This is a genomic window from Pseudomonas sp. PDM09 (genome assembly GCF_014852305.1).
Classification (GTDB): Bacteria; Pseudomonadota; Gammaproteobacteria; order Pseudomonadales; family Pseudomonadaceae; genus Aquipseudomonas.
The window spans coordinates 229865-285550 of the sequence record NZ_JACVBI010000006.1 but is presented as its reverse complement, the minus strand read 5'-3'; the positions used below and the strand labels follow the sequence as shown (position 1 = coordinate 285550).

At 60.2% G+C, this 55686-nt stretch carries 58 protein-coding genes (2 of these 58 only partly in view); 25 read left to right on the top strand and 33 right to left on the bottom strand.

The features are described from left to right. The 3 genes from IB250_RS16795 to IB250_RS16785 all read right to left on the bottom strand — a co-directional run. Positions 1-322, bottom strand: the beginning of a protein-coding gene (locus tag IB250_RS16795; RefSeq protein WP_192344934.1) for a diiron oxygenase. Its footprint begins 656 nt before the window's first position; the window shows 322 of its 978 coding nt (coding positions 1-322); its start codon is at positions 320-322; its stop codon lies off the left edge, out of view. Next, positions 319-1398, bottom strand: coding sequence for a SagB family peptide dehydrogenase (locus IB250_RS16790; protein WP_192344933.1), 1080 nt, complete (start codon positions 1396-1398; stop codon positions 319-321). Before IB250_RS16790 ends, IB250_RS16795 begins: the two co-directional genes overlap by 4 nt. A 436-nt stretch (positions 1399-1834) precedes the next feature. Further along, positions 1835-3031 carry a class I SAM-dependent rRNA methyltransferase gene (locus tag IB250_RS16785; protein ID WP_007897847.1) on the bottom strand — a complete coding sequence of 399 codons (1197 nt, stop codon included), beginning with the start codon at positions 3029-3031 and terminating at the stop codon, positions 1835-1837. A 321-nt stretch (positions 3032-3352) separates the two neighbouring features. Here IB250_RS16785 and IB250_RS16780 point away from each other — a divergent pair, with 321 nt between their 5' ends. Genes IB250_RS16780 through IB250_RS16770 form a run of 3 tightly spaced genes read left to right on the top strand, consistent with a single transcriptional unit; the run spans position 3353 to position 5386 of the window. Then, positions 3353-4165 (top strand): HDOD domain-containing protein, encoded by an 813-nt coding sequence (locus tag IB250_RS16780; protein WP_192345012.1) that lies wholly within the window; start codon positions 3353-3355, stop codon positions 4163-4165. A gap of 30 nt (positions 4166-4195) precedes the next feature. Beyond that, complete coding sequence (mutM, locus tag IB250_RS16775) at positions 4196-5008, top strand: bifunctional DNA-formamidopyrimidine glycosylase/DNA-(apurinic or apyrimidinic site) lyase (protein WP_192344932.1); 813 nt, start codon at positions 4196-4198, stop codon at positions 5006-5008. Positions 5009-5062: 54 nt separating this feature from the next. After that, on the top strand, positions 5063-5386 hold the full coding sequence (locus tag IB250_RS16770) for a multidrug transporter (protein WP_192344931.1): 324 nt from the start codon (positions 5063-5065) through the stop codon (positions 5384-5386). A 92-nt stretch (positions 5387-5478) separates the two neighbouring features. Here the strand turns inward: IB250_RS16770 and IB250_RS16765 are convergent, their stop codons facing one another. From IB250_RS16765 to IB250_RS16745, 5 genes are all read right to left on the bottom strand, one after another. Continuing rightward, positions 5479-5730, bottom strand: a complete 252-nt coding sequence (locus tag IB250_RS16765; RefSeq protein WP_003195146.1) for a YfhL family 4Fe-4S dicluster ferredoxin — start codon at positions 5728-5730, stop codon at positions 5479-5481. 148 nt (positions 5731-5878) lie between these two features. Continuing rightward, entirely contained in the window at positions 5879-6358 is a 480-nt protein-coding gene (coaD, locus tag IB250_RS16760; RefSeq protein WP_007897855.1) for a pantetheine-phosphate adenylyltransferase, read from the bottom strand. A 115-nt stretch (positions 6359-6473) separates the two neighbouring features. After that, on the bottom strand, positions 6474-8069 hold the full coding sequence (locus tag IB250_RS16755; RefSeq protein WP_192344930.1) for a GMC family oxidoreductase: 1596 nt from the start codon (positions 8067-8069) through the stop codon (positions 6474-6476). 156 nt (positions 8070-8225) lie between these two features. Next, positions 8226-8771, bottom strand: a complete 546-nt coding sequence (locus tag IB250_RS16750; RefSeq protein WP_192344929.1) for a twin-arginine translocation pathway signal protein — start codon at positions 8769-8771, stop codon at positions 8226-8228. Positions 8772-8799: 28 nt separating this feature from the next. Further along, complete coding sequence (locus IB250_RS16745) at positions 8800-10230, bottom strand: coniferyl aldehyde dehydrogenase (protein ID WP_192344928.1); 1431 nt, start codon at positions 10228-10230, stop codon at positions 8800-8802. Positions 10231-10376: 146 nt separating this feature from the next. On the opposite strand from IB250_RS16745, the gene IB250_RS16740 reads away from it, so the two are divergent. Both IB250_RS16740 and IB250_RS16735 read left to right on the top strand, forming a co-directional pair. Beyond that, the gene (locus IB250_RS16740) at positions 10377-11048 is read left to right on the top strand and encodes a TetR/AcrR family transcriptional regulator (RefSeq protein WP_192344927.1); all 672 of its coding nucleotides are present in this window, start codon (positions 10377-10379) and stop codon (positions 11046-11048) included. A gap of 44 nt (positions 11049-11092) precedes the next feature. Continuing rightward, positions 11093-11947, top strand: coding sequence for a sulfurtransferase (locus IB250_RS16735; RefSeq protein WP_192344926.1), 855 nt, complete (start codon positions 11093-11095; stop codon positions 11945-11947). A gap of 93 nt (positions 11948-12040) precedes the next feature. On the opposite strand, the gene IB250_RS16730 is transcribed toward IB250_RS16735, so the two are convergent. The 5 genes from IB250_RS16730 to IB250_RS16710 form a co-directional block, all read right to left on the bottom strand. Beyond that, complete coding sequence (locus IB250_RS16730; RefSeq protein ID WP_192344925.1) at positions 12041-12871, bottom strand: AraC family transcriptional regulator; 831 nt, start codon at positions 12869-12871, stop codon at positions 12041-12043. Positions 12872-12874: 3 nt separating this feature from the next. After that, on the bottom strand, positions 12875-13873 hold the full coding sequence (locus tag IB250_RS16725) for a hydrolase (protein ID WP_192344924.1): 999 nt from the start codon (positions 13871-13873) through the stop codon (positions 12875-12877). A 73-nt stretch (positions 13874-13946) separates the two neighbouring features. Next, the gene (rsmD, locus tag IB250_RS16720; protein WP_192344923.1) at positions 13947-14555 is read right to left on the bottom strand and encodes a 16S rRNA (guanine(966)-N(2))-methyltransferase RsmD; all 609 of its coding nucleotides are present in this window, start codon (positions 14553-14555) and stop codon (positions 13947-13949) included. Next, positions 14555-16045, bottom strand: a complete 1491-nt coding sequence (locus IB250_RS16715; RefSeq protein ID WP_192344922.1) for a M16 family metallopeptidase — start codon at positions 16043-16045, stop codon at positions 14555-14557. The genes rsmD and IB250_RS16715 overlap by 1 nt, the downstream gene beginning before the upstream one ends. Then, positions 16038-17393 carry a M16 family metallopeptidase gene (locus IB250_RS16710; RefSeq protein ID WP_192344921.1) on the bottom strand — a complete coding sequence of 452 codons (1356 nt, stop codon included), beginning with the start codon at positions 17391-17393 and terminating at the stop codon, positions 16038-16040. The genes IB250_RS16715 and IB250_RS16710 overlap by 8 nt, the downstream gene beginning before the upstream one ends. 343 nt (positions 17394-17736) lie before the next feature. Here IB250_RS16710 and ftsY point away from each other — a divergent pair, with 343 nt between their 5' ends. From ftsY to rpoH, 4 genes are all read left to right on the top strand, one after another. After that, positions 17737-19278 carry a signal recognition particle-docking protein FtsY gene (gene ftsY, locus IB250_RS16705; protein WP_192344920.1) on the top strand — a complete coding sequence of 514 codons (1542 nt, stop codon included), beginning with the start codon at positions 17737-17739 and terminating at the stop codon, positions 19276-19278. Beyond that, positions 19275-19946 carry a cell division ATP-binding protein FtsE gene (gene ftsE / locus IB250_RS16700; protein ID WP_018928694.1) on the top strand — a complete coding sequence of 224 codons (672 nt, stop codon included), beginning with the start codon at positions 19275-19277 and terminating at the stop codon, positions 19944-19946. The genes ftsY and ftsE overlap by 4 nt, the downstream gene beginning before the upstream one ends. Continuing rightward, positions 19943-20971, top strand: a complete 1029-nt coding sequence (gene ftsX, locus IB250_RS16695; protein WP_192344919.1) for a permease-like cell division protein FtsX — start codon at positions 19943-19945, stop codon at positions 20969-20971. Before ftsE ends, ftsX begins: the two co-directional genes overlap by 4 nt. Before the next feature lie 113 nt (positions 20972-21084). Further along, positions 21085-21939: an RNA polymerase sigma factor RpoH gene (gene rpoH, locus IB250_RS16690; RefSeq protein WP_007897890.1), complete on the top strand. Its 855-nt coding sequence runs from the start codon at positions 21085-21087 to the stop codon at positions 21937-21939. 206 nt (positions 21940-22145) lie between these two features. On the opposite strand, the gene mtgA is transcribed toward rpoH, so the two are convergent. Then, complete coding sequence (mtgA, locus tag IB250_RS16685) at positions 22146-22868, bottom strand: monofunctional biosynthetic peptidoglycan transglycosylase (RefSeq protein WP_192344918.1); 723 nt, start codon at positions 22866-22868, stop codon at positions 22146-22148. 74 nt (positions 22869-22942) lie between these two features. Between mtgA and IB250_RS16680 the strand changes: the two genes are divergently transcribed. The 4 genes from IB250_RS16680 (at position 22943) to trmB (ending at position 25195) form a co-directional block, all read left to right on the top strand. Beyond that, the gene (locus IB250_RS16680) at positions 22943-23314 is read left to right on the top strand and encodes a DUF423 domain-containing protein (protein ID WP_192344917.1); all 372 of its coding nucleotides are present in this window, start codon (positions 22943-22945) and stop codon (positions 23312-23314) included. Between the two features lie 90 nt (positions 23315-23404). After that, on the top strand, positions 23405-23605 hold the full coding sequence (gene thiS / locus IB250_RS16675) for a sulfur carrier protein ThiS (protein ID WP_007897898.1): 201 nt from the start codon (positions 23405-23407) through the stop codon (positions 23603-23605). 60 nt (positions 23606-23665) lie between these two features. After that, a complete protein-coding gene (locus IB250_RS16670; protein ID WP_008068101.1) occupies positions 23666-24460 on the top strand; it encodes a thiazole synthase in 795 nt (264 codons plus the stop codon). 9 nt (positions 24461-24469) lie between these two features. Then, positions 24470-25195, top strand: coding sequence for a tRNA (guanosine(46)-N7)-methyltransferase TrmB (gene trmB, locus IB250_RS16665; RefSeq protein ID WP_123500253.1), 726 nt, complete (start codon positions 24470-24472; stop codon positions 25193-25195). 131 nt (positions 25196-25326) lie between these two features. Here the strand turns inward: trmB and IB250_RS16660 are convergent, their stop codons facing one another. The 10 genes from IB250_RS16660 to IB250_RS16615 form a co-directional block, all read right to left on the bottom strand. Continuing rightward, on the bottom strand, positions 25327-25650 hold the full coding sequence (locus IB250_RS16660; RefSeq protein ID WP_007897907.1) for a DUF3392 domain-containing protein: 324 nt from the start codon (positions 25648-25650) through the stop codon (positions 25327-25329). A 9-nt stretch (positions 25651-25659) separates the two neighbouring features. Next, on the bottom strand, positions 25660-26865 hold the full coding sequence (gene hemW, locus IB250_RS16655) for a radical SAM family heme chaperone HemW (protein ID WP_225603567.1): 1206 nt from the start codon (positions 26863-26865) through the stop codon (positions 25660-25662). Then, positions 26862-27458: an RdgB/HAM1 family non-canonical purine NTP pyrophosphatase gene (rdgB, locus tag IB250_RS16650; RefSeq protein ID WP_192344916.1), complete on the bottom strand. Its 597-nt coding sequence runs from the start codon at positions 27456-27458 to the stop codon at positions 26862-26864. The genes hemW and rdgB overlap by 4 nt, the downstream gene beginning before the upstream one ends. Beyond that, positions 27455-27889: a DUF4426 domain-containing protein gene (locus IB250_RS16645; protein ID WP_052964987.1), complete on the bottom strand. Its 435-nt coding sequence runs from the start codon at positions 27887-27889 to the stop codon at positions 27455-27457. The genes rdgB and IB250_RS16645 overlap by 4 nt, the downstream gene beginning before the upstream one ends. A 26-nt stretch (positions 27890-27915) precedes the next feature. Next, complete coding sequence (metW, locus tag IB250_RS16640) at positions 27916-28536, bottom strand: methionine biosynthesis protein MetW (RefSeq protein ID WP_052964988.1); 621 nt, start codon at positions 28534-28536, stop codon at positions 27916-27918. Between the two features lie 7 nt (positions 28537-28543). Then, a complete protein-coding gene (gene metX / locus IB250_RS16635) occupies positions 28544-29683 on the bottom strand; it encodes a homoserine O-succinyltransferase MetX (RefSeq protein ID WP_123500247.1) in 1140 nt (379 codons plus the stop codon). 187 nt (positions 29684-29870) lie between these two features. Beyond that, positions 29871-30161, bottom strand: coding sequence for a DUF167 domain-containing protein (locus tag IB250_RS16630; RefSeq protein WP_183680893.1), 291 nt, complete (start codon positions 30159-30161; stop codon positions 29871-29873). Further along, positions 30161-30748, bottom strand: a complete 588-nt coding sequence (locus tag IB250_RS16625; protein ID WP_192344915.1) for a YggT family protein — start codon at positions 30746-30748, stop codon at positions 30161-30163. The genes IB250_RS16630 and IB250_RS16625 overlap by 1 nt, the downstream gene beginning before the upstream one ends. A gap of 24 nt (positions 30749-30772) precedes the next feature. Continuing rightward, positions 30773-31591 (bottom strand): pyrroline-5-carboxylate reductase, encoded by an 819-nt coding sequence (gene proC / locus IB250_RS16620; protein ID WP_192344914.1) that lies wholly within the window; start codon positions 31589-31591, stop codon positions 30773-30775. Positions 31592-31627: 36 nt separating this feature from the next. Next, entirely contained in the window at positions 31628-32314 is a 687-nt protein-coding gene (locus IB250_RS16615) for a YggS family pyridoxal phosphate-dependent enzyme (RefSeq protein WP_192344913.1), read from the bottom strand. Between the two features lie 56 nt (positions 32315-32370). Between IB250_RS16615 and IB250_RS16610 the strand changes: the two genes are divergently transcribed. Beyond that, complete coding sequence (locus IB250_RS16610) at positions 32371-33405, top strand: type IV pilus twitching motility protein PilT (protein WP_192344912.1); 1035 nt, start codon at positions 32371-32373, stop codon at positions 33403-33405. A gap of 132 nt (positions 33406-33537) precedes the next feature. On the opposite strand, the gene IB250_RS16605 is transcribed toward IB250_RS16610, so the two are convergent. Then, on the bottom strand, positions 33538-34161 hold the full coding sequence (locus IB250_RS16605) for a C40 family peptidase (RefSeq protein WP_192344911.1): 624 nt from the start codon (positions 34159-34161) through the stop codon (positions 33538-33540). Positions 34162-34411: 250 nt separating this feature from the next. On the opposite strand from IB250_RS16605, the gene IB250_RS16600 reads away from it, so the two are divergent. Beyond that, complete coding sequence (locus IB250_RS16600; protein WP_192344910.1) at positions 34412-34843, top strand: NINE protein; 432 nt, start codon at positions 34412-34414, stop codon at positions 34841-34843. Between the two features lie 112 nt (positions 34844-34955). Here IB250_RS16600 and IB250_RS16595 read toward each other — a convergent pair whose 3' ends face one another. The 7 genes from IB250_RS16595 to gshB all read right to left on the bottom strand — a co-directional run bounded on the left by IB250_RS16595 (position 34956) and on the right by gshB (position 40979). Beyond that, on the bottom strand, positions 34956-36227 hold the full coding sequence (locus IB250_RS16595; RefSeq protein WP_123500235.1) for a dihydroorotase: 1272 nt from the start codon (positions 36225-36227) through the stop codon (positions 34956-34958). Next, complete coding sequence (locus IB250_RS16590; protein ID WP_123500233.1) at positions 36224-37228, bottom strand: aspartate carbamoyltransferase catalytic subunit; 1005 nt, start codon at positions 37226-37228, stop codon at positions 36224-36226. The genes IB250_RS16595 and IB250_RS16590 overlap by 4 nt, the downstream gene beginning before the upstream one ends. A gap of 27 nt (positions 37229-37255) precedes the next feature. Beyond that, the gene (gene pyrR / locus IB250_RS16585; RefSeq protein ID WP_007897945.1) at positions 37256-37759 is read right to left on the bottom strand and encodes a bifunctional pyr operon transcriptional regulator/uracil phosphoribosyltransferase PyrR; all 504 of its coding nucleotides are present in this window, start codon (positions 37757-37759) and stop codon (positions 37256-37258) included. Between the two features lie 99 nt (positions 37760-37858). Continuing rightward, a complete protein-coding gene (ruvX, locus tag IB250_RS16580) occupies positions 37859-38296 on the bottom strand; it encodes a Holliday junction resolvase RuvX (protein WP_007897947.1) in 438 nt (145 codons plus the stop codon). Next, the gene (locus tag IB250_RS16575; protein ID WP_123500231.1) at positions 38296-38868 is read right to left on the bottom strand and encodes a YqgE/AlgH family protein; all 573 of its coding nucleotides are present in this window, start codon (positions 38866-38868) and stop codon (positions 38296-38298) included. The genes ruvX and IB250_RS16575 overlap by 1 nt, the downstream gene beginning before the upstream one ends. A gap of 192 nt (positions 38869-39060) precedes the next feature. After that, the gene (locus IB250_RS16570; RefSeq protein WP_192344909.1) at positions 39061-39960 is read right to left on the bottom strand and encodes an energy transducer TonB; all 900 of its coding nucleotides are present in this window, start codon (positions 39958-39960) and stop codon (positions 39061-39063) included. A 65-nt stretch (positions 39961-40025) separates the two neighbouring features. Beyond that, entirely contained in the window at positions 40026-40979 is a 954-nt protein-coding gene (gene gshB / locus IB250_RS16565; RefSeq protein ID WP_123500226.1) for a glutathione synthase, read from the bottom strand. Positions 40980-41212: 233 nt separating this feature from the next. On the opposite strand from gshB, the gene pilG reads away from it, so the two are divergent. The 6 genes from pilG (at position 41213) to IB250_RS16535 (ending at position 51189) form a co-directional block, all read left to right on the top strand. Then, positions 41213-41617, top strand: a complete 405-nt coding sequence (gene pilG, locus IB250_RS16560) for a twitching motility response regulator PilG (protein WP_008068133.1) — start codon at positions 41213-41215, stop codon at positions 41615-41617. A 57-nt stretch (positions 41618-41674) separates the two neighbouring features. Continuing rightward, positions 41675-42040 (top strand): twitching motility response regulator PilH, encoded by a 366-nt coding sequence (gene pilH, locus IB250_RS16555; protein ID WP_008068134.1) that lies wholly within the window; start codon positions 41675-41677, stop codon positions 42038-42040. 10 nt (positions 42041-42050) lie between these two features. Continuing rightward, positions 42051-42584, top strand: coding sequence for a chemotaxis protein CheW (locus IB250_RS16550; RefSeq protein WP_192344908.1), 534 nt, complete (start codon positions 42051-42053; stop codon positions 42582-42584). A gap of 156 nt (positions 42585-42740) precedes the next feature. Then, positions 42741-44798, top strand: coding sequence for a methyl-accepting chemotaxis protein (locus tag IB250_RS16545; protein ID WP_192344907.1), 2058 nt, complete (start codon positions 42741-42743; stop codon positions 44796-44798). A gap of 36 nt (positions 44799-44834) precedes the next feature. After that, positions 44835-50738 carry an Hpt domain-containing protein gene (locus IB250_RS16540; RefSeq protein ID WP_192344906.1) on the top strand — a complete coding sequence of 1968 codons (5904 nt, stop codon included), beginning with the start codon at positions 44835-44837 and terminating at the stop codon, positions 50736-50738. Further along, positions 50731-51189, top strand: coding sequence for a chemotaxis protein CheW (locus IB250_RS16535; protein WP_192344905.1), 459 nt, complete (start codon positions 50731-50733; stop codon positions 51187-51189). The genes IB250_RS16540 and IB250_RS16535 overlap by 8 nt, the downstream gene beginning before the upstream one ends. A 62-nt stretch (positions 51190-51251) precedes the next feature. On the opposite strand, the gene IB250_RS16530 is transcribed toward IB250_RS16535, so the two are convergent. Then, positions 51252-51629, bottom strand: a complete 378-nt coding sequence (locus tag IB250_RS16530; protein WP_192344904.1) for a DUF6124 family protein — start codon at positions 51627-51629, stop codon at positions 51252-51254. A 470-nt stretch (positions 51630-52099) separates the two neighbouring features. Between IB250_RS16530 and IB250_RS16525 the strand changes: the two genes are divergently transcribed. From IB250_RS16525 to IB250_RS16510, 4 genes are all read left to right on the top strand, one after another. Beyond that, positions 52100-52729: a nucleotidyltransferase domain-containing protein gene (locus IB250_RS16525; RefSeq protein WP_192344903.1), complete on the top strand. Its 630-nt coding sequence runs from the start codon at positions 52100-52102 to the stop codon at positions 52727-52729. A 309-nt stretch (positions 52730-53038) separates the two neighbouring features. Then, a complete protein-coding gene (gene mdcA, locus IB250_RS16520) occupies positions 53039-54709 on the top strand; it encodes a malonate decarboxylase subunit alpha (RefSeq protein ID WP_192344902.1) in 1671 nt (556 codons plus the stop codon). Further along, complete coding sequence (locus IB250_RS16515; RefSeq protein ID WP_192344901.1) at positions 54709-55584, top strand: triphosphoribosyl-dephospho-CoA synthase; 876 nt, start codon at positions 54709-54711, stop codon at positions 55582-55584. Before mdcA ends, IB250_RS16515 begins: the two co-directional genes overlap by 1 nt. After that, a protein-coding gene (locus tag IB250_RS16510) for a malonate decarboxylase subunit delta (RefSeq protein WP_007941972.1) crosses the window boundary here: on the top strand, positions 55584-55686 show its 5' end (the start). Its footprint extends 197 nt past the window's final position; the window shows 103 of its 300 coding nt (coding positions 1-103); its start codon is at positions 55584-55586; the stop codon falls past the right edge of the window. Before IB250_RS16515 ends, IB250_RS16510 begins: the two co-directional genes overlap by 1 nt.

Genomic DNA, 55686 nt, shown 5'->3' with positions numbered 1-55686 from the left:
CACCGTGGATGATGGTTTCCACGGATCGGTTGACGATGCGGTGTTCGAGCAAGGTGGTGTAGTCGAGGAAATACACCAGATGATTGGCCGACAGCCGATGGATGACGGTTTGGCCCAGCGCTTCGATAGCCGGGTGCTTCAGGTATGCGAGGAAGGCCGGAGGAAACCAGTGGCGTGTTTCCAATTGTTGTTCCAGGTCTGGCGGCAATAGATAGTCGTGCTCGCTGGTTCGCACCGACGCGCGGGTATTCCAGTCACCGAGGGTGAAACGCCGCGCCCAGGAAAGGGGGCGATCTACCGGCGCAATGATGGGGGCGGTCATTGTTGCGGCTCCCGACTGCTCAGCAGATCCTTCAATTCCTTGCACATCACTTGTCCGTCGCTGTGGCCACAGCCAACAAAAAACAAGGGTTGTTCTGGATTGTTCTCAAGCCCCAGCAATGTTTCGACCTGATCGTCCGTCAGAGCTCCTGTCAGCCATGTGTTCAGCCCCAGTGCAGTGGCCACCAGTTGAAAGGTCTGGGAAACATGCCCCGCCTCCACGAAAGCCATTCGGTAGGCTCGTGAGTGTTCATATTTCCACCACAACTTGTCGAAGCGAGCGGTAATGAACAGACCCACCGGCAGGTTATTGATGAAATGTTGGCCACACAGCAACTGCCCCAGGGGCGAATCAGGTGCCGGGTTGATGAAGCTCAGTGCATGGTCGACGGGATGATAGGCGTAGAACCCGGGTTCAAGGCCGCTGACGTTTTGTACATGAAGAAAGCCTTCGCAGGCATTCAGCCCGCCGCCGGACGGGCTGCTGCGTCGGGCACCGAGACCTTCGACAATGGTTTCGTCGACGTCATTTTCGCGTTCATGCAAGTAGCCCAGGGACAGGTAAAGCAGTGTGCCGACATCTTCTAGCGAAACCGCTTCATCCGTGAAGGTGCGGCAGGTTTTGCGGCCGATCAGGACGCTGGCAAGCGAACCTTGCGGCAGGCAGGAGGGTTTTGGCAGGGCAATCAGCTCGCGCGCCTGGTGTTCTTTGAGCCTGGTGCCCGGCGCGGGTGCGGCCAGTACTTCGGTGCAATGGTCCAGATAGTGCCTCGACCATTCATGAATGTTCTGAGGGACATGTCCGCAGGGAATGTTCTTGGTGCCGATATGGAATATCTTCGACAGTTCATCCCAACCCCATTCAATAGTGTCTTGTATTGAGGTGGTCAATATTCCGGAGTTCAGAAGTTGAGTGTCTACTCTGTTGCTGTCGTCATACAGTTTGGGGTTATTGATAAGTTGTGCAAGTCGGGTTGAATATTCCAGATTAAGTTCAAATTGTTTATGATTTTTGTAATCCCAGACTATTTGGCCGGGCGTACGCGGAAGTATGAACAAGTATGGGTTTATCTGCATGATGGACGGTTCGCTCTGGACATAGCTATAGAAAACGCTGGGTAGCCGGCACTCCCCAGCGTTTCATTTACTTAGCGGGTTTTTGGCGCAACCAGAAAAGCCAGGTTGGCGATTTTGTTTGCTTCCAGAGTAATTGCTTTCATGTTTTTGACTCCTTGTCATTGATAGTGAGTGTCACTTCGCGGTGACAACTCAATCATAGGCTGTAATGAGCCCTTATCAAGGGGGTATTAAGTAGGAAGGTTCTAGTAATTTTGTCGGAGCGATCTGACGGTAGGAGCAAGTTTGTAAGTTATATCCTTTTAAATAAAGGATGCAGGGAAACGTCCTGCAAGTCAGTAGGACCGCAAGAGTAAGAAGCGAGACAGAAGTTTGGATGTCGTGGCGTTGAAACGGCTGACGGAGAGCCTGTTGGCTCCCCGTCAAACCAGCGTACTCAGCTGTTTGGCAGCAGGCGGCAGGTGATGCTCTTGATGTAGCGAGTCTCGGCAATCGCTGGGTGTACCGGGTGATCCGGGCCCTGACCGCCGCGTTCCAGCATCTGGATGTTGCGGTCCAGGTGACGGGCGCTGGTCAGCAGGATATTCTGCAGATCGTCTTCCGGCAGGTGCATCGAGCACGAAGCGCTGACCAGGATGCCGTCCTTGCTAAGCAGGCGCATGGCTTGCTCATTCAGGCGACGGTAGGCGCCTTCACCGTTTTTCATGTCTTTCTTGCGTTTGATGAAGGCAGGAGGGTCGGCCACGATGACGTCGAAACGCTCTTCGCTGGCTTTCAGCTCCTTCAGGGCTTCGAACACGTCGCCTTCGATGCAGGTCATTTTTTCGGCGACGCCGTTCAGTGCGGCATTGCGCTCGACGCCGTCGAGGGCGAAGGCCGAAGCATCGACGCAGAACACTTCACTGGCGCCGAACGCCGCCGCTTGCACGCCCCAGCCGCCGATGTAGCTGTACAGGTCGAGTACGCGTTTGCCTTTGGCATAAGGGGCCAGACGCGCGCGGTTCATGCGGTGGTCGTAGAACCAGCCGGTTTTCTGTCCCTGGATGACCGGTGCTTCGAATTTCACGCCGTTCTCTTCCAGAGCAACCCATTCCGGCACCAGGCCGAATACGGTTTCGACGTAGCGGTTGAGGCCTTCGGCATCACGGGCAGCGGAGTCGTTCTTGAACAGAATGCCGCTTGGCTTGAGCACTTGGGTCAATGCCGCGATCACGTCATCTTTGTGAGCTTCCATGGTCGCCGAGGCGATCTGGACGACCAGAATGTCGCCGAAACGGTCTACCACCAGGCCTGGCAGCAGGTCGGAGTCGCCGTAGACCAGGCGATAGAACGGCTTGTCGAACAGGCGATCGCGCAGGGACAGGGCAACGTTCAGGCGATGCACCAGCAGCGACTTGTCCAGCGGCAACTTGATGTCGCGCGATAGCAGACGGGCGCAGATCAGGTTGTTCGGGCTCATGGCAACGATGCCCAGCGGCTTGCCGCTGGCGGCTTCGAGAATCGCCTGGTCGCCGGCCTTGAAACCGTGCAAAGGCGTAGCGGCTACATCGATTTCGTTGCTGTAGACCCACAGGTGGCCGTTTCGCAGGCGACGGTCGGCGTTGGCTTTAAGGCGCAGGCTAGGCAGGGACATGACGTCGCTCCGGAAAAAAGAGCGGGAGTATAGCGTGTTGAGGGAGTGACGGGTTTGGTGGTCGATGAAACGCGGATGAGGCCTGTCAGTTAAGGTGTGAACCTGTGGGAGCGGGCTTGCTCGCGAAGGCGGGGTGCCAGGCAGCATTAATGTCGACTGACACGCCGTTTTCGCGAGCAAGCCCGCTCCCACATGAATGCGCTTGACTGACTGTCGGATCCATCTTTTTAAGGGTTAGAATCCCCGCCTGACCCGGAGTGTGTACTTATGTCCCAAGAGTTGACGACCGAACAGATTCAACAGTCCCTGCAAGGCATCAGTGTGCCGCCTCAGCCGCAGATCATGGTGGATCTGCAGATGGAGCAGTACATGCCCGACCCGGATCTGGAAGTGATCGCGAAGCTGATCTCCCAGGACCCGGGCTTGTCCGGCGCCTTGCTGAAAATCGTCAACTCGCCGTACTACGGCTTGAGCAACAAGATCACCGCGATCCAGCGGGCAGTGAATCTGTTGGGCAGCCGCTCGATCATCAACCTGATCAATGCGCAGTCGATCAAGGGCGAGCTGAACGACGATGCCATCGTTACACTCAACCGTTTCTGGGATACGGCGCAGGACGTGGCGATGACGTGCCTGACCCTGGCCAAGCGTGTCGGTGTCCAGGCCGGTGATGAAGCCTATGCGCTGGGCCTGTTCCACGATTGCGGCATCCCGTTGATGATCAAGAAATTCCCCGACTACATGAAAGTGCTGGAACAGGCCTATGCCAATGCCAGTGCCGAATGCCGGGTGGTGGATACCGAAAACAAGCAATACAACACCAACCATGCCGTGGTCGGGTATTACACCGCCAAGTCCTGGCGCCTGCCGGAACATGTCACCCAGGCCATTGCCAACCACCACAACGCCCTGGCCATTTTCAGCGATGAATCGTCACGCAACACGCCGCTGAAAAACTTGCTGGCGATCCTGAAGATGGCCGAACACATTTGCGCCTCCTTCCGGGTGCTGGGCAACCAGTCCGAAGACCATGAATGGAACAGTGTCGGGCCCCTTGTGCTCGATTACATCGGCCTATCGGAATACGATTTCGAAACCCAGAAACAAGAAATTCGCGACCTCGCCACACGTTGAGTGTCGAACCTCGCCTGATTCGAGAGCCCCATGCCTGAACTGCCGGAAGTCGAAACCACCCGCCGCGGGATTGCACCGCACCTGGAAGGCCAGCGCGTCAGCCGGGTGATCGTGCGTGAGCGCCGTCTGCGCTGGCCGATCCCCGAAGACCTGGATGTGCGGCTGTCCGGTCAGCGCATCGTGCTGGTGGAACGGCGCGCCAAATACCTGCTGATCAACGCCGAAGTCGGCACGCTGATCAGTCATTTGGGGATGTCGGGCAATCTGCGGCTGGTGGAAGTCGGCCTGCCGGCGGCCAAGCATGAGCATGTGGACATTGAACTGGAATCGGGCCTGGCCCTGCGCTACACCGACCCGCGACGCTTTGGCGCGATGCTCTGGAGCCTGGACCCACTCAACCATGAACTGCTGATTCGACTCGGGCCGGAGCCGTTGACCGACCTGTTTGACGGCGAGCGACTGTTCCAGCAATCCCGCGGGCGTTCCATGTCGGTCAAACCGTTCATCATGGACAACGCGGTGGTGGTCGGCGTCGGCAATATCTACGCGACAGAAGCATTGTTTGCGGCCGGTATCGACCCGCGCCGTGAAGCCAAGGGCATTTCCCGGGCGCGCTATTTGAAGCTGGCGATCGAGATCAAGCGCATCCTTGCCCTCGCCATCGAGCGCGGGGGCACCACGTTGCGGGACTTTATCGGTGGCGACGGTCAACCGGGTTATTTCCAGCAGGAACTGTTCGTGTACGGCCGTGGTGGTGAACACTGCAAGGTCTGTGGCACAGGGCTGCGGGAAGTCAAGCTTGGGCAGCGCGCCAGCGTCTTTTGTCCGCGCTGTCAGAGCTGATACCGGCTACGGTCTATAGTCAGTGTTCTCACTGCCTAGCCGAAGGACCGTGCCATGAATCTGTTTCGAACCCTTGTCGTTGCGTTGTTGCTGAGCGTCGGTGCGTCCGCGCTGGCGGCTGAGAACGGCAGCGGCGATCCGCGTTACACCATCCAGAACCCACCGGCCTACGCCATGCTTGGCGACTTGCTGATTGCTCGACCTTTGTTGGTGGCGGCGACGGTGATCGGTGCCGGGGCGTTTGTGCTGTCGTTGCCGTTTACCGCACTGGGCGGCGGCATTGGCGATGCGGGACAGGCGTTGGTGGTCGATCCGGCGAAAGCCGCATTTGTGCGGTGCCTGGGGTGCATCGGGGAGGGGTTTGAACAGCAGGAGTGAGGCAGAATCAAAAGATCGCAGCCTTTGGCAGCTCCTACTGGTGTACGCATTCCAGGGTAGGAGCTGCCGAAGGCTGCGATCTTTTCAGGCTTTCAAGCCTTACCGGTAATCTTGCGGTACTTCTCCATCAACTGTTCTTCAGTCTCCGGATGAGCCTCGTCCAGCGGGATGCAATCCACCGGGCAGACCTGCTGGCACTGCGGTTCGTCGTAGTGGCCGACACATTGTGTGCACAGGTTCGGGTCGATCACGTAGATCTCTTCGCCCTGGGAGATGGCGGCGTTCGGGCACTCAGGTTCGCAGACGTCGCAGTTGATGCAATCGTCGGTGATGATCAGGGACATGCTAACTCCAGCCAGGGCGGCAGGCCCGGGCGCAATAAATCAATGCGCACAATTGTGCCGCATTGGCGCCCGCAGTGCACGCGGGCGCGATCAAGTGCAGCGATCGAAGATTGCGGTAGCCGTAAAAGATCGCAGTCTTCGGCAGCTCCTACTTTTTAAAGCGTAGGGTGAGGGCGTCGGCCACCGCCGGGTGGACGAACTTGGTGATATCGCCGCCCAGGGCTGCGATTTCACGCACCAGCGTCGAGGAAATGAACGAATAACGCTCGGATGGGGTAAGAAACAGGCTTTCCACATCCGGCGCCAGTTGGCGGTTCATGTTGGCCAGCTGGAATTCGTATTCGAAGTCCGATACCGCGCGCAAACCACGCAGGAATACGTTGGCGTTCTTCTCTTTGGCGAAGTGCGCGAGCAGCGTCGAGAAGCCGACGACTTCAACGTTCGGCAGATGTTTAGTGACCTCGCGGGCCAGCTCCACACGTTGTTCCAGGGGAAACAGCGGGTTTTTTTTCGGGCTGGCGGCGACGGCGATGATCACGTGATCGAACAGGCGCGAGGCGCGTTCGACCAGATCGCCATGGCCCTTGGTAATAGGGTCGAAGGTACCTGGGTACAACACTCGGTTCATCGCGTCGTCCTGGCGGGAGTCCGTTGGGGAGTCGGATGGTATCGCAGCCTTCCCGGTCGGCCAAGTCGCCTGTTGGGTAAGAAAGCACTATAGACGATGGGAATATTCCGCGTTTTCATGGGTTTTTCAAACGTTCGGCCAGCGAAGTAGCCAATTGTGCCGTCAGTCCGTAGACCGACAATTGGGGGTTTGCCCCAATGCTGGTGGGGAAAAGCGAGCCGTCATGAATCGACAGATTGGCGAGTTGGTGATGTTGGCCGAGGCTGTCGGTCACGGCATTTTTCGGGTCTTCACCCATGGCACAACCGCCCATCACATGGGCACTGCCCAGGCGCGTTCTATACAACTCAAGGCTCAGATCATCAATCAGCGTGCGCGCTTGAGCGAGGGTTTTCACGTAGCGCGCGTCGGCGTGCATCGGCATCACGGCGTTGGCGCCACCGGCGAACTGGATCTCGGCCATGCTGTGGAAAGCCCGGCGCAACCCGTCCCAGGCATACGGTGAAACCTGATAGTCGAGCACCGGTGTGCCGTCACCGCGCAATTCAACGCTGCCGCCGGGGCTGTCCGGGTGAAAACCGTCCCGCAGCAATGCCAGCATGGCATGGGTGTGCGGCAGGTTTTCCATATGCCGGGCGCTTTCCGTGCCAAAACCACCGAGTAACGTGCTGGCCAGCGCCGGATGCAGGGGTGGAACTTCAAGTTTGTAGGACATCTTGCCAGTGGTGCCATCCTGCCACTGGAAATGGTCGGAATAGATCGACTGCGGCGCGCCGTAGAACGGGTTGATCACCTCATCAAACAGCCCGGCGGATATGTTTACCAGATGCAGGAACGTCCGTTTGCCCAGCCGCTCGTGAGGATCCGGCGCCTCGGAGCGCAACAGCAGCGCCGGGCTGTTGATCCCGCCGCCGGCCAGCACGTAATGCCGCGCCTTGACCGTAATCGTGCGTCCGGTGGGCGCAACGCAACGCTCATCCATCGCCACGCATTGCAGCCCCGTAACCCTGCCGTCTTTGAGTGACAGCTTTTCTGCGCGGGCCAGATAGAGCAGCTCGCCACCTTTTTCCAGGGTCGCCGGGATGGTCGTGACCAGCATCGATTGCTTGGCATTGGTCGGGCAACCCATGCCGCAATAGCCGATATTCCAGCAGCCGCGCACGTTGCGCGGAATCACATGCCAGGCGTAGCCGAGTTTTTCGCAGCCCTTGCGGATGACGTCGTTGTTGGCGTTGGGCGGCACCCTCCATGGCGCGACACCCAGGCGTTGTTCCATTTTCTCGAACCAGGGCGCCATCTCGGCCGACGTGTGGCCTTTGACGTCGTGCTCTTTGGCCCAGTGTTCCAGCGTCGGGTCCGGGGTGCGAAAGCTCGAGGTCCAGTTGACCAGCGTGGTGCCGCCCACCGCCCGACCCTGGAGGATGGTAATTGCGCCGTCCTTGCTCATGCGCCCGATGCCTTCCTGATAGAGGCTGCTGTAGGCCTGGTCTTCGAGCATCTTGAAGTCGCTGCTGGTCTTGAGTGGGCCTTCCTCGATCAGCAACACCTTGTAGCCGGCGGCGCTGAGGATTTCGGCGGTGGTTCCACCGCCGGCACCGCTGCCGATGATCGCCACGTCCGTTTCGAGGGTCAGGTCCTGGGGCAGGCGGGCGCCGTTGTAGGTTTTCCAGCCACGGGCCAGGCCTTCGCGGAACGGATCGGGTACGGGCATGTTTGGGGTTCTCTTATTATTTTGGATTCTGTGGTGAGGCGGCTGACGTCATCGCGGGCAAGCCACGCTCCCACAGGGTTTGAGTCGTTCACAAAAGGGTGGTCCATCGCAAAACCTGTGGGAGCGTGGCTTGCCCGCGATAGCGTCGACTCGGTCTCAAACCGAAGGCGGCCCGGGATACCCGCAATGCGCCCACGACTCCGCCCTGCTGTACCACGCCATCATCACCATTTGCAGCAACGAGCTGTGGCCCATGCGCAGCAGGCTCAACGAGCTGTTTTCCCAGCGGTCGAGAAAGTGCCGGATCTGTTCGCTGCTGGTGTTTTCCCAGCTACCCCAGATCCCGGTCAGTGGCCCGCGAGTCACGGCCATTCCCAATACATCGAACAATTGCCGGGTCAGTTTGAGCATTTCCGGCGACAGGTGATTCAGGCCGTTATCCAGGCTGTGCAGAGTCTCGGCGACGGCGGTCGGCATTTTTTCGACGGCCACGGCGCCCTCGAGCATCACCGGAATCACTGCCCGCAGAAACAGCAGGTCGCCGCTGCGCAGAATCGCGAAACCGCTGGCCGGCGTATTCGACGAGCAGCCGCTGAGGCTCGCGCCTAATCCGGCCGTGGCCAGAAAGGCGCTGGCGCCGAGGCTGAATTTAAGCAGGCCGCGCCGTGACAGCGCGGGTGTATCGGACAGGCTTGGGCTCATTATTGTTTTTACCCGGCGGTGAGGATGTTTAGCGGATAAACAGCTTCTGGATCAGTTTCTGAATGGACTTGCCGTACGGCGGGTAAATCAGCTTCGCCGCATTGAAACGCTGTTTGATCAGCACGCCTTTGGCCTTGCTGAAGGTCAGGAAGCCTTCGTGGCCGTGGTAGTGGCCCATGCCCGAGGCACCGATGCCGCCGAACGGCATGTCGTCCTGAGCAACGTGAAGCAAGGTGTCATTGAGGCAAACGCCGCCGGAATGGGTTTCGTGGAGGGCGCGGTTTTGCTCGCGCTTGTCGTAGCCGAAGTAATACAGCGCCAGCGGGCGAGGGCGTTGGTTTATGTAGGCAAACGCTTCGTCAAGATCCTTGTACGGCACGACTGGCAGCAACGGGCCGAAGATTTCGTCCTGCATCACTGTCATGTCGTCGCTGACATTGAGCAACAGGCTATGGCTCATTCGCCGGCCCTGGCCCTGGTCGAACAGCGGAATCAGCAGCGCGCCCTTGCTGGTGGCATCGCTGAGGTAGCCATTGAGCCGTGCCAGCTGCCGGTCGTTGATGATGGCGGTGTAGTCCGGGTTGTCGGCCAGCGTCGGATAAAACCCGCGAACCGCCTGACGATAGGCTTCGACGAAAGAGCCGACGCGGTCTTCCGGCACCAGCACGTAGTCCGGGGCGACACAGGTTTGCCCGGCATTGAGGGTCTTGCCGAAAGCGATGCGTTCGGCGGCGTCCTTGAGCGGCACATCGCGGGAAACGATGGCCGGAGACTTGCCGCCCAGCTCGAGGGTCACCGGGGTCAGATTCTCGGCCGCCGCGCGCATCACGTGTTTGCCGATGCTGGTGGCGCCAGTGAACAGCAAGTGATCGAAACGCAACCGCGAGAACGCCACACCGATATCAGCCTCGCCCAGCACCACGCAGACCAGGTCCTGGGGAAAGATTCGGCCCAGCAACTCCTTGAGCAGCAAACCGGTGGCGGGGGTCGATTCGCTGAGTTTGAGCATCACCCGGTTGCCTGCCGCCAACGCACCCACCAGCGGCCCGATGGCCAGGTAAAGCGGGTAGTTCCACGGCACGATCACTCCGACCACGCCCAACGGCTGATAAACCACTTTGGCCGACGCTGGCTGAAAGGCTAGGCCGACTTTGCGCCGCGAAGCTTTCATCCAGTCTTTGAGGTGCCGGCTGGCGTAGTGAATGCCGTGCAGGCTGGGCATCAGTTCGGCGAGCAGGGTTTCATCGGCGCTGCGGTGGCTGAAATCCTGGCTGATCGCATTGATCAGGGCCTGGCGCTCGTTGCTCAGCAGGTCCTTCAACGCCTTTAGCCATTGTTGGCGCTGAGCTGCGGGTGGCATCGGGTTGGCGGCATACGCCGCGCGTTGAGCATCGAACAGGGTTTGGAGTTCGTCCAGAGGCTGCTGCAGGTTCTTCAGGTAGGCAATGTCTGCAGGCATGGTCGGCTCCGGATTTATTGTAATGAGGAACTTTTTAGAGTCTATGCTCTAGAAAGTCAAATAGCACTTTGGTACAGCTTTGTTTTATCCATGCGCGGATAGGTCGTAAGATGCCTCTCATCGCACTCTGAATTAAAGCTCAAGCCATGGCCCCTCGGATCAAAACCAGCGAGCGCATCGTGCAGAACAGCCTGGAGCTGTTCAATCAACAGGGCGAGCGCAGTATCAGCACCAACCACATTGCTGCCCACATGGAAATTTCCCCGGGCAACCTGTACTACCACTTCCCCAACAAGCAGGCGATCATCGCCGTGTTGTTCAGTGAGTACGAAAACCTGGTGGACAGCTTCCTGCGCCCGCCCCAGGGCCGCGCCGCGACGGTCGAAGACAAGCGCTTCTACCTCAAGGAACTGCTCGCCGCCATGTGGCAATACCGCTTCCTGCATCGCGACCTCGAGCATTTGCTCGACAGCGATCCTGAGCTGGCTGCCCGTTACCGGCGTTTTTCTCAGCGCTGCCTGATCCAGGGCACACACATCTACGCGGGTTTCGTCGAGGCCGGCATTCTGTGCATGGACAAGGTTCAGATCGAATCCCTGACCCTCAATGCCTGGATCATCCTCACCTCGTGGGTGCGTTTTCTGTGCACTACGCGGGAAAATTCCAACCATCTGAGCGAACAGGCCATCAAACGAGGCGTGTATCAGGTGCTGGTGCTGGAGGCCGGGTTCGTCACCGATCAGGCTCACGATGCGGTGAATGCACTGTTCGAAGAGTTTTATGTGCCTTTGGCCCAGGCGCTGGAAGAAGTGGGATAAAGAGTGCAGTAGGATTCGAGACAGAAAAATCACAGGAGCCCGTTATGCCCATTGCGCAACTGATCAGCCCGCAAGCGTTGGACCTGAAAAAGGAGACGCCGGGGCTGGTGATTCTGGATTGTCGTTTTGCCCTCGAAGACCCTGATTACGGGCAGCGCAGCTACGCCGAAGGGCATATTGCCGGATCGAGCTTTGCCGATCTTGAGCGTGATTTGAGCGGTGCAGTGGTCAAGGGGGTTACCGGGCGTCATCCATTGCCTGAGCCCGCCCACTTGATCGAACGCTTTCAAGCCTGGGGCATCAACGCCGACAGCGAAGTGGTTTTGTACGATGACGGTCCTGGCGCCTACGCGGCACGGGCCTGGTGGTTGCTGGCGTGGCTGGGTAAACGCGACGGTGTGTTCATTCTCGATGGCGGGCTGAAAGCCTGGCACGCCGCCGGATTGCCCCTGAGTCTTGATCCGCCGTCGGTTACCCGTGGCACCTTCACCGGGATGCCGGATGCTTCGTTGGTGCTCAGCGCCGAACAACTCCAGCAACGTCTCGGCCAGCCCGCGTTGACCTTGCTCGACGCCCGCGGCTTGCCGCGCTTCAAGGGCGAAGTGGAGCCGATCGATCCGGTTGCCGGACACATCCCCGGCGCACAATGTGCCGCGTTCACCGATAACCTGGGCAGCGACGGGCGGTTCCTGCCGGCCGAACAGCTCAAGCAGCGGTTTGCCGCGAAGCTCGGTGATCGTTCACCGACGGAGTTGGTCGCGTATTGCGGTTCCGGTGTGACCGCCTGCCACAACCTGTTCGCCCTGTGTCTGGCGGGTTATCCGTTGGGAGCGTTGTATGCCGGGTCGTGGAGCGAGTGGATCAACGATCCTGCGCGAGGCGTTGCCAAGGGCGAATGAAAGATCAAAAGATCGCAGCCTTCGGCAGTTCCTGCAGGGAGATGCGTTTTATGTAGGAGCTGCCGAAGGCTGCGATCTTTTAGCGGCACATTGTTATTCCAGGCGGGCGCTGCGATACGCCCCCGGTCCTACGCCGTAAACCTGTTTGAATTGCCGACTCAGATGGCTCTGGTCGGCAAAACCCAGTTGCGTCGCGACTTCCAGCGGCAGGCAGCCGCGCTTTAACAGCGCCCGGGCCCGGGCGATACGCTGCTGCATCAACCAGGTGTGTGGCGGCATGCCGGTGGCTCTGCGGAACACCCGGGCGAAGTGGAAGGGCGACAGGTTCACCGTCGCCGCCAGTTCTTCCAGCGAGGGCGGCGCCGCCAAGCGTGATTGCAGCAGCTCCTTCGCCAAGGTCACCGCCCGGTGTTCCTTGCCGGGTTTACCGGCAATTGGAACGGCTGCGTGACGTTGCAACAGCGACAGCATCATTTCCCGCCAAGCCGTTTGCTGCTGCAGCGCCGTGGACGGACTCTCCAGCAAACAATGCAGTTGGCAGAATCCCTTCACAAGATCCGGATCGCGATACAACGTGGCACCAAACGCCGGCAAGGTATCGGTCGGCAGTTCGAGCTCGTCCAGCAGTGAAAGAATCTGCCCACTGTCGGGATAAAACGCCCGGTACAACCAACCGTCTTCGGTGCCTTTGTGGCCGGTGTGCAGTTCATCCGGGTTGATCAGCACCAGGGTGCCGCTGCCCGCCAGATGCTCGGCACCTCGATAGCGATAACGCTGGGCGCCGGCCATGATCATGCCGATCACATAGCCGTCATGCACATGGGGGGCGAAGCGGTGTTCGATGTAGCGTGCGGACAACAGCTCGACCCCGGCCAACGGCGCCGTTTGCCAGAAGTGAATCGACTCGCCCTGATCCAGCCCCATGGGTTACTTGCGCCCTGTGGTGGCGAGCCATTGGGGAATGCGCCTTTCCAGGTAGTAACCCGGTTGCCGGAACGAGCCCTCGACGAAGCCGACATGCCCACCCTTGGCCTGCAACTCGAATTGAGTGCAGGCAGACAATTCGTCGGCTTGCGGCAGGCTATGCGGAAAGACAAACGGGTCGTCGGCCGCCTGGATAATCAGGGTCGGTGTGCGAATCTCCCCAAGGAAATAACGACTCGAAGCGCGGCGATAGTAATCCGCGGCATCGGCGAAACCATTCAACGGCGCGGTGACCCGGCCATCGAAATCCCAGAAGGTGCGCATATTCTCCAGCGAGCCCAGCGCAGCCAATGCCGCCAAGCCATCCTGATGCCCTTCATGCTGGAACCTGCGCTGCTTGTTCTTGATGTACGCGACCATCTCCCGCATGAAATGCGCTTGATAGAATTTGGAAAACCCCTGGCTGATACGATCGGCGCACTGATCGAGCCGAAACGGCACCGACACCGCCACCGCGCCAAGTACGCCGCTATTGCTGCCGGTTTCGCCCAGGTGCTTGAGCAACACATTGCCGCCCATGGAATAACCGACCGCATACAGCGGTGCGAGAGGGCGCTGGGTTCGCAGGTGCTTGATGGTTTCGGCCAGGTCTTCGCTGGCCCCGGAATGGTAACTGCGCGGCAGCAGATTGGGTTCGCCGGAACAGCCTCGCCAGTTCAGCGCGACACTGGCCCAACCTTGGGCGCCCAGTGCCTTCTGCACACCGGCCACGTAAGGTGAATTCGATGAGCCAGTCAGGCCGTGCAGCACCAGCACCAGTGGCACATTCGCGCTGTGGGGGCCATGCCAGTCCAGGTCAAGGAAGTCGCCGTCTTCGAGCCATAAGCGTTCGCGTTCGCGGTCCAGGTGTGTGGTTTTGCGCCATAGCGGTCCCCACAAGGTTTGTAAATGCGGATTGCCCAGGCCGTAGGCGGGGGTGAAACGTTCTGGCAGATGGGACACGATTGCTCTCGATGCAGCGGTGCTTACCCGCAGCGTTAACTGACTGAGCTTCGCACCGTTTTTACAGGCCGGACTAACCGGCGATCCCTGCCATACGTTGCCACAACGCGTAGTACACCCGTCCTGATTTTTGCTCCCGATGCAGGCGCCAATTTTCTGGCAAACCCAATATCGACGGTGCCGTTTCGCTTTCAGTGTAGACCCACGCATCGTCACTCAGCCACTGACGCTCTTCGAGCAAAGTGCAAACGGCCGGCAACAGATTCTGATTGAACGGCGGGTCGAGAAACACCAGATCGAACGCCGTGGCCGGTTGGGTTTCCAGATAGCGCAAGGCGTCGGCAGTCTGTACCTGGCCGGTCGTGCAGCGCAGGGTGCCCAGATGTTCCTTGATGCTCGCTACCGCAATGTTGCTGGCATCCAGTGCCTGGCCCATTGCTGCGCCACGGGACAAAGCCTCGAGAAACAATGCGCCGCTACCGGCAAATGGATCGAGCACCTTGGCCCCGGCGACATAGGGCGCGAGCCAGTTGAACAGGGTTTCACGGACTCGGTCCGGCGTTGGACGCAAGCCTGGCGCATCGGGGAAGCTCAGCTTTCGGCTGCCCCATTCACCGCCGATGATGCGCAGTTGATTCACGCCGTTGTGCACGTTGTGAACAGGTTTCTTTGGACGGGCCATTAATGCTCCGGAACCCCGAGCGGTTGCTCGGCAGGTTTATCAGTTGGGGCCGGTAACGGCTTTTGCGGCACGGTCGGGCCAGCGCTGACGATGACCAGCTTGTCCGTGCTCAGGTGTTTGTTCAATGCGGTTTTGACTTGCTCGACGGTCAGGCTCTGGGACTGTTGCATGAAGTCTTCCAGGTAGCTCAGCGGCAAGTTGTAAAAACCCATGGCGCCGAGCTGTCCGACAATATCGGCGTTGCTGGCGGTGGACAGCGGGAAGCTGCCGGCCAGCTCACGCTTGGCATCGTCGAGTTCTTTCTCGGTGGGGCCGGTTTTAAGGTAGTCGGCGAGTACGTCCTGCACCAGTTTCAGCGTGCCTTCGCTCATCTCTGCGCGGGTTTGCAGGTTGATCATGAACGGGCCGCGAACCTGCATCGGGCTGAAACCCGAATACACGCCGTAGGCCAGGCCACGTTTCTCGCGCACTTCGCTCATCAACCGGGTGCCGAAGCCACCGCCGCCAAGGATCTGATTGCCCAGCGACAGCGCTGCGTAATCCGGATCGTCACGGTCGATGCCCAGTTGCGCGATCATCAGGTTGGTCTGCTTGGACGGAAACTCGATGTGGCCGATGCTGGACTTGGGGTCGGTCGGTTGTTCGATTTTCGCCAGGGCCGGCCCTTTGGGCAGATCGGCGGACACTTGTGCGGCAACCGCCTCGGCCTCGGCGCGGGACAGGTCGCCCACCAGCGCGATCACCACGTTACCGGCGGCGTAGGCTTTCTGATGGAAGGCCCGCAACTGCGCCAGGGTAATCGGTGGAATGCTTTTCGCCGTGCCATCGCTGGAATGCGCGTACGGGTGATCGCCATACAAGCGGTTCATCAGCTCCAGGCTGGCGAGTTTGCCGGGGTTCTGTTTCTGATATTCGAAGCCGGCCAGCATCTGGTTCTTGATGCGTGCAAAGGAATCGGCGGGGAGGGTCGGTTTGCCGACCACTTCAGCAAACAGCTTCAAGGCAGGCTCGCGTTTATCCGCGGCACTGAGGCTGCGCAGCGAGGCAATCGCCATGTCTTTATAGGCGCCGTTACCGAAATCGGCCCCCAGGCCTTCGAAGCCCTGGGCGATAGCGCTGACATCCTTGCCGGCCACACCTTCATTGAGCATGGCATTGGTCAGCAGTGCCAGGCCAGGAGCATCGCCGTCCTGGCTGCTACCGGCAGCGAAGATCAGGCGCATGTCGAACATCGGCAGTTCACGGGCTTCGACGAACATTACCTTGGCGCCTTCGGCGGTGTTCCAGGTTTGCACGTTCAGCGAGCGATGGCTTGGGGCCTTGCCGTCGAGTTCTGCCAACGATTGCAGTTTCTGGCTGGCCTTGGCTTTGTCGAGGGCTTCGCTGGCGCTGGTTTCGTCAGACTTGGACAAATAGAAGGCGGCGGACCCGAGCAGTGCAATGACGATCAGGCCGATCAGGGCCAGGCGCGGTTTTTTACGCTCACTCATGAGTCGTCTCCTGTGGCAGTACATGGGCGACGCTGAGACGTGCGCGAGTGAAATACAGCTTGGCGGCCTTCTGGATGTCTTGCGGGGTCACGCTTTCCAGTTCGGCGAGTTCGGTGTCCATCAGTTTCCAGGACAGCCCGACAGTTTCCAGTTGGCCAATGGCGGTGGCCTGGCTGGTAATCGAGTCACGCTCGTAGACCAGGCCGGCAATGACCTGCGCTCGCACGCGCTCCAGCTCTTCAATGGACGGCGCGGTGGTTTTAAGCTGTTCGAGCAGTTTCCACAGGCCGGCTTCCGCCTGGGCCATGGTTTTCTTTTTCTGGGTGTTCGGCGTAGCCGACAAAGTGAACAGACTGTCGCCGCGGGTGTAGGCGTCATAGCTCGACGAACCGCCGGACACCAGCTCTTCGCCGCGTTCCAGTTGCGTCGGGATCCGGCCGCTGTAGCCGCCGTCGAGCAGTGCGGAGATCAGGCGCAGAGCGTTCACCGAACGCTTGTCTTCAGCGGTAGCGATGCTCGGCACGTTGAAGGCCAGCATCAGGCTCGGCAATTGGGTCTGCACATGCAGGGTGATCTTCCGTTCGCCGGGCTCGGCCAGCTCCAGCGGGATTTTCGCCGGTGGCACGTCACGCTTGGCGATCGGGCCGAAGTAACGCTGGGCCAGGGTTTTGACTTCGTCCGGGGTCACGTCACCGACCACCACCAGGGTGGCGTTGTTCGGCACATACCAGGATTGATACCAGTGGCGCAGTTCTTCGACCTTCATTCGGTCGAGGTCCGCCATCCAGCCGATGGTCGGCGTGTGATAACCGCTGGCGGGGTAGGCCATGGCCATGAAGCGCTCGTAGGCCTTGGACATCGGCTTGTCATCGGTACGCAGGCGACGTTCTTCCTTGATCACCTCGATCTCGCGGGTGAACTCGTCGGCCGGCAGGCGCAGATTGGCCATGCGGTCCGCCTCCAGCTCGAAGGCCACGCCCAGGCGGTCACGGGCCAGTACCTGGTAATACGCGGTGAAGTCATCGCTGGTGAAGGCGTTCTCTTCGGCACCGAGGTCGCGCAGGATCAGCGATGCTTCGCCGGGGCCGACTTTCTCGCTGCCCTTGAACATCATGTGTTCCAGCGCATGGGACAGCCCGGTCTGGCCTGGGGTCTCATAGCTTGAGCCGACCTTGTACCAGACCTGGGAAACGACGACTGGCGCACGATGGTCTTCGCGCACGACAACCTTCAGGCCGTTGTCGAGGGTGAATTCGTGGGTGGGTTGTGGATCGGCAGCCAGGGCTGAAAGTGGCAGACAAACTGTACTGAACAGCAGGCCTGCAGCGCGGCGGGCTAGAGCATTCATTCGTTTTTAAACCTGTTGGGCTGCCCGCTTGGTCTTAGCGTCGGCGGGCGAGAGGGTGCTAGGATACTGATCCGTTTTACTGGCGGCCACGCCTATCAGGCCTTTACGTTTGATCAGGTTGTATGGGTTTACGGCTTGGGCTTTGAGTTTGTCAGCTAAACTCTGCGTTTTCGCCGACGATGCCGTTCCAGTCCTTCGTATTAATCAACCTTTGAGGTGCCGTTGGTACCTCGACAAAATGTTGCGCGTGAACAAGCTGGATGAATCGCAGTCTGTTCTGCATCGAATTATTTATTGCCGAGGCGCCCTTTGGCGCGTCGCTACCGTGAGATAGCCGTCCTCCATGTTTGGTTCCAACGACGACAAGAAGACCCCAGCTGCGGCTGGCGAGAAGAAAAGCCTGTTCGGATGGCTGCGCAAAAAGCCGCAGGAACCCGTTGTCGAACAGCCACAACCACTTCCTGAGCCAACACCTGCGCCAGTCGTGGAAGAAGCGCCCGCGCCGGTTGCCCTGCCGATCGCCGAGCCGGTGCTGCAATCCGCGGCCGAGCCTGCGCCTGTTCCTGAAACCGTAGTCGTGGCCCCGTTGCCGCTGACGCCTGCCGCCGAGCCGTGGCTGACGTTGCCGGTGGCGGAAGAGCCGGTGGCATTGGTCGAAGATGAGCAAGCAGCTCATATCACGCCGCCGATCCCGGCCCCGACTGCGTTTGCGCCTGAGCCGGTTCAGGCGCCAGTGGTTGAGCCGGTGGTTAAACCTGTGTTCGTGGCCGAGCCTGCACCGGTTGCTCCAGAGCCTGTAGCGCCGGCATTTGTTGCTCCTGCTCCGGTTGCTCCGATTGTTCAAGCGCCAGAGCCTGCACCTGCACCTGCACCTGCACCGGTTATCGCTCCTGTCGCCACCACGCCTGCACCCGTCGAAACTCCGGTCGAGCCGGTGCGAACCGAAGAGACCAAGGCTGGTTTCTTCGCCCGTCTCAAACAAGGCTTGTCCAAGACCAGCGCCAGCATTGGCGAGGGCATGGCCAGCCTGTTCCTCGGCAAGAAAATCATCGATGACGAGTTGCTCGAAGACATCGAAACCCGTCTGCTGACCGCCGATGTCGGCGTCGAAGCGACGTCGGTGATCATTCAGCGCCTGACCCAGAAAGTCGCCCGCAAAGAGCTGGCTGATGCCGACGCGTTGTACAAGTCCTTGCAGGCTGAGCTGGCGGCGATGCTCAAGCCCGTCGAGCAGCCACTGAAAATCAACTCGCAGAACAAGCCGTTCGTGATTCTGGTGGTGGGCGTCAACGGCGCCGGCAAGACCACCACCATCGGCAAACTGGCGAAGAAGCTGCAGCTGGAAGGCAAGAAAGTCATGCTCGCCGCCGGTGATACTTTCCGCGCCGCCGCGGTCGAGCAATTGCAGGTCTGGGGTGAGCGCAACAAGATCCCGGTAATCGCCCAGCACACCGGCGCCGACTCGGCTTCGGTCATCTTCGATGCCGTGCAGGCCGCCAAGGCCCGTGGTATTGACGTGCTGATCGCCGACACCGCCGGTCGCTTGCACACCAAAGACAACCTGATGGAAGAACTGAAAAAGGTTCGCCGGGTGATCGGCAAGCTCGACACCGATGCGCCGCACGAAGTGCTGTTGGTGCTCGACGCCGGTACCGGCCAGAACGCCATTAACCAGGCCAAGCAATTCAACCAGACCGTCGAACTGACTGGCCTGGCGCTGACCAAACTCGACGGCACTGCCAAGGGTGGGGTGATTTTCGCCCTGGCCAAGCAGTTTGGCTTGCCGATTCGCTATATCGGCGTCGGCGAAGGCATCGATGATTTGCGTACTTTTGAAGCAGAACCCTTTGTCCAGGCATTGTTTGCCGAGCGGGAGCGTTCATGATTCGTTTCGAACAGGTCGGTAAACGCTACCCGAATGGTCACGTCGGCTTGCATGAGCTGAGTTTTCGAGTCCGTCGGGGCGAATTCTTGTTTGTCACCGGCCATTCCGGCGCCGGTAAAAGCACCTTGTTGCGCCTGCTGCTGGCCATGGAACGTCCGACCACCGGCAAATTGCTGCTGGCAGGGCAAGACCTGAGCACCATCAGCAATGCGCAGATTCCGTTCCTGCGTCGGCAAATCGGCGTGGTATTCCAGAATCACCAGCTGCTGTTCGATCGTACGGTGTTCAACAACGTTGCGTTGCCGTTGCAGATCCTTGGCCTGTCCAAGGCTGAAGTCGTCAAGCGCGTGGATTCGGCCCTGGAGCGCGTGGCGCTCTCGGACAAGACCGATCTCTACCCTGGCGACCTGTCCACCGGTCAGCAACAGCGCGTCGGCATCGCTCGCGCCATCGTTCACCGTCCGGCCTTGCTGCTGGCGGATGAACCGACCGGTAACCTCGATCCGCGGCTGGCGGCAGAAATCATGGGCGTGTTCGAAGACATCAACCGTTTGGGCACCAGCGTGCTGATCGCCAGTCACGACCTGGCACTGATTGCCCGCATGCGTCATCGCATGCTCACCCTGCAGCGTGGCCGATTGATCGGCGACGGGGAGGCTGGCGTATGAGTGCAACACGTAGCCCCAAGGTTTCCGAGCGCGTGGCCCCGAAAGCCGCCGATCCGCAACCGCAGCAGCAGAAGAAAAAGCGCGACGATGACGATGGCCCGGACTTCCCTACGCTGTTCCGTGCCTGGATCGAAAGCCATCGCACCAGTCTGCTGGACAGCTTGCGCCGCTTGGGTAAACACCCGATCGGCAGCTTTTTCACCTGCATGGTGATGGCAGTTGCCCTCAGCTTGCCGATGGGCCTGTCACTTTTGCTAAGTAACGTCGAGCGTCTCGGCGGTTCCTGGCAGCGTGCGGCGCAGATTTCCCTGTACCTGCAACTCGATGCCAGTCCTGAACAGGGCGAGTCATTGCGTGAGCAGATCAAGGGCATGCCGGGCGTGGCCGAAGCCGAATACGTGGGGCGCGATCAGGCGCTGGAAGAGTTCCAGCAGCAGTCCGGGCTAGGCGAAGCGCTCAAGGAACTCCCGGAAAACCCGCTGCCGGGCGTGGTCCTGGTGACCCCGAACGAGGTCGACAAGCCCGCGCTTGAAGCATTGAGACAAAAACTTTCCGAATTGCCGAAGGTACAACAGGCGCAACTTGATCTAGTCTGGGTCGAGCGTCTGGCAGCCATCCTCAAGCTGGGCGACCGATTTGTCTTCGGTCTGACCGTGCTTTTGGTTTCTGCATTACTTTTGGTGATAGGCAATACCATTCGTCTTCATATTGAAAACCGCCGCACAGAGATAGAAGTGATTAAACTCGTCGGCGGCACTGACAGCTATGTGCGCAGGCCCTTTCTGTATATGGGCGCGCTTTATGGCTTTGGTGCGGGGATTCTTTCCTGGGGTGTATTGGCGTTCGGCCTGAACTGGCTGAACGACGCGGTGGTTGGACTGGCCGGTTTGTACGGCAGTGATTTTGCGCTGGCCGGAGTGCCAGTTGCCGACGGTCTATCGCTCTTGCTTGGCGCGGTGCTGTTGGGGTATATCGGTGCATGGATTGCAGTCGCACGCCACCTGCGGGAGCTTGCGCCAAAGTAATATCATTTTGCTCGTATTGACCTTTCAGCGTTTATGGGAACTTGTCTTTTGGTTTCCGGTCAATTTTCGCAGTGCTGAACTGCACGAGTTATGTAAGTCGGAGGTTTTTTCGTATGACCAATTCTTTGCAGCCTGCATATGCTCTGGTCCCGGGTGCGAACCTGGAGGCCTATGTGCACACGGTGAACAGCATTCCATTGCTGACACCGGAGCAGGAGCGTGAACTGGCCGAGAGTCTCTATTATGAGCAGGATTTGGGGGCGGCTCGGCAGATGGTGCTCGCCCACCTGCGTTTTGTCGTACACATTGCCCGTAGCTATTCCGGCTACGGCCTGGCCCAGGCTGACCTGATCCAGGAAGGCAACGTCGGCCTGATGAAAGCGGTCAAGCGTTTCAACCCGGAAATGGGTGTACGCCTGGTGTCCTTTGCGGTGCACTGGATCAAGGCGGAAATCCACGAGTTCATCCTGCGCAACTGGCGGATCGTGAAAGTCGCGACCACCAAGGCCCAGCGCAAGCTGTTCTTCAACCTGCGCAGCCAGAAGAAACGTCTGGCCTGGCTGAACAACGAGGAAGTCCATCGCGTGGCGGAAAGCCTCGGCGTAGAGCCGCGGGAAGTGCGCGAGATGGAAAGTCGCCTGACCGGCCATGACATGGCTTTCGACCCGGCCGCTGAAGCGGACGACGACAGTGCATTCCAGTCGCCGGCCAACTACCTGGAAGACCACCGGTACGATCCGGCCCGTCAACTGGAAGACGCCGACTGGAGCGACAACTCAAACCACAACCTGCACGAAGCGCTTGAAGTGCTGGACGACCGCAGCCGCGACATCCTCTACCAGCGCTGGCTGGCAGAAGAAAAAGCTACGCTGCACGACCTGGCGCAGAAGTACAACGTGTCGGCCGAGCGTATTCGTCAGCTCGAGAAGAGCGCGATGAACAAGCTCAAGTTGTCGATCGCCGCATAACCTGCGCGCCGGCAATAAAAAACGCCCCGATCATTGATCGGGGCGTTTTTGTTGGTGCCCATTTTTCAGCTTCGCCTTGGTCCCTGTGGGAGCGGGCTTGCCCGCGATGACGGCTGATCATTCAACATTGATGTCGACTGGCACTACGCCTTCGCGGGCAAGCCCGCTCCCACAGGGTTCTGTAGTGCCCGAAAAATCGTGAGTGGTTACTGAGCCCAAGGTGCCCGGCGCGAATCGTTGAGGCCGAGCAGATAGCTATCCCCACCTAACTGACTCATCTGCTGGCGAATCCACCCGGCCCGTCTTGCAACGTAAGAGGTTGGATGACTGGCGCTCCACACCCGCGGGTTTGGCAGTACCGCAGCCAGCAAACTTGCCTGCTGTCGGGATATCGAGCGAGCGCCTACACCAAAGTGATGCCGAGCCGCCGCTTCGGCGCCAAACACGCCTTCATCCCACTCGACGCTGTTGAGGTACACCTCAAGAATCCGCTGTTTGGGCCAGAGCACCTCGATCAGCCCGGTAAACCAGGCCTCCAGGCCTTTGCGCAGCCAGCTGCGGCCAGACCACAGAAACAGGTTCTTCGACACTTGCTGGCTCAGAGTGCTGGCACCACGAATCGAGCCGCCGCGCTCGTTATGCGCAAACGCTGCCTGAATTGCGCCGAAATCGAAGCCCCAATGCTCGGGGAACTTCTGATCTTCACCGGCAATCACTGCGACTTTCAGGTCGTCGGAGATTTCATCCCAGGGTTTCCAGGTGCGTTGCAGATCGATGGGTTCGCCGTCGAACCAGGATTCGATCTTGCGCTCGACCATCAACGCCGTTCCCGGTGGCGGCACCACCCGAAACAGCAACACCAGCAATACGCTGCCAGCCGCGAACCAGAGCAGGGCCTTTGTGAAACGACGGAGAATTAACTGCAGCATAGAGATGGCTTGGCCGAACCCGTTGAGCCGGCCATTATACAGACCCTGTTGATCGAGTCTGACTGGAGTTCTTCATGTTGCGTGGCTTCCTGATGCTGGCTGCTTTTTTCGGCTTCACCGGTGTTGCCTTGGGCGCATTCGCCGCCCATGGCCTGAAAAGCCGCCTGAGTGCCGAGTACCTGGCGATTTTCCATACGGGCGTCACCTATCAACTGGTGCATACCCTGGCGCTGCTGGGTGTAGCGCTGCTCGCCACGCAAATTCCCGGTCGACTGATTACTTGGGTCGGCGCATCCTTTGCTATCGGCATTCTGTTGTTTTCCGGCAGCCTGTACCTGCTGACGATCACCGGCATCAGCAAGCTCGGGATCGTTACGCCCATCGGTGGCCTGGCGTTCCTGGTCGGCTGGGTTTGCCTGGGGCTTGCCGCCTGGCGGTTGAGCTGACCACGCGGTCCATTTCGTGACGAATGGCTTGGGTCGACTTGCCTGATCGGGCTAGAATGCCAGCCCCTAAAAATGATGGCGGCATTCGGTATGCGCATTCAATTGAACGGCGAATCCCTTGAACTGCCCGACGGTGAAACCGTTGCGGCCCTGCTGACCCGTCTGGAACTGACCGGGCGCCGGGTGGCGGTCGAGCTCAATCTGGATATCGTCCCGCGCAGCCAGCACGCAGAAACCACGCTGAACGACGGCGATTCCGTTGAAGTGGTCCATGCCATCGGCGGCGGCTAGTCGCCTGGCCCTGATGGGCACAGAATTCTGCAAGAACCTCACCCCTACAGAGGATTTCCCATGAGCATCGTTCGTAGCGACAAGCCCTTCGTCCTGGCCGGTCGTACTTACCAGTCGCGTTTGCTGGTAGGCACCGGCAAGTACCGCGACATGGAAGAAACCCGCCTGGCCATCGAAGCCTCGGGTGCCGAGATCGTCACCTTCGCCGTGCGTCGCACCAACCTCGGCCAGAACCCGGGCGAACCGAACCTGCTCGAAGTCCTGTCGCCCGATCGCTATACCTTCCTGCCTAACACCGCCGGTTGCTTCGACGCTACCGAGGCTGTGCGCACCTGCCGCCTGGCCCGTGAGCTGCTCGGCGGCCACAACCTGGTGAAGCTGGAAGTGCTGGCGGACCAGAAAACCCTGTTCCCCAACGTGATCGAAACCCTCAAGGCCGCCGAAGTGCTGGTCAAGGAAGGTTTCGACGTGATGGTTTACACCAGCGATGACCCGATCATTGCCCGTCAACTGGCGGAAATCGGCGTTATCGCGGTGATGCCGCTGGCCGGTCTGATCGGTACAGGCCTGGGAATCTGCAACCCGTACAACCTGCAGATCATCCTCGAAGAAGCCAAGATTCCTGTATTGGTGGATGCCGGTGTCGGTACTGCCTCCGACGCCACCATTGCCATGGAACTGGGCTGTGAAGCGGTGCTGATGAACTCGGCCATCGCCCATGCCCAGCAGCCGATCATGATGGCTGAAGCCATGAAACACGCCATCGTTGCGGGCCGTCTGGCCTACCTCGCCGGCCGCATGCCGAAAAAACTCTATGCCAGCGCCTCCTCGCCGCTGGATGGTCTGATCAAGTAAGAGCCATTGATGACTGAATCGAACGACACGCCTATCCAGATGGAAGAAGGCGACGAGCGCCAACACCGCCGCATCAAGAGTTTCGTGATGCGCGCCGGGCGCATGACCGAAGGCCAGCAACGTGGTCTGGACCAAGGCACCCCGCTGTTCGTACTGCCTTTGGCCGATGCGCCGGTGGACTTCGATCAGGTGTTCGGACGCTCGGCGCCGCGCTCGCTGGAAATCGGCTTCGGCATGGGCCATTCGCTGCTGGAAATGGCCGCGGCCTCGCCGGAGCAGGATTTCATTGGCGTTGAGGTTCACCGTCCGGGTGTCGGTGCGCTGCTCAATGGCGTGCTGACCCAGGGCCTGACCAACCTGCGCGTCTACGATTGCGATGCGATCGAAGTGCTCAACCGTTGCATCGCCGACAACAGCCTCGATCGCCTGATGCTGTTTTTCCCGGACCCGTGGCACAAGAGCCGTCACCACAAGCGTCGTATCGTTCAGGCGTCGTTCGCCGAGCTGGTGCGCAGCAAGTTGAAGGTCGGCGGTGTGTTGCACATGGCCACCGACTGGGAACCGTACGCCGAGTACATGCTGGAAGTGATGAACGTCGCGCCGGGCTATCGCAACCTCGCCGAAGACGGCAAATGCGTCCCGCGCCCGACCGAGCGCCCGATCACCAAGTTCGAACGCCGCGGCGAACGCCTTGGGCATGGCGTGTGGGATCTGAAGTTCGAAAAACAGTCTTAAGTACAACGCTGTAAAAACTGTGGGAGCGAGCCTGCTCGCGATAGCGTCACAACATTCAACATCTTCGTTGACTGTCTGACCGCTATCGCGAGCAGGCTCGCTCCCACAGTTGTTTTCGGTTGTAACTGAAGTCAGCGGCGATCAGCGACCACGCCAATCAACACCAGCACCACCAACAACACCGGCGCCAGGCTGTAGTTGTTGAACTGGCTCAGGCCTTTGATGATCCATGGCGTTGCATAGATCAACGCCACGCCGCTGCCGACCATGCACAGCAGGGCCATCAGCGGGACGCGCAAAGCGCCGGCGATGCTGCCCAGGCGTTGGTCGACCCAACCCTTGATGTCGGCGCCAAACAGCACCAGCAGGCAGCCCACCAGCGCCAGCGAGATTTCCGACAGGTTGCTACGGCTCCAGCGTGACACGGTGGCGAGCAGGTCGAGTACCAGATCCATTCGATTTCCTTATGTCAGAAATTTTTGCAGCAAGTCATTGAGAAAGAGTTGTCCGCGCAGCGTGGCGGCCAGACGTGACGGTTCGACCTGCAACAAGCCACTTTGTTCGGCTTCGCGACGGCCTTCGGCGAGGCTTTCCAGGGACAGCCCGGTGCGCTCCGGATACAACCGAGCTTCGACGCCCTCGGTCAGGCGCAAGGCGTTCATCAGGAACTCGAACGGCAGTTCTTCATCGGGCAGCGCTTTCTCGCCAGCCTTGAAGCTTTTGGCCGGATTGAGGTAGTCCTTCGGCAGGCGGGTTTTCCAGGTGCGCACGATGCGCCCGTCCGGATGGCTGAGCTTGCCGTGGGCGCCGGCGCCGATGCCGATGAAGTCGCCGAAACTCCAGTAATTGAGGTTATGCCGCGCCGCACGACCGGGCAGGGCATAGGCCGAGACTTCGTATTGCGCGTAACCGTGTTCGGCCAACAGCGCCTGACCGGCCTCTTGAATGTCCCACAGGGTGTCGTCTTCCGGCAGCGTCGGCGGCTGGTTCCAGAACACCGTGTTCGGTTCCAGCGTCAGCTGATACCAGGACAGGTGCGTCGGCTTCAGGGCAATGGCCTGGCGCAGGTCGTTCAGGGCGTCGTCCAGCGACTGATCGGGCAAACCATGCATCAGGTCCAGATTGAAGTTATCGAAACCGGCCTGACGGGCCATGCCGGCGGCACGCACGGCTTCATCGCCGTTGTGAATCCGCCCCAGGGCCTTGAGTTTCTCTTCCTGAAAGCTCTGGATGCCGATCGACAGGCGATTGATGCCCAGCGCCCGGTAAGCGACGAACTTTTCCTGCTCGAAGGTTCCGGGGTTGGCTTCCAGGGTGATTTCAATGTCGCTGGCAAACGGAATTCGTTGCTCGACGCCCTTGAGCAGGCGACCCAGCGCCTTGGCACTGAACAGGCTTGGCGTGCCGCCACCGAAGAAGATCGAACTCAGCTCACGGCCATAGACCGCATGCAGGTCTTGATCGAGGTCGGCCAGCAGGGCGTCGACATATTCTTCTTCCGGCAGCACGGGGCTGGCGGTGTGGGAGTTGAAGTCGCAATAAGGGCATTTGCGTACACACCATGGAATGTGGATGTACAACGCCAGGGGCGGCAGCACGGGCAGGGGCGCTCGAGGCGATTGGGCGGCACCGCCGAAGATCAGCGGCGACGCGGACGAGTCATGGGTCATTTCAGGCCCAGACGCTGGCGCAGCAGATCCATTGCACGGGCGCGGTGACTGATCTGGTTCTTGTCGCTGGGCTTAAGCTCGGCGCTGGAGCACTCGCGCTCCGGCACCCAGAACAGCGGGTCGTAACCGAAGCCGTGTTCGCCGCTGGCCTGGGTCAGGATGCGCCCATGCCACAGGCCTTCGCAGAGGATCGGCAACGGATCGTCGGCATGACGCACCAATGCCAGCACGCAGACGAATTGCGCACTGCGCTCGGCTTCGGGCACATCTTTCAAGACATCGAGCAGTTTGGCGTTGTTCGCCGCATCGCCCTTACCGTCGGCGTAACGGGCCGAATAAATGCCCGGTGCTCCGCCGAGGAAATCCACCGCCAGCCCCGAATCGTCGGCCAATGCAGGCAGCCCGGAAATGCGCGAGGCATTGCGTGCCTTGAGAATGGCGTTCTCGACGAACGACAGGCCGGTTTCTTCAGGCTCGACGCTGCTGAACTCGCCGATCGAGCGCAAGTGCACCGATTCGCCGAGCATGGCCTGGAGTTCCTTGAGTTTGCCGGCATTGTGGCTGGCCAGTACGAGTTGGGTGAAATTCATCATTGGCCAGGGAAAAGCTCTTGTTGGAAACTGATGGTGTTGGTTTTGTCGCCGGTCTGCACTTTGATGTCAAAGGTGCGGATTTCCTGCTGATCCACCGGGAACTGGGCGATGTAGTACACCGCACCTGTTTCGGTGATCTGTTTGAACTTCAGCGGGATGCTTTGGCTGGTCAGGTCTTTGACCGTGCCGCTCACCTGAGCCGTCTGTGGTTTACCTTCCTTGAGTACCGAGACGTTGATCACGCCCTGATTCTTGCTGCGAGTCAGCTCCGCCGCTTTGGCGATATCCGGCGTCAGGAAGGTGGAATTGAAGGTGTTGTAATGCACCGTCACGTCGCCAAAGGTTTCCTTGCGCTCGCCTTTGATAACATCGGCGGCCATGGCGGTGACGCTTAGGCAGGCAGTAAGTAAAAACAGTGCTAGACGACCCATGATCGTTCTCCTCGAAGTGTCGTGATTCAGACCGCGACCTTGTGGTCCGGCAGACCGGGACTGCTGACGCGGTAGATGCCGATCTCACCTAACAGATTAGGCCATAGCTTACTGGCCCACCCATGCCGATGCTGTTGATCCACGGCAAGCCGATCAATGACCTTGGCTTCACGTTCGCGACACAGCGCTTCAAAGTCTTCGAAAGTGCAGAAGTGGATGTTCGGCGTGTTGTACCAGGTGTATGGCAGAAACTCCGAAACCGGCATCCGGCCCTTGCTCGCCAGGTACCAGCGGCAGCGCCAGTGACCGAAGTTGGGGAAGGTGATGATGCATTGGCGACCGACGCGCAGCATTTCGTCGAGGATCCTGTCCGGGTAGTGCACAGCTTGCAGGGCCTGGGTCATGACCACGATGTCGAAGCTGTTGCTGGCGAAGTTGCCCAGGCCCTTGTCCAGATCTTGCTCGATGACGTTGATGCCCTTGGCCACGCACTCGGCAATGTTGTCCGGGTCGTTTTCCAGGCCATAGCCGGTGACCTGTTTGTGGTCACGCAGCCAGGTCAGCAACTCGCCATCACCGCAACCGAGGTCGAGCACGCGGCTGCCGGCGGGGATCCATTCCTGGATGATTTCCAGATCGGCTCTCATGTCTTCCTCAAAGCGCTATACGGTTCATGTAATTGCTGAAGGCCTGCAAATAACGCGGGATCGGAATCAGGAAGGCATCGTGGCCTTGCGGAGCGTCGATCTCCAGGTAGCAGACGTCTTTCCTGGCCGCCATCAGCGCGTCCACCAGTTCCCGCGAGCGGGCAGGGGAGAAGCGCCAATCGGTGGTGAAGGACATCACGCAGAACCTGGCCTGGGCATTGGCGAAGGTTTTCGCCAGGTCATCGTCGAAGTTCGCCGCCGGGTCGAAGTAGTCCAGTGCCTTGGTCATCAGCAGGTAGGTGTTGGCGTCGAAACGTCCGGAAAACTCTTCGCCCTGATAGCGCAGGTAGCTTTCGACCTGGAACTCGACGCTGTGGAAGTCGTAGTTGAGCTTTTCGCTCTTCAGGCCGCGACCGAATTTCTCGCCCATGGAGTCGTCGGACAGGTACGTGATGTGCCCGACCATCCGCGCCAGCATCAGCCCGCGCTTGGGGATTACACCTGCTTCCTGGAACGAGCCGCCGTGGAACTCCGGGTCGGTGAGGATCGCCTGGCGTGCGACTTCGTTGAACGCAATGTTCTGCGCCGACAGTTTCGGTGCCGAGGCGATGGCCAGGCAGTGCCGCACGCGGTCCGGGTAGGTGATGGTCCACTGCAAGGCCTGCATGCCGCCGAGGCTGCCGCCGATCACCGCCGCCCATTGGTGGATGCCGAGCAGGTCGGCGAGACGCGCCTGGCTGTGGACCCAGTCTTCCACGGTCAGTACCGGGAAGTCGGCGCCGAATGGCTTGCCGGTTTCCGGATTGACACTGCTGGGGCCGGTGGAACCATTGCACCCGCCGAGATTATTCAGGCTGACCACGAAGAACTTGTTGGTGTCGATCGGCTTGCCGGGGCCGATGCAGCTGTCCCACCAACCGGGTTTGCGATCGTCGGGGCTGTGGAAGCCGGCAGCGTGATGGTGACCGGACAAGGCGTGGCAGATCAGCACAGCGTTGCTCGCCGTAGCGTTCAGCGTGCCGTAGGTTTCGTAGATCAGGTCATAAGCGGGCAGCGAACGTCCGCAGGCCAAGGCCAGGGGTTCACTGAAGTGCGCCACTTGCGGCGTCACCAGACCAACAGAATCGGGGGGGAAGGCAGCTGGCATCGACCCTGCTCTCATTGAAATGAGGCGTAAGTCTAAAGACCGCTGACCCTAGCAGCAAGCTAACTTCCCCACCGTTAACGATCGTTCCCACGCTCTGCGTGGGAATGCCTCGCTGGACGCTCTGCGTCCGCTTCGGCTGGGGCGCGGAGCGTCCCGGGCTGCATTCCCACGCGGAGCGTGGGAACGATCAGGGGAGGGTGAGATCCGGCAAATCCGGCAGCTTCTTCGGCGAACAAATCCGCACCCGTTTCTGCCGGTTCAGCTCTCCGCTGATCAAACTCACCTGACTCTTCGAAACCCCGAACGCCTTGGCCAGAAACGCCATCAGGTACGCATTGGCCTTGCCTTCAACCGGCGGTGCGGTCAGGCGGATCTTCAGGCGATCACCATGCAGCCCGCAGAAATCATCGCTGCGGGCCGCAGGTTGCAGGTGACATTCCAGAATCAGGTCATCACCGTCCCAGCGAAAATAGCTCATCAGATCAGGCCGAGCAGCCCCATCGGCATGAGGGCGAAGTTCGCAAGGCGCGGGATCAGCCAGCTTTGCAGTAACTGGATCACGATGAACGCGAAGATCGGCGAGATATCGAGGCCGCCCAGGTTCGGAATGATCCGACGGAACGGGGCGAGTACCGGTTCAGTGATCTGAGCAACCAGCTCTGCACCCGGGTTGTGGCTCCCCGGGGCGACCCAGGACAGAATCACGCTGATAATCATCGCCCAGAAAATAATATTCAAAAACAGCGAGAAGAGCGCGATCAGCGCCCACGGCACCAGGAACAGCCAGTCGACCATGAAGCCTTTGAGCAGCAGGATCACCGCAATCAGCAGCATCTGAATGATCAGCGCCAGTACCAGTGACGACATGTCCAGCCCGAACATGCTCGGGATGACCCGGCGCAGGGGCTTGAGCAGCGGTTGAGTGGCTTTCACGATGAACTGGCAGAGCGGGTTGTAAAAATTCGCCCGAACCAGTTGCAGGATGAAGCGCAGCAGCACGATCAGCAGGTACAGGCTGCCCAAGGTTTTGATGATGAAAATGGCAGCGTCATTGAGTCCGAGCATCATTGATTCCTTTGTAAGAGCTGATTAGCGACCGAGTTGCTCAGCCATCTCGGCCGAGCGGTGCGCAGCGGCGCCGAGGGCTTTTTCGACCAGCGCTTCGAAGCCGCCGGCCTGGAACGACTTGATTGCCGCTTCGGTGGTGCCCGCAGGCGACGTCACGCGACGACGCAGTTCAGCCGCGTCGACATCGCTTGCGACTGCCATGTGTGCAGCACCCAAAGCGGTTTGCACGGTCAGTTGCGCGGCGATGTCCGCTGGCAGGCCGAGCTTCACGCCCGCGGCGGTCATGGCTTCGATCAGCAGGAAGAAATACGCAGGGCCCGAGCCGGAAACGGCGGTAACCGCGTCCAGTTGCTGTTCTTCGTTCAGCCACAGGGCAATGCCAACCGCCGACAGCAGCTCTTCAGCTTGCTGGCGTTGTGCGGCACTCACTTCGCTGGTGGCGAACAAACCGCTCACGCCCTGACGCAGCAGCGCCGGGGTGTTAGGCATGCAGCGCACGATAGGCTGGGCGCCAAGCCAGTTGTTCATGCTGGCGCAGGTGATGCCGGCCGCAATCGAGACCACCAGTTGATTCGGCGCAAGGCTTGGGCGAATGGCTTCGCACACGGCTTTCATCGCCTGGGGTTTGACCGCCAGCACGATCACGTCCACGCCCCGAATGGCTTCGGCGTTGTCGGCGAACACTTCGATGCCGTGTTCGGCACTCACGCGGGCACGGGTTTGTTCACCCGGATCACTGGCGCGGATCTGCGTGGCGTCCAGACCTTTGGCGCGCAGGCCGCCGATCAGGCTGGCGGCCATGTTGCCGGCTCCGATAAAGGCAATACGAGTCTTGCTCATGTCAGGTCCTTATAAAGAGAGGTGTCAGCCATTGTTTCAAGACTGGCCGTAGTCGCGGGCACCAAACAGGGCCGTTCCGATGCGGACCCAAGTGGCGCCCATGGCAATGGCCGACTCGAGGTCGTGGCTCATGCCCATGGAAAGTGTGTCGAGTGGCAGGTTCAGGCTGGCTTGCAGGCTCTGCACGGCAGCAAAGGCGGCATCCTGGGCGGCGCGATCTTCAGTCGGCTCGGGAATCGCCATCAAACCGCGCAATTTCAAACGCGGCAGGGCGCTGATGGCATTGGCCAGGGCGGGTAAATCGGCAGGGGTGCATCCAGACTTGCTGGCTTCACCACTGACGTTGACCTGGATGCAGATGTTCAAGGGAGGCAAATCGGCAGGGCGTTGTTCGGACAGCCGTTGTGCGATTTTCAAGCGATCCACGGAATGCACCCAGTCGAAATGCTCGGCGATAGCGCGAGTCTTGTTCGATTGAATGGGGCCGATGAAGTGCCAGATCAAGGGCAGGTCGGCCAATTCGAGCTGTTTGCTCAGCGCTTCCTGCAAGTAGTTTTCGCCAAAATCGCGCAGGCCGGCGGCATACGCTTCCCGCAGGGCTTCGGCGGGCTTGGTCTTGCTCACGGCCAGCAGCTGGATGCTGTTCTCATCGCGGTTGGCGGCTTTGGCTGCTGCCTGGATGCGTGAACTAACCTGAAGAATGTTGTCTGCTATCGTGGACATCAAGAGGCGCCAGCGGTCTGAAGGTTCGCGGCATTCTACTGGAATTGAGGAGCGCTATGGATATCACTGAGCTGCTGGCTTTCAGCGCCAAACAAGGCGCATCTGACCTGCACCTGTCCGCCGGCCTGCCACCGATGATCCGTGTCGACGGCGATGTGCGACGCATCAACCTGCCGGCTCTGGATCACAAGGAAGTGCATGAGCTGATCTACGACATCATGAACGACCTCCAGCGGGTGGACTTCGAGAAGCATCTTGAAACCGACTTTTCCTTCGAAGTGCCCGGCGTGGCGCGTTTTCGGGTCAATGCCTTCAACCAGAATCGGGGTGCGGGCGCGGTATTCCGGACCATTCCGTCCAAGGTGCTGAGCATGGACTATCTGGGGATGGGGGAAGTGTTTCGCAAGATTACCGAAGCCCCCCGGGGTCTGGTGCTGGTGACCGGCCCGACCGGTTCGGGCAAGTCCACCACATTGGCGGCGATGATCGACTACCTGAACAACCATCGCCATCACCACATCCTCACCATCGAAGACCCGATCGAGTTCGTCCACGAATCGCGCAAATGCCTGATCAATCAGCGCGAAGTCCATCGTGATACCCGCAGCTTCGCCACGGCGCTGCGCTCGGCCCTGCGCGAAGACCCGGACGTGATTCTGGTGGGGGAGATGCGTGATCTGGAGACTATTCGGCTGGCATTGACTGCCGCCGAGACCGGTCACCTGGTATTCGGCACGCTGCACACCACGTCGGCGGCGAAAACCATCGACCGGGTGGTGGACGTGTTTCCGGGCGACGAAAAATCGATGGTGCGCTCGATGCTTTCCGAGTCATTGCTGGCGGTAGTTTCGCAGACATTGATCAAGAAAATCGGCGGCGGGCGAGTTGCCGCCCACGAAATCATGCTTGGCACTTCGGCGATCCGTAACCTGATCCGCGAAGACAAGGTGGCGCAGATGTATTCGTCGATTCAGACTGGAGGGTCGCTGGGGATGCAGACGCTGGATATGTGCCTGAAGGAGTTGGTGACCAAGGGCGTGATCAGTCGCGAGCATGCGCGGGAGAAGGCGCGCTCGCCGGATAATTTTTAAGGGGGAAGTTGATCGTTCCCACGCTCTGCGTGGGGATGCCTCAATGGACGCTCCGCCTCCGCTTTGGCAGGGGGGGCGCGGAGCGTCCCGGGCTGCGTTCCCACGCAGAGCGTGGGAACGATCAGTGTCGGATCAGCGCTGAACAACCCGCAATTCGTTCTGTTCTTTCGGCAGAACCCGCTTGGCAACCACGTAGTGGCTTTCCCAATACGGTTTCTTCAGGGTGTCGATGCTCACCGACTTGCCACGGCGGGGTGCGTGGATGAAGCGGTCGTTGCCCAGGTAGATGGCAACATGATTGACCCGGCGGCTCTTGATGTTGAAGAAAATCAGGTCGCCTGGTTTCAGATCGTTGCGATCGACCTTCTCGCCATGGCCGCTGGCCATGGCGTTCGAGGTGCGGGGCAAGTCAAACGTAGCGTCGTTGAACGCGTATTTCACCAGACCGCTGCAATCGAACCCTTTACTTGGGCTGCTGCCGCCCCAACGATAAGGCGTACCGAGCACGTTTACCGCGCGACTCAACACGTTGCTGCTTTCCTTGCTGGCCATCGGCGGTACCAGCTTGCTGTTTACGCTGCTCAGTTGGCTGGAGCGTTTTACTGTCTGTTTGTTGTTTTTGCTTGAAGGAGCAGAAACGTGGGATTTTGGGGTGTAACCATTAACGCTAGGAAGACGTTGCTCACGATTGGTGGCGTGGGCGGCCAGGGGCAATAATAGGCAAATGGTTAGCCATGTCTTGAAAAATGGACGCATTAGGCAAGGCTCATATGGGTGAACGCGCAACTTTATAACAGCTTTTTTGGCCCTTCCGAGGCCGTTGGTCGATTCAAACGGCGGGCCGCGGAACTAAAAATCGGCAAAGTTGACGTGGGTTGTCTGACAAAAGTCAGGTATTACAAGGCTTTGGCAGGAATGAAGTTAGCATTTGCCGTATGTCGGCCGCCTGTAAAAAAGTCACAAAGAATTCAAGAATATTTCTCTATCGTGTGAGTCGAGGTCATCCATGAACACCTATCAACACCCCGTTTCAGAGCAAGACACACACAGCAAAGTGATTGGTTACCTGTTGTGGATTTTCGGTTTTACCGGGGCTCACCGCTTCTATTACGGCAAGCCGGTGACCGGGACGATCTGGTTTTTTACCTTCGGTTTGCTGGGTATCGGCTGGTTGATCGACCTGTTTCTGATCCCCTCCATGGACCGTGAAGCGGACCTGCGCTTTACCGCTGGCCCGATCGAATACAACGTTGCGTGGATTCTGCTGACGTTTCTGGGGGTATTCGGTGTGCACCGGATGTATCAGGGAAAATGGATCAGCGGGTTGCTGTATCTGGTGACAGGCGGGTTGTTCTTTCTGGGGGTGTTGTATGACTTCTGGACGTTGAATGACCAGGTGTCGATTCGCAACGCGCAGAACAGAGGCGCCTTCCAGTAAGCCTTCGCGAGCAAGCCCGCTCCCACATGTGTTTTCGGTCGTACACAAATTCTGTGTTCGCTGAAGGTCAAGTGTGGGAGCGGGCTTGCTCGCGAATGCAGGCAGCGCGGTGTTAAGCCTGGTGACTGATCCGTCCATCCACCAGGGTGTAACGCACCACACCCGGCAAGCTATGGCCAATGAACGGACAGTTTTCGCCCTTCGACAACCAGTTCTCACCGGCCACGGTCGAGGCCGCAGGGTCGAACAGCACGATATCTGCCGGCCCTCCCACCGCCAATTTGCCCGCTGGTAAACGCAACGCTTCGGCAGGACCGGCGCCCAAGCGTGCGAGCAGCGTCGGCAAGTCGAGCAAACCGTCTTCCACCAAGGTCATCGCCAGCGGCAGCAGCAGTTCAACACTGCTGATGCCCGGTTCGGTGGCACCGAACGGCGCCAGTTTGGCATCGCGTTCATGGGGCTGGTGATGGCTGGAAATGGCCGAGACCACCCCCGACTTCACCGCTGCCCGCAGGCCGTCGCGGTCCGCACGAGTGCGCAGCGGCGGTTGGACGTGATAGAGGCTGCTGAAGTCGATCAGCGCTTCGTCGGTGAGGATCAGTTGATACAACGCCACGTCCGCCGTGACCTTCAGGCCACGGGCCTGGGCTTGGGCGATCAGCGCCACACCGCGGGCGCTGGTGAGCTGGCTGAAGTGCGCACGCACGCCGCTTTGCTCGACCAGCAGCAGGTCCCGGGCCAAGGCCACGGTTTCAGCGGTTTCCGGAATGCCCGGCAAACCGAGGAAACTCGCCGTCGGACCTTCGTGAGCCAAGCCACCTTCGGCCAGATCATGGTCCTGAGAGTTGAAGATCACGGTCAGATCGAACGTTGCTGCATATTCCAGCGCCCGACACAGGGTGCGGGTGTTGCGGAAGCTCTCCAGACCGTTGCCGAAGGCCACGCAGCCGGCATCGCGCAAGGCGACCAGTTCGGCCAGCTGTTCGCCATCCAGGCCTTTGCTCAGGGCGCCGATCGGGAAGACTTTGGTGTTGCCGGCTTCGCGAGCGCGGTCGAGGATCAGTTCGGCCACGGCGGAGGTGTCCAGCACCGGTTTGGTTTTCGGTGGGCAGCACAGGCTGGTCACGCCGCCGGCAGCGGCGGCACGGGTTTCGCTGGCGATCGAGCCTTTGCGGCTGTAACCCGGCTCGCGCAGGGCGACGTTCAGGTCAACCAGGCCCGGGGCCGCCACCAAGCCCTTGGCGTCGATGGTGTCTACTGCAACGAAACCTGCCGGAGCGGCGCCGAGGGCGACGATCTTGCAGGCTTCAACGTGGATATCAGTCACTTGATCCAGGCCGCTGGCCGGATCGATAACGCGTGCGCCGAGAATGCTGAGCTTCACTGGGCGTTCTCCTGCTCGAATTGGCGCTGGGCTGTTTGCCCGCTCATGGCCATGGACAGCACAGCCATACGAATCGCGATGCCGTAGGTCACCTGGTTGAGGATCACCGAGTGGGGGCCGTCGGCCACCGCCGACTCAATTTCCACCCCGCGGTTGATCGGCCCCGGGTGCATGACGATGCAATCCGGTTTGGCCCCGGCCAGGCGCGCGGTGGTCAGGCCGAACAGGCGGTAGAACTCGCCTTCGCTCGGCAGCAGGCCGCCGGTCATACGTTCACGCTGCAGGCGCAGCATGATCACCACGTCGACGTCCTTCAGGCCTTCGGTCATGTCGGTGTACACCTTCACGCCGTATTGCTCGATGCCGATCGGCAGCAGGGTTTTCGGCGCAATCACGCGGATGTCCGGGCAGCCAAGGGTTTTCAGGGCCAGCATGTTCGAGCGCGCTACCCGCGAATGCAGGATGTCGCCGACGATGGCCACCGAAAGGTTTTCGAAGCCGCCCTTGTGCCGACGAATAGTGAGCATGTCGAGCATGCCCTGGGTCGGGTGGGCATGACGGCCGTCGCCGCCGTTGATGATCGCCACTTGCGGGCAAACATGCTCGGCGATGAAGTGCGCCGCGCCGGAATCACCGTGACGCACGACGAACATGTCGGCGGCCATGGCTTCCAGGTTGCGCAGGGTGTCGAGCAGGGTTTCGCCCTTGCTCGCCGACGACGTCGACACGTTCAGGGTGATCACGTCGGCCGACAGCCGTTGGGCCGCCAGTTCGAAGGTGGTGCGGGTGCGGGTGGAGTTCTCGAAGAACACGTTGCACACGGTCTTGCCGCGCAGCAACGGGACTTTCTTCACCGCCCGGGCGCCAACCTCGAGGAACGAGTCGGCGGTGTCGAGGATTTCCGTCAGCAGCTCGCGGCGCAAACCGTCGAGCGAGAGGAAGTGGCGCAGCTGGCCCTGTTCATTGAGCTGCAGCGGGCGCTTGGTTTCTAGAGGCGTCATCGCGAGGGGGACTCTCAATAGGGCGAATTAAAGGGCGAGGTCTTGAAGTTCGAGCTTGAGTTCCGGGCCGGACAGTTTCACTCGTTCATGGGCCGCCAGCGACAGAGTCGCCCCAACCACGTTCGGCCGGATCGGCAGTTCACCGGCGTCCAGGTCCAGCAGGCATACCAGCGTCACGCTGGCCGGGCGGCCGTAGTCGAAGAGTTCGTTCATTGCAGCGCGGATGGTCCGACCGCTCATCAGCACGTCATCGATCAGTACCAGGTGCTGGCCTTCGATCTCGAACGGTAGCGCCGATGGGCGTACTTGTGGGTGCAGGCCGTTCTGGCTGAAGTCGTCGCGGTAGAACGAAACGTCCAGAGTGCCCAGGGGCGAATCGCTGCCCAGTTCATCGAGCAACGCCTGCGCGACCCAGACGCCACCGGTCCGAATGCCGATATAGCGCGGTTCACTGATGCCACGGTTTTCCAGATAAGCCTTGAGACGGATCGCCATCTGGCTGATCAGTTCGGCGGGATTGGGCAGGCTCATGGTTTGCTCCTTCTTTGTCCCGAGCCGGATGCCGCTTGAGGGGTGGCTCGGGTTGTAGCTAAGGGAGACGCCGCAGCGGCTCTTCAGAATTAGGTGCGGTCAGGATTCGAACAGCGCGGTGTTTTCGTCGAGCCAGCCTTGCAACAGCAGCGCGGCGGCGATGGCATCGACCGGGTTGTCGCGGTAACTGCCTTTCTGGCCGCCACGGACCAGGCGTTCGCCCTTGGCCTCGAAGGTGGTCAGGCGCTCGTCGTGAGTATAGAAGGGCAGGTTGTAGCGGCCGTTCAGGCGGCGGGCGAACTTCTCGGCCCGCAGGCACATGTCGCTCGGCGTGCCGTCCATGTTCAGCGGCAGGCCGACCACCACAGCGTCGGGTTTCCACTCTTTAATCAGGGCTTCGACCTGATTCCAGTCAGGAATGCCGTTTTGTGCCTTCAAGGTGCACAGCTCGCGGGCCTGACCGGTAATCACCTGACCGACCGCAACGCCGATCTGTTTGGTGCCGTAGTCGAAACCCAAAATCAACCGCAGGGCCATCAGGCGTGCCCCGCCTGGTTGGTGAGCAGGCTGAGATTGACGCCCAGGTGTTTGGCCGCCGCTTCAAGACGTAATTCGCTGCTGGTATTGAACAGGATGTCGGCATTGAACGGGCAGGTCAGCCAGGCGTTGTCGGCCAGTTCGGCTTCCAGTTGCCCGGCTTCCCAGCCGGCGTAGCCGAGGGTGATCAGGCTTTTCGCGGGGCCGACGCCGTCGGCGATGGCGAACAGCACATCCTGCGAAGTCGACAGCGACAATTCGCCGTCCAGATCAACGGTTGCCTGATAGGTTTTTCCCGACGGGTGCAGGACAAAACCACGATCGGTTTGCACCGGGCCGCCGATAAAAATGGGCACATGCTGGCAGAGTACCGGCGGTTCGATATCGGGGCGCAATTGCTCGAGGATATCGGCCAGGTTCAGGTCCTGCGGGCGGTTGACCACCAGCCCCATGGCACCATTGGCCGTGTGCTCGACGATGTAGGTCAAGGTGTGCGCAAAGTTCGGGTCGGCCATGTGAGGCATGGCGATCAGGAAGTGATGCTTGAGGTAGCTGGGGCTGACGTTCTTCATGAGCGCTAGTGTGGCGTTGGAGGGGCGAACTGACAAGCCGAGGATGCACAGGAAATGCCCCAAATACTCCTGACAACACAGATCAAATGTGGGAGCGGGCTTGCTCGCGAAGAGGCCGGCCCATTCAACATTGATGTCGACTGACCCGACGCCTTCGCGAGCAAGCCCGCTCCCACAGGGGTTTTGTGCTGGTCAATTACTGGACAACCGGTCCCCACGCGCAAACTTCCACGTCCGAATAATTTCCAGACGATCGATGTCTGACAGATCCCCGGTGAACGGTGCAAACGGCGCCGCGAGCCTTACGATGCGCTGCGCCGCCTGGTCCAGCAGCGGCTGGCCGGAAGACTCCAGCACCAGCACTTCATACAGCGAGCCATCGCGGTTGATCGAGACCATCAGTCGCAAATTGCCGTAAATCTGTTTGCGCCGGGCTTCGTCGGGGTAGTTGAGGTTGCCGATGCGCTCGACCTTCTTGCGCCATTCATCTTTGTACCAGGCACCCTTGTCGCGCATGGTCGACGCGGCGCTCAAGCGGTGGATGCGCGGGCGCTTGGCGTACAGCTGTTGTTCACTGGCCAGTTCCGCTTCCAGGCTGGCGATGTCGCTGGACAGCTGCGCGCTGTCGAAGGTCGGTGCCACGACCTTGGGTTTGGTCTCGGTCTTGATCTCTTCGCGCTTGGTCGCGGTTTTTTTCGGTTTCGGCGCGACGGTCGTCACGGCTGCCTTGGGGGCTGCTTCCGGCACTGGCGGCGTGGCGGTTGGCGGTGGGGTGACTGGCTGCACCTTGTTGTCCTGGAAGGGCGCGACCTCGGTGGTCTTAGGCGTCGCCTTTTTTTCCAGAGTGCCGCTGCCTTCCTGGTTTTCCTGGGCGAGAAAGTCAGCTTTTTCCGGCTTCTTTTCGCTTTTGAACGTGGCGAGGGTGATTTCCAGGGTTTTGCTGATTTGCTGGGGTTCGACCATGGAGAACCCGACGCCCAACAGCAAGGCCAGGTGAATCAGCGCCGCGAGAAACAGGGTGAAACCGAGGCGATCAGCCGGACGCACGCCACGGTGGGCGAGTTCAGGGGGCAGATCGGACGGGAGTGTCATAACAAGAAAACCAACATCGCGTTTTTTACAAGCCGGGGATGATAACGCAATGTTGGTTGTCTCTATCAACGAGCCTTGAGCTTCTGATCGATGGCATCCATCAGAAGGCCACCAATGTCGGTGCCGAACGCGTTATCGATCTCGCGAATGCAGGTCGGGCTGGTGACGTTGATTTCGGTCAGATGCTCACCGATTACGTCGAGACCGACGAACAGCAAGCCCTTCTCACGCAGGGTCGGGCCGACTTGCGCGGCGATCCAGCGATCCTTCTCGGTCAGCGGTCGGGCTTCGCCACGGCCACCGGCGGCGAGGTTGCCACGGGTTTCACCGAGCGCGGGAATCCGTGCCAGGCAGTAATCCACTGGTTCGCCATCGATCATCAGGATGCGCTTGTCGCCATCAACGATTGCCGGCAGGTAACCCTGGATCATGATTTGCTGACGGCCATGCAAGGTCAGGGTTTCGAGGATCACCGACAGGTTCGGGTGGCCCGCGGTGTGACGGAAGATCGACGAACCGCCCATGCCGTCCAGCGGCTTGAGGATCACGTCACCGTGATGGTCGGCGAATTCACGCAACACGTCGGGGCGACGGCTGACGATGGTCGGCGGTGTGCACTGCGGGAACAGTGTGGCGAACAGCTTTTCGTTGCAGTCACGCAGGCTCTGCGGCTTGTTGACCACCAGTACGCCGGCATTTTCCGCTTGTTCCAGCAAATACGTGGAATAGACGAATTCCATGTCGAACGGCGGATCCTTGCGCATCAGGATCACGTCCAGATCGCTCAGCAGCGCATCGCTTTCGGCGCCCAGCTCAAACCATTTTTCCGGGTTGGCGAATACTTTCAGCGGACGCATCCGCCCGCGAGCCTCGCCTTCGGCCTGATATAAATCGCGCTGTTCCATATAGAACAGTTCCCAGCCACGCTTTTGCGCGGCCAGCAGCATGGCCAGCGAGCTATCCTTTTTATAGGAGATGCTGGCGATAGGATCCATGACAATCCCGACGCGAACGCTCATGGGGTTTTCCTCGAAATTGGGGTGGAAAGTGTTGTGAAAAAGTGGCGTCAGAGTGGCGCTGAGTGTGTTCCCGGTCAAGGAAAAACCACCGCCGGGGTCGCCCGATAGATTGGATGGGGAGACTGTGCTAAAAAGACTGCCATGTCGGGCTAGCCCTTGAGTATCAAGGGTTTCGAGTCGCCGATGAGCGGCAAACGGACAATTTGATTCACAAAGGCGACGGTAGAGCCACTATGGAACAGCATTCCAGCGCCTTGAAGGTCATGGTGATCGATGATTCGAAAACGATTCGTCGCACCGCCGAAACGCTGTTGAAAAACGTGGGCTGTGAAGTCATCACCGCAATCGATGGTTTCGATGCCCTGGCCAAGATTGCCGACAATCACCCCGGCATCATCTTTGTCGACATCATGATGCCGCGTCTGGATGGTTATCAGACCTGCGCTTTAATCAAGAACAACAGTGCGTTCAAGTCCACGCCAGTGATTATGCTGTCGTCCAAGGACGGGTTGTTCGACAAGGCCAAGGGTCGGATCGTCGGTTCCGACCAGTTTTTGACCAAGCCTTTCAGCAAGGAAGAACTGCTGAACGCGATTCAGGCCCATGTACCGGGCTTCACCGCCGTTTCGCCGCAGTAGGACACGCACAGTGACGCTCGGCCATGGGGCCCGGTGTCGACAAGAATGGGGAAGACCATGGCACGTATTCTGATCGTCGATGACTCGCCGACCGAAATGTACAAACTGACCGGCATGCTCGAAAAGCACGGTCATGAGGTGTTGAAAGCCGAAAACGGCGCCGACGGCGTGGCCCTGGCCCGTCAGGAAAAACCCGACGCGGTGTTGATGGACATCGTCATGCCCGGCCTTAACGGTTTTCAGGCGACCCGTCAGCTGACCAAAGACCCGGAAACCGGGCACATTCCAGTGATCATCATCACCACCAAGGATCAGGAAACCGACAAAGTCTGGGGCACGCGCCAGGGCGCCAAGGACTACCTGACCAAACCGGTCGACGAAGAGACCCTGATCAAGACCCTGAACAACGTGCTGGCCGGTTGATCGTCCGGCCATGACCGAGTCGCTGACGGCTTTCGAACTGCTGCTGCAGATTGACCAGCGCTGTCGTCTGCTGGCGGCGGACTTGCCGTCCCAGCCGACCCGACAGGACAGCTGGAGCGGCATCGGCTTTCGCTTGGGCGAGCATTGGTACGTCGCGCCCATGGGCGAAGTCAGCGAAGTCCTGCACGAACCGCGCGTTACCCAATTGCCGGGGGTCAAGCCCTGGGTCAAGGGCGTGGCGAACCTGCGGGGGCGCCTGCTGCCGATCATGGATTTGAGTGGCTTCATCGGTCATGAACTGTCGAATCTGCGCAAGCAGCGACGGGTTTTGGTGGTGGAGCACAACGAGGTGTTTGCCGGGTTACTGGTCGATGAAGTGTTTGGCTTGCAGCACTTTGCCCAGGACAGCCTGGAACCGGTAGATACCTTGAGCGGCCCGATTGCACCGTTCATCAAAGGCCGGTTCCAGCGTGAGCAGACCTGGCAGGTGTTCAGCCCGTTTGCGTTGGTGCAGTCCCAAAGCTTTATGCACGTGGCGCTGTAACCGCAATGACGCAGATCCAATGTGGGAGCGGGCTTGCTCGCGAAGGCGGTGGGTCAGTCGGCATTGATGTTGAATGAATGACCGCTTTCGCGAGCAAGCCCGCTCCCACAGGGTTCTCGGCAAGGTTCACAGATGCTGGTTAACAGGCGAGAACCGATGATAAAAGCAAAAACAGGCAAGCCAGAAGGGTCGCGCAGCCGGTCGCAGATCATTGCGCTGTTCATCGCGTTGATCGTCTTCATCATGCTGCTGTTCGCCAACTTCGCGTACCTCAACACCCAGGCGAATTACGATAAACAGTACATCGGCCACGCCGGTGAGCTGCGCGTGTTGTCCCAACGCATCGCCAAGAACGCCACCGAAGCCGCCGCCGGCAAGGCCGCGGCGTTCAAGTTGCTCAGCGATGCACGCAATGACTTCGCCCAGCGTTGGGGCTACCTGAAGAAAGGCGATCCTTCCACCGGCCTGCCGCCGGCACCGTCCACCGTGCGCCCGGAAATGCGCGCCGTGCAGCTGGATTGGGAGCGTCTGCTGAAAAACACCGACGCCATCCTCTCCAGCGAGCAGACCGTATTGTCCTTGCATCAAGTCGCCGCAACGCTGGCCGAAACCGTGCCGCAGTTGCAGGTCGAGTATGAAAAGGTCGTCGAAATCCTCCTGCAACGTGGCGCCCCGGCCACTCAAGTGGCGATGGCCCAGCGTCAGTCGCTGCTGGCCGAGCGGATTCTTGGTGCGGTGAATACCGTGCTGTCCGGTGATGAAAATTCGCAGCAGGCGGCCGACGCTTTCGGTCGCGACGCGGCGCGTTTCGGCCTGGTGCTCAACGGCATGCTTCAAGGCAACGCGGCGCTGAAAATCAGCCAGGTCGAAGACCGCGACGCGCGCGCCCGGTTGACCGAGATATCCGAGCTGTTCGAATTCGTATCCGGTTCGGTGGATGAAATCCTCGAAACCTCGCCGGAGCTGCTCAAGGTCCGCGAATCGGCCACCAACATCTTTACCCTGTCGCAAACCCTGCTCGATGAAGCCTCGCACCTGGCCAGCCGTTTCGAAAGCCTCGCTGGCGGGCGTAACACCGGCACTATCGGTGGTTATGTACTGGGCTTGCTGGCGCTGATGTCGATCATCCTCATCGGCCTGGTGATGGTGCGCGAAACCAACCGTCAACTGCGTGAAACCGCCGAGAAGAACGAGCGCAACCAGAACGCGATCATGCGTTTGCTGGACGAAATCGAAGACCTCGCCGACGGCGACCTGACCGTGACCGCCTCGGTGACCGAAGACTTCACCGGGACCATCGCCGACTCGATCAACTATTCCGTCGACCAATTGCGCGATCTGGTGGCGACCATCAACCTCACCGCCGGCCAGGTCGCCGCCGCCGTGCAGGAAACCCAGGCCACCGCGATGCACCTGGCCCAGGCCTCGGAGCATCAGGCGCAGCAGATTTCCGAAGCCTCCACGGCCATCAACGATATGGCCCAGTCCATCGATCAGGTCTCGGCCAACGCCGCCGAATCCTCTGCGGTGGCCGAACGCTCGGTGGAGATCGCCAACAAGGGCAATGAGGTAGTGCACAACACCATTCATGGCATGGACAATATTCGCGAGCAGATTCAGGACACCGCCAAGCGCATCAAGCGGCTGGGTGAGTCTTCTCAGGAAATCGGCGACATTGTCAGCCTGATCGATGACATTGCCGATCAGACCAACATCCTCGCCCTCAACGCGGCGATTCAGGCCTCCATGGCCGGTGACGCCGGACGCGGTTTTGCGGTGGTGGCTGACGAAGTACAGCGTCTGGCCGAGCGTTCGTCCGCGGCGACCCGGCAGATCGAAACGCTGGTGCGGGCGATTCAGGCCGACACCAACGAAGCGGTGATTTCCATGGAACAGACCACCACCGAAGTGGTGCGCGGCGCGCGTCTGGCGCAGGATGCCGGGGTGGCCCTGGAAGAAATCGAAGGCGTATCGAAGACCCTCGCGGCATTGATCCAGAGTATTTCCAACGCCGCGCAGCAACAGACTTCGTCGGCCGGCCAGATTTCCCTGACGATGAACGTGATCCAGCAGATCACCACGCAGACCTCGTCCGGCTCCACCGCCACCGCCGAGAGCATTGGCAACCTGGCGAAAATGGCCAGCCAGCTGCGGCGTTCGGTGTCCGGTTTCACCTTGCCGGCCGCTAAAACGCAGGCTGCGGACAAAGCTTGAACCGCCTCAGGGCGTATGCATTTGATTGGAGTAGTTATGGGTGATCGGCACGACTATGTGGCCCTCGAGTGGGTCAAAGGCGAGATTGCCGAAACGCTGAAACAGGCTCATCAGGCGATCGAAACCCTGATCGACGATCCACAGGCGACACACACGCTGAGTGAGTGTCTGGCCTGTGTCCATCAGGTTCACGGTAGCTTGCAGATGGTCGAGTTCTACGGCGCGGCCTTGCTTGCCGAAGAGATCGAGCAGTTGACCGGCGCCTTGCAGCAGAACCGCGTCAGCCATCGCGATGAGGCGATCCACCTGTTACTGCACGCCCTTGGGCAATTGCCGACTTACCTCGACCGGGTGCAAGGCGCCCGTCGTGACTTACCGCTGGTGGTGTTGCCGCTGCTCAACGACCTGCGCAGCGCCCGTGGCGAAAGCCTGTTATCGGAAACCAGCCTGTTCAGCCCGCAACTGCCGGAGCTGCTACCTCTGGGCCCAGAGGCCCTGGCGCTGCTGGAACCGTCCGACTTGCCGAATGTACTGCGTAAATTGCGGCAAATGTTGCAGATGGCCCTGGTCGGTTTGTTGCGCGAGCAGGATGACGAAACCCACTTCGGTTATCTGGCCAGGGTGTTTGCGCGCCTCGAAGCGCTGTGCGACAACGCGCCGCTGAGCCCGTTATGGCAAGTCGCTTCAGCGCTGGTCGAAGGCATGCGCAATGGCTCGATCGCCAACAGCCCGGCGTTGCGCAGCTTGTTCAAGGACGCCGATAAAGAGCTCAAACGTCTGCTCGAACAAGGCATGTCTGGAATCAATCAACCGGCACCGCCGCAGCTGCTCAAGAGTTTGTTGTTCTATATTGCCAAGGCCGAACACCCCACCGGGCAGATGCTGACCATGAAAGATCGCTACTCGCTTGACGATGCGCTACCCGACGGCGCGATGGTCGATGAAGAACGGGCACGGCTGGCCGGCCCTGACCGCGACGCCATGCGCTCGGTATTGTCGGCGCTGTGCGAAGAGCTGGTGCGGGTCAAGGAGCGCCTGGACTTGTTCGTGCGCAGCGACCGCCAGCACACCTCAGACCTCGAAAGCCTGCTGGCGCCCCTGCGGCAAATCGCCGACACCTTGGCGGTGCTCGGTTTCGGCCAGCCGCGCAAGGTCATCATCGATCAACTGGCGGTGGTGCTGAGCCTCGCTCAGGGCCAGCGTGAACCCAACGACGCGACCCTCATGGACGTCGCCGGGGCCTTGCTCTACGTCGAAGCGACCCTGGCCGGCATGGTCGGTACCGTGGAGCCGCAAAGCCAGGAAGACAGCCGTCTGCCGACCACCGATCTGACGCAGATCCATCAGATCGTGATCAAGGAAGCGCGCATTTGCCTGCAACAGGCCAAGGACATGATTGTCGACTACATCGACGCCGACTGGGACCGCCAGCATTTGCAACCCTTGCCGGCGTTGCTGACCCAGGTGCGCGGTGCGTTGGCGATGATTCCGTTGGCCCGCGCGGCGAGCCTGGTCGAGACCTGCAACGGCTTCATCCGCGAGCATCTGCTGGTGGACCCGGGCCAGCCCGGCTGGCAGCAACTGGACAGCCTGGCCGACGTCATCACCAGCATCGAGTATTACCTGGAGCGCCTCAGCGACGACCCCGAAGCACCGGGGGAACACCTGCTCGATGTCGCGGAAAAAGGCCTGGCCTCACTCGGCTTCTTCCCCATCGAACAGCAGGTGCCGATGCTCAAGGATGTGCTCAGCCCCAGTGAAGCCCTGGTCATGCAGGACATGCAGGAGCTGGATGACCCCGAAACCGTTCAGTCCCTGGCCGATGTGCTGGCCAGCCCCGTATCGTCCGTCAACCCGCCAGCCCTGACCACGCCGGGTAGCCTGTTGCCGCCGCCCGCCGGTGAAGAGCCGGTGGACGATGAGCTACGGGACGTCTTCCTCGAAGAGACGGACGAGGTGCTGGAAATCCTCGAGGAGTATCTGCCGCGCTGGTCGGCCAGTCCCGACAGCACATCGGCCTTGAGTGAACTACGCCGCGCCTTCCACACCCTCAAAGGCAGTGGCCGGATGGTCCGTGCGCTGGTGCTGGGTGAGTTGGCCTGGGCGGTGGAAAACCTGCTCAACCGCGTGCTGGAACACAGCGTTGCACCTGGGCCTGCGGTGCAACAACTGGTGGGCGATGCGCTGAAGCTGCTGCCGGAACTGGTGGCCGAGTTCGCCGCCAATGCCCAGCGCCAGCGCAACGATGTCGATCAACTGGCCGCCCGCGCCCATGCCCTCGCCAAGGGTGATAAGCCGGTGTCCGATGAGGACGTGCAGGATGTCGCGGCGCTCGATCCACTGTTGCTGGAGATCTTCCGCAACGAAGCCGAAACCCATTTGAGCAGCCTCAATCGCTTCCTCGACCAAGCCGCCGAGCATGTACCGCTTCAGGCCAGCGACGAGTTGCAGCGGGCGTTGCACACGCTCAAGGGCAGCGCCTCGATGGCCGGCGTGCTGCCGATTGCCGAGTTGGCGGCGTCGCTGGATGAATTGGCCCGGGAGTACAAGGCGCACCGGATTGCCCTCGACCTGGACGAAGTCGAGTTGTTGCTGGAAGCCGAAGGGCTATTCCGCCTTGGGCTGCGACAACTCAAGAGCGATCCGCTGGCTGAAATCCCCGACGCCCGCTCGCTGATCGAGCGAACCCAGGTATTGCTGGCCGAGCGTCTGCAAAGCCTGTTGAGCACGCCCAATACCAAGCTGCGGATCAAGCGCGATCCGCAACTGATCAACAACTTCCTTGCCCAGGGCATGGACATCCTGCTGGACGCCGAAAGTCTGTTACTGCGCTGGCAGCAGCATCCCGGCGAGCGGCAGGAACTCAGCGCGCTGCTCGACGAACTGACCACCCTCGGCGAAGGCGCGCACCTGGCCGATCTGCATCCGGTGGATGAACTCTGCGAAGCTTTGCTCGACCTGTATGGCGCTGTGGAAGAAAGCAGCCTGGCGGTCAGCGACCGGTTTTTTCATGAGGCGCAAAGTGCCCATGAAGCGCTGATCAACATGCTCGACGAACTGGCCGCAGGCCAGGAAGTCACTGCGCAACCGCAGCGGGTGCGTGCCTTGCGCGACTTGCTCGATGAGAGTCTCGATCCCTCGTCCATGGGCCTGATCCGCAGTGACGGCAGCCGCACCCTGAGCATCCGCGAACTGGGCAGCGCCACCGCCGAGCTGGAGCAGAGCGCGACGCAGGTGGAGCTGGACGACGAAATCGTTTCGATCTTCCTTGAAGAGGCGGTGGATATCCTCGAAAGCGCCGGCCAGGCCTTGCAGCGCTGGCTGAGTGACCCGGACAACGGCGCGCCGCTGTCGTCGTTGCAGCGCGATTTGCATACCCTCAAGGGCGGTGCGCGGATGGCCGAGGTCGAGCCGGTCGGCGATCTGGCCCATGAACTGGAAAACCTTTACGAAGGCCTGGTGGACCGCCGTTACAGCCACAGCGAAGTATTGGCGCAATTGCTGGAACAGAGCCATGACCGACTGGCCCTGTTCCTTGATCAGTTGCAGCACAACCGTCCGTTGGGTGATCCGGGTGAGTTGATCACGGCCATTCGTGAGTTTCGCCAAGGCAATGCCGGCAGCGCCGAGGCGATCGAACCAGCGGTCAGCAATGACTCGGCGGGTCATGATTCCGAGCTTCTGGAGATCTTCCTCGAGGAAGGTTTCGACATCATTGAAAACTCCGGCGCGGCACTGTTGCGCTGGCAGGCCGAGCCCTCGAATCGCCAGGAAATGGAAACCCTGCTGCGTGACTTGCACACCCTCAAGGGTGGCGCGCGGATGGTGGAGATTGTGCCGATTGGCGACCTGGCCCATGAGCTGGAATTCCTCTACGAAGGCTTGTCGGCGGGCGTGCTGCAACCTACCGCCGAGCTGTTCTCGCTGTTGCAACGCAGCCATGACCGACTGGCGCAGATGCTCGATGCCACTCGCGCCGGTCAGCCATTGCCGCCGGCCGATCGGCTGATCGACGCGATCAAGAATTTCAGCCATCCGGCAGTGCCCGTAACATCGGCACCCGTGACGCTGCCCGTAGCGCCTAAGGCCGAGCCAACCGCGCTGCAACCGGAAGGCACCGACACGGTCAAGGTCTCGGCGGAATTGCTCGACGACCTGGTCAATCTGGCCGGGGAAACTTCAATCTTCCGTGGCCGCATCGAACAACAGGTCAACGATGCACGGGTGGCCCTGAGCGAGATGGAAACCACCATCGAACGCATGCGCGACCAGTTGCGCCGCCTCGATACCGAAACCCAGGGGCGGATTCTCAGCCGTCAGCAAGTCGACGCCGAACGCCTGGGGTACGAAGAATTCGACCCATTGGAGATGGACCGCCACTCGCAGCTGCAACAGTTGTCCAGGGCGCTGTTCGAGTCTGCCTCCGACCTGCTTGACCTCAAGGAAACCCTTGAGCGGCGCAATCACGACGCGGAAAACCTGCTGCAACAGCAGGGCCGCATCAACACCGAATTGCAGGAAGGCCTGATGCGTACGCGCATGGTGCCGTTCGAGCGGATGCTGCCGCGTTTGAAACGCATCGTTCGGCAGGTCGCCAGCGAACTGGGCAAGGACGTGGACTTCATCGTCGGCAACGCCGAAGGCGAGATGGACCGCAACGTCCTCGAGCGCATGGCCGCGCCGCTGGAACACATGCTGCGCAACGCCGTTGACCATGGGCTGGAATCGGCCGAGGTGCGTATCGCGGCGGGTAAACCGGCCCAAGGCAAGATCACCCTGGACTTGTCCCGAGAGGGTGGTGACATCATTTTCGACATCCGCGACGACGGTGCCGGCGTGCCTTTGGAGGCCGTGCGGCGCAAGGCGATCAAGCGCGGGTTGCTCGACCCGGACAGCGACATCAGCGACCGCGACGTGCTGCAATTCATCCTGCAACCGGGGTTCTCCACCGCCGAGAAAATCACCCAGATCTCTGGGCGTGGCGTCGGCATGGATGTGGTTCACGAAGAAGTCCGGCAGCTCGGCGGCAGTATGACCATCGACTCGGTGCCAGGGCAGGGCGTGCATTTCCGGATTCGCCTGCCGTTCACCGTGTCGGTCAACCGCGCGCTGATGGTGCAATGCGGGGAGGATCAATACGCGATCCCGCTGAACACCATCGACGGCATCGTGCGTGTATTGCCCAACGAACTCGAAGGGCATTACCGGCTGGATCCGCCGACCTACGAATACGCCGGGCAACGTTACGAGTTGTGCTATCTCGGCGAGCTGCTGAAAACCAGCACCCGCCCGAAACTGCTGGGCCAGAGTCTGCCGTTGCCGGTGTTGCTGGTGCAGTGCAACGAGCGGCACGTCGCGGTGCAAGTGGATGCCATGGCCGGCACCCGGGAAATCGTGGTCAAAAGCCTTGGCCCGCAGTTCGCTGCGGTGCAGGGTTTGTCCGGCGCGACGATTCTCGGTGATGGCCGTGTGGTACTGATTCTCGACTTGCTGGCGCCGATCCGCGCGATGCAAGCACAGCTGCCGAAGCGGCCTGTGACTCAAGACGTAGAGCCCGAATCGCAACGGCCGTTGCTGGTGCTGGTGGTCGACGATTCGGTCACCGTGCGCAAGGTCACCAGCCGTTTGCTGGAACGCCACGGTATGAACGTGCTGATCGCCAAGGACGGTGTCGACGCCATGTTGCTGCTCGAAGAACACATGCCCGACCTGATGCTGCTGGACATCGAAATGCCGCGCATGGACGGCTTCGAAGTGGCGACCCAGGTGCGCGCGGACGAACGCTTGCGGCATCTGCCGATCATCATGATCACCTCCCGTACCGGCCAGAAACACCGCGACCGCGCCATGGCCATTGGCGTCAACGACTACCTCGGCAAGCCGTACCAGGAATCGGTGCTGCTCGACAGCATCGCCCGGTGGAGCAAAACCCATGTATGAACACCGCTCCAGCAATCTCACCGGACTGCTACTGCCCTTGGCTGATCGCAACCTGATCCTGCCCAACGTCGCTGTCGCTGAACTCATCGACTATCAGCCGGGGGCTTTCGATCTCGATACCCCGCCGTGGTACTTGGGGCGGGTGACGTGGCGGGAACGACAGATTCCATTGCTCAGTTTCGAATCGGCATGCGGCAACAAAGTGGTGATCGGTGAGCGAGCGCGGATCGTCATCCTCAATGCCCTCGGCGGGCGGCCTGAGCTGAAGTTCATTGCGCTGCTGGTGCAGGGGATTCCGCGGTCTTACAAGCTGGATAGCCAGTTGAGCTATGTGGATGTGCCGTTGTGTGCGCTGGAACAGGCGGCGGTGCAGGTGGGGGAGCAAGTGGCCAAGGTGCCGGATTTGTTGGCGTTGGAAGAACTGCTTGTTACAGCAGGGTTAGCCCATTGATCGTTCCCGCGCTTCGCGTTGATCGTTCCCACGCAGAGCGTGGGAACGATCAGGTTTCTGCGTTAAACCCCGGCCCGAGCCTTCATCTGCAACGACTCATGATGATCCAGCACCCGCTCCACCAACAACTGCACGCCATCGGCCAAACGGCTGAGCGCCAAGGCTACAGAGCGGCGTGAGCCTTCCACATCGTCCGCCAGATCGGCAGCAATGGCGCTGATGGACAGCAGGTCTTCGGAGGCATTGGCCAGAAGGGCTTCGGTGTCGATATCGGGGGCGACGGTGAAGAGCTGGGACTTACGGCGGTTGGCCGGTTTTTCGTGGAGTGGGGGGAAGTAATGGGAGAAGGCGCGGTCGGCGGCTTCCTTCATTTTTTCTGCATCGAGGGATGCTTGGGAATCAGTCCCGGATTCTGGCGGGTTGGGAGTAGCTTTGAACATTGTGCATCTCCAGTAATGAGTTTCAGCTGCTCCATCGGTTCCACGCGAAGGGGTGGCAGCTGTACGCAGGTTGGAACCCGAGGTGGAGAAAACCCGGCAGACCCGAAGGTCTCCCGCGTACAGCCGCCATAACGGAATACACACATTAAAGGTGCGCAAGCATACGTCATGAGGGGCGCTTTTGCGCCTTCTACACCTCGGGGTTCCAAACCCGGTCGCTGAATTGGCAGCGACACGCAAACAATAAAGATCAACGCAAAAGCGCACCAGTCAGCGGGTTCCGGCATTGCTGTAGGCAGCGACGCCAGACTGCGTAGCCTCTCACCGTTCCTGCGGACAAACTTCTAAACACAAAACCTCAGGCGGTCGGACCTTCCAACAAGCCCCTGGCCACAAAGGTTTCTGTATCAGGTTGAAGATTCCCAAAAAGGGACCTATCGTTCCTTTTTTGGGACTTATCGGTCGTTGCCATGAAAAACCTGTCACTAAGCGAAGCCTTGTTCACTACCACTCAGCAAAAAGTGCTTGGCCTGCTATTTGGTAAACCCGACCAAAGCTTTTACGCCAACGAGATCGCCCGCTGGGCTCAAGTGGGTAAAGGCAGCCTCATGCGCGAGCTGGATCGGTTGCAGCGGGCAGGCGTGCTGACCCTGACCCGTCAGGGCAACCAGACCCACTATCAAGCCAATCCCGACTGCCCGATCTATGCCGAACTGCTGGGCATCGCCCGCAAAACCTTTGGCATTGCCGAGCCTCTGCGTCAGGCGCTCCAACCCTTTGCCGAACAGATCACTTGGGCATTTGTGTACGGTTCTATCGCCAAGGATCAGGCAAACGCATCCAGTGACATTGATCTCATGCTGATCGGCGAGGGCCTGCACTACAGTGAAGTGATGGAGCGGCTTATACCGATGGAAGAGCTATTGGGCCGCGTCCTCAACCCAACGCTCTACACCCCCGACGACTGGGCCGCCAAACTGGTGGCTGAAAATAGTTTTGTCGTGCGGGTAGCGCAGCAGGACAAGATCAATCTGATGGGGGGAAACCCTTTGGAGTCCAAGGATGGGCAGCAACGAGAACCTGGAAAACCTGTTACGTAGCGGTGGACTGAAAGCTGAGCCGCCGGATCGCAAGGAATGCGAAGGGCTGATGCAGATGACGTCCTTCAGTTCATCGCGGACCTGATCGTTCCCACGCTCTGCGTGGGAATGCAGCCCGGGACGCTCCGCGTCCCATTCGAGAGCTGGAACGCGGAGCGTCCCTTGAGGCATTCCCACGCAGAGCGTGGGAACGATCGGGACGGTGTTCGATCATTACGGTCAGCGTAATGATCCGTCCCTCTGCTTGATTGATGCCCCCACCCAACGCTCCTAAGGTGACCCCCACGACAGCGAACCCGTGGAGTGGTCATGACAACAACAATATCCCCCGACTCGCGATGGACGCGGCGGCGCAGCGAAAAGCAGCGGCGCCTCGAATTGGTGAAGGGGCTTGCCGACGGTGTGGTGTTGCCCACCGACAAGATCGTTGCGGCGCTGGAGGCGTTGATTTTGCCCGGCGACCGTGTGGTGCTGGAGGGCAATAACCAGAAGCAGGCGGATTTCCTCTCCCGCTCCCTGGCCAAGGCCGATCCGGGCAAGCTGCATGACTTGCACATGATCATGCCCAGCGTCGGGCGTTCCGAGCACCTGGACCTGTTCGAGCGTGGTATCGCCCGCAAGCTCGACTTCTCTTTTGCCGGCACCCAAAGCCTGCGCATCAGTCAGTTGCTCGAAGACGGCCTGCTGGAAATCGGCGCGATCCACACCTACATCGAGCTCTATGCGCGACTGGTGGTCGACCTGATTCCCAACGTCGTGCTCTCGGCCGGTTTCATGGCCGACCGCGCCGGCAACATCTACACCGGCCCGAGCACCGAAGACACCCCCGCATTGATTGAACCGGCGGCGTTCAGCGATGGCATCGTCATCGTGCAGGTCAACCAATTGGTGGACGACGTCAGCGAACTGCCTCGCGTGGACATCCCCGCGTCCTGGGTCGATTTCGTCGTGGTGGCCGACAAACCTTTCTACATCGAACCGCTGTTCACCCGCGACCCACGCCACATCAAACCTGTGCACGTGTTGATGGCGATGATGGCGATCCGCGGGATCTATGAAAAACACAACGTCCAATCCCTGAACCACGGCATCGGTTTCAACACCGCGGCCATCGAACTGATCCTGCCGACCTACGGTGAATCCCTCGGCCTCAAGGGCAAGATCTGCCGCAACTGGACCCTCAATCCTCACCCAACCTTGATCCCTGCCATCGAAAGCGGCTGGGTCGAAAGCGTGCATTGCTTCGGCACTGAATTGGGCATGGAAAACTACATCGCTGCCCGGCCCGATGTGTTCTTCACCGGCCGCGACGGTTCACTGCGCTCCAACCGGATGTTCTGCCAATTGGCCGGGCAATACGCGGTAGACCTGTTCATCGGCGCAACTCTGCAAGTCGATGGCGACGGTCATTCCTCCACCGTCACGCGCGGCCGCCTGGCCGGATTTGGTGGTGCGCCGAACATGGGCCACGACCCGCGCGGTCGCCGCCATGGCACGCCGGCCTGGCTCGATATGCGTCACGACGATGCGCCCGAAGCATTGCTGGAGCGCGGTAAAAAACTCGTGGTGCAAATGGTCGAGACCTTCCAGGAGGGCGGCAAGCCGACCTTCGTTGAAACCCTCGACGCGGTGGACGTGGCGAAGAAAAGCGGTATGCCACTGGCGCCGATCATGATCTATGGCGACGACGTCACTCACCTGCTCACCGAAGAAGGCATCGCCTATTTGTACAAGGCCCGTTCCCTCGAAGAGCGTCAGGCGATGATCGCGGCCGTCGCCGGGGTGACCGCCATCGGCCTGCGCCACAACCCGAAAGACACCGCGCGCATGCGCCGCGAAGGCCTGATCGCTTTGCCCGAAGACCTCGGCATCCGCCGCACCGACGCCACCCGCGAGCTGCTCGCAGCGAAAAGCGTGGCCGATCTGGTGGAGTGGTCCGGTGGCCTCTACAACCCACCCGCCAAGTTCAGGAGCTGGTAATGCGCGCATTCAATCTGCAACCGAAACCTTTAACCCTGACGGAGCGGCTGGCGGATCTCGCGGTGGACGCGCTGATCGACGAAGCGGATCTGTCGCCGAAACCGGCGCTGGTGGATCGTCGCGGCAATGGTGCGCACACCGATTTACACCTGAGCCTGATGCACGCCTCGGCGCTGTCGTTGTGGCCGGCGTTCAAAGCAATGGCGGACGCGGCCATCGAATTTGGCGAAGTCGGTTTACCCCTGCGCGAAGCTCTCGGGCGGATTGGTCGTAACGGTGAGCAAACGATGCTCGCCACCACCGACGGTGTGAATACTCATCGTGGGGCGATCTGGGCGTTGGGGCTGTTGGTCGCTGCGGCAGCGCTAGAGTGCACGAATACCAAAGCCAGCGCCGTGACCTTGCGCGCTGCACGTCTGGCCTTGCTCGACGACCGTTACGCACCGCGCCCTTTAAGCCATGGCGCTCAAGTCGCCCAGCGTTACGGCGCGCGCGGTGCCCGTGAAGAAGCACAGCTGGGCTTTCCGGCGGTGATTCAACGCGCACTGCCGCAACTCAAACTCAGCCGCGCCGCCGGTCATGGCGAACAGAACGCCCGGCTCGACGCCTTGCTGGCGATCATGACCCATCTCTCCGACACCTGCGTGCTCTACCGCGCAGGCGAAACCGGCCTGCAGACCATGCAACTCGGCGCCCAAGCAGTGCTCGCCGCCGGCGGCAGTGCGAGCCTGGCCGGTCGCCGCCGTTTGCATGAGCTGGACCAACAACTAATCGCGTTGAATGCCTCGCCCGGCGGCGCTGCGGACTTGCTCGCAGCCTGCCTGTTTATCGACCGTATCGACTCGGGCGACGGCATCTTCCAGGGAGCGTTTTGATGGAAACCTTATCCTTTGAATTCCCCGCCGGGCAGCCGCCTCGGGGCAGGGCGCTGGTGGGCTGCGTGGGTTCGGGCGATCTGGAAGTGCTGATCGAACCGG

Coding starts and splice junctions, on each gene's coding strand:
- IB250_RS16740 (WP_192344927.1), top strand. CDS start 10,377: ATGGCCCCTCGGATCAAAACCAGCGAGCGCATCGTGCAGAACAGCCTG.
- IB250_RS16790 (WP_192344933.1), bottom strand. CDS start 1,398: ATGCAGATAAACCCATACTTGTTCATACTTCCGCGTACGCCCGGCCAA.
- metW (WP_052964988.1), bottom strand. CDS start 28,536: ATGAGAGCCGATCTGGAAATCATCCAGGAATGGATCCCCGCCGGCAGC.
- ruvX (WP_007897947.1), bottom strand. CDS start 38,296: ATGGCCCTGCGGTTGATTTTGGGTTTCGACTACGGCACCAAACAGATC.
- IB250_RS16670 (WP_008068101.1), top strand. CDS start 23,666: ATGAGCATCGTTCGTAGCGACAAGCCCTTCGTCCTGGCCGGTCGTACT.
- rdgB (WP_192344916.1), bottom strand. CDS start 27,458: ATGATGAATTTCACCCAACTCGTACTGGCCAGCCACAATGCCGGCAAA.
- ftsX (WP_192344919.1), top strand. CDS start 19,943: ATGAGTGCAACACGTAGCCCCAAGGTTTCCGAGCGCGTGGCCCCGAAA.
- coaD (WP_007897855.1), bottom strand. CDS start 6,358: ATGAACCGAGTGTTGTACCCAGGTACCTTCGACCCTATTACCAAGGGC.
- IB250_RS16730 (WP_192344925.1), bottom strand. CDS start 12,871: ATGGGGCTGGATCAGGGCGAGTCGATTCACTTCTGGCAAACGGCGCCG.
- IB250_RS16715 (WP_192344922.1), bottom strand. CDS start 16,045: ATGAGTGAGCGTAAAAAACCGCGCCTGGCCCTGATCGGCCTGATCGTC.
- IB250_RS16545 (WP_192344907.1), top strand. CDS start 42,741: ATGATAAAAGCAAAAACAGGCAAGCCAGAAGGGTCGCGCAGCCGGTCG.
- pilH (WP_008068134.1), top strand. CDS start 41,675: ATGGCACGTATTCTGATCGTCGATGACTCGCCGACCGAAATGTACAAA.
- IB250_RS16550 (WP_192344908.1), top strand. CDS start 42,051: ATGACCGAGTCGCTGACGGCTTTCGAACTGCTGCTGCAGATTGACCAG.
- IB250_RS16590 (WP_123500233.1), bottom strand. CDS start 37,228: ATGACGCCTCTAGAAACCAAGCGCCCGCTGCAGCTCAATGAACAGGGC.
- IB250_RS16540 (WP_192344906.1), top strand. CDS start 44,835: ATGGGTGATCGGCACGACTATGTGGCCCTCGAGTGGGTCAAAGGCGAG.
- trmB (WP_123500253.1), top strand. CDS start 24,470: ATGACTGAATCGAACGACACGCCTATCCAGATGGAAGAAGGCGACGAG.
- IB250_RS16530 (WP_192344904.1), bottom strand. CDS start 51,629: ATGTTCAAAGCTACTCCCAACCCGCCAGAATCCGGGACTGATTCCCAA.
- IB250_RS16765 (WP_003195146.1), bottom strand. CDS start 5,730: ATGTCCCTGATCATCACCGACGATTGCATCAACTGCGACGTCTGCGAA.
- pyrR (WP_007897945.1), bottom strand. CDS start 37,759: ATGAGCCTGCCCAATCCCGCCGAACTGATCAGCCAGATGGCGATCCGT.
- rsmD (WP_192344923.1), bottom strand. CDS start 14,555: ATGGCCCGTCCAAAGAAACCTGTTCACAACGTGCACAACGGCGTGAAT.
- ftsY (WP_192344920.1), top strand. CDS start 17,737: ATGTTTGGTTCCAACGACGACAAGAAGACCCCAGCTGCGGCTGGCGAG.
- IB250_RS16735 (WP_192344926.1), top strand. CDS start 11,093: ATGCCCATTGCGCAACTGATCAGCCCGCAAGCGTTGGACCTGAAAAAG.
- IB250_RS16600 (WP_192344910.1), top strand. CDS start 34,412: ATGAACACCTATCAACACCCCGTTTCAGAGCAAGACACACACAGCAAA.
- mtgA (WP_192344918.1), bottom strand. CDS start 22,868: ATGCTGCAGTTAATTCTCCGTCGTTTCACAAAGGCCCTGCTCTGGTTC.
- mdcA (WP_192344902.1), top strand. CDS start 53,039: ATGACAACAACAATATCCCCCGACTCGCGATGGACGCGGCGGCGCAGC.
- metX (WP_123500247.1), bottom strand. CDS start 29,683: ATGCCAGCTGCCTTCCCCCCCGATTCTGTTGGTCTGGTGACGCCGCAA.
- IB250_RS16770 (WP_192344931.1), top strand. CDS start 5,063: ATGAATCTGTTTCGAACCCTTGTCGTTGCGTTGTTGCTGAGCGTCGGT.
- IB250_RS16710 (WP_192344921.1), bottom strand. CDS start 17,393: ATGAATGCTCTAGCCCGCCGCGCTGCAGGCCTGCTGTTCAGTACAGTT.
- IB250_RS16750 (WP_192344929.1), bottom strand. CDS start 8,771: ATGAGCCCAAGCCTGTCCGATACACCCGCGCTGTCACGGCGCGGCCTG.
- IB250_RS16605 (WP_192344911.1), bottom strand. CDS start 34,161: ATGCGTCCATTTTTCAAGACATGGCTAACCATTTGCCTATTATTGCCC.
- IB250_RS16525 (WP_192344903.1), top strand. CDS start 52,100: ATGAAAAACCTGTCACTAAGCGAAGCCTTGTTCACTACCACTCAGCAA.
- IB250_RS16660 (WP_007897907.1), bottom strand. CDS start 25,650: ATGGATCTGGTACTCGACCTGCTCGCCACCGTGTCACGCTGGAGCCGT.
- IB250_RS16645 (WP_052964987.1), bottom strand. CDS start 27,889: ATGGGTCGTCTAGCACTGTTTTTACTTACTGCCTGCCTAAGCGTCACC.
- IB250_RS16625 (WP_192344915.1), bottom strand. CDS start 30,748: ATGCTCGGACTCAATGACGCTGCCATTTTCATCATCAAAACCTTGGGC.
- ftsE (WP_018928694.1), top strand. CDS start 19,275: ATGATTCGTTTCGAACAGGTCGGTAAACGCTACCCGAATGGTCACGTC.
- IB250_RS16745 (WP_192344928.1), bottom strand. CDS start 10,230: ATGCCTGCAGACATTGCCTACCTGAAGAACCTGCAGCAGCCTCTGGAC.
- proC (WP_192344914.1), bottom strand. CDS start 31,591: ATGAGCAAGACTCGTATTGCCTTTATCGGAGCCGGCAACATGGCCGCC.
- IB250_RS16515 (WP_192344901.1), top strand. CDS start 54,709: ATGCGCGCATTCAATCTGCAACCGAAACCTTTAACCCTGACGGAGCGG.
- thiS (WP_007897898.1), top strand. CDS start 23,405: ATGCGCATTCAATTGAACGGCGAATCCCTTGAACTGCCCGACGGTGAA.
- mutM (WP_192344932.1), top strand. CDS start 4,196: ATGCCTGAACTGCCGGAAGTCGAAACCACCCGCCGCGGGATTGCACCG.
- IB250_RS16615 (WP_192344913.1), bottom strand. CDS start 32,314: ATGTCCACGATAGCAGACAACATTCTTCAGGTTAGTTCACGCATCCAG.
- IB250_RS16630 (WP_183680893.1), bottom strand. CDS start 30,161: ATGAGCTATTTTCGCTGGGACGGTGATGACCTGATTCTGGAATGTCAC.
- IB250_RS16755 (WP_192344930.1), bottom strand. CDS start 8,069: ATGCCCGTACCCGATCCGTTCCGCGAAGGCCTGGCCCGTGGCTGGAAA.
- gshB (WP_123500226.1), bottom strand. CDS start 40,979: ATGAGCGTTCGCGTCGGGATTGTCATGGATCCTATCGCCAGCATCTCC.
- hemW (WP_225603567.1), bottom strand. CDS start 26,865: ATGACCCATGACTCGTCCGCGTCGCCGCTGATCTTCGGCGGTGCCGCC.
- IB250_RS16570 (WP_192344909.1), bottom strand. CDS start 39,960: ATGACACTCCCGTCCGATCTGCCCCCTGAACTCGCCCACCGTGGCGTG.
- IB250_RS16610 (WP_192344912.1), top strand. CDS start 32,371: ATGGATATCACTGAGCTGCTGGCTTTCAGCGCCAAACAAGGCGCATCT.
- rpoH (WP_007897890.1), top strand. CDS start 21,085: ATGACCAATTCTTTGCAGCCTGCATATGCTCTGGTCCCGGGTGCGAAC.
- pilG (WP_008068133.1), top strand. CDS start 41,213: ATGGAACAGCATTCCAGCGCCTTGAAGGTCATGGTGATCGATGATTCG.
- IB250_RS16680 (WP_192344917.1), top strand. CDS start 22,943: ATGTTGCGTGGCTTCCTGATGCTGGCTGCTTTTTTCGGCTTCACCGGT.
- IB250_RS16535 (WP_192344905.1), top strand. CDS start 50,731: ATGTATGAACACCGCTCCAGCAATCTCACCGGACTGCTACTGCCCTTG.
- IB250_RS16785 (WP_007897847.1), bottom strand. CDS start 3,031: ATGTCCCTGCCTAGCCTGCGCCTTAAAGCCAACGCCGACCGTCGCCTG.
- IB250_RS16575 (WP_123500231.1), bottom strand. CDS start 38,868: ATGAAGAACGTCAGCCCCAGCTACCTCAAGCATCACTTCCTGATCGCC.